The organism is Streptomyces sp. NPDC052036 (assembly GCF_040680495.1).
In the GTDB taxonomy this organism is placed as follows: Bacteria; Actinomycetota; Actinomycetes; order Streptomycetales; family Streptomycetaceae; genus Streptomyces.
In genome coordinates this window covers 1-57,671 of sequence record NZ_JBFAWW010000034.1, presented here as the reverse complement: position 1 = coordinate 57,671, position 57,671 = coordinate 1, and the positions used below count along the sequence as shown (strand labels likewise).

The 57,671-nt window shown below is 68.9% G+C and carries 49 protein-coding genes and 6 pseudogenes (1 of these 55 running past the window's edge); 41 read left to right on the top strand and 14 right to left on the bottom strand.

Translation table 11 applies throughout. From position 1 onward, the window contains the following. Window positions 1-756, top strand: partial view of an acetoacetate--CoA ligase gene (locus AB0L95_RS32860; RefSeq protein WP_365168034.1) — the end only. Its footprint begins 1,263 nt before the window's first position; 756 of the gene's 2,019 nt are visible here — the last part of the coding sequence; its start codon lies off the left edge, out of view; it ends in the stop codon at window positions 754-756. A 148-nt stretch (window positions 757-904) separates the two neighbouring features. Continuing rightward, window positions 905-1,522, top strand: coding sequence for a malonic semialdehyde reductase (locus AB0L95_RS32855; protein ID WP_365168031.1), 618 nt, complete (start codon window positions 905-907; stop codon window positions 1,520-1,522). A 473-nt stretch (window positions 1,523-1,995) separates the two neighbouring features. On the opposite strand, the pseudogene AB0L95_RS32850 reads toward AB0L95_RS32855, so the two are convergent. Further along, window positions 1,996-2,138, bottom strand: a pseudogene (locus AB0L95_RS32850) (IS630 family transposase); the annotation flags it as partial. 160 nt (window positions 2,139-2,298) lie between these two features. Between AB0L95_RS32850 and AB0L95_RS32845 the strand changes: the two are divergent. The 3 genes from AB0L95_RS32845 (at window position 2,299) to AB0L95_RS32835 (ending at window position 5,506) form a co-directional block, all read left to right on the top strand. Further along, window positions 2,299-3,801 (top strand): MFS transporter, encoded by a 1,503-nt coding sequence (locus tag AB0L95_RS32845; protein ID WP_365168029.1) that lies wholly within the window; start codon window positions 2,299-2,301, stop codon window positions 3,799-3,801. After that, on the top strand, window positions 3,798-4,358 hold the full coding sequence (locus tag AB0L95_RS32840; protein WP_365168026.1) for a TetR family transcriptional regulator: 561 nt from the start codon (window positions 3,798-3,800) through the stop codon (window positions 4,356-4,358). The genes AB0L95_RS32845 and AB0L95_RS32840 overlap by 4 nt, the downstream gene beginning before the upstream one ends. Before the next feature lie 407 nt (window positions 4,359-4,765). Further along, window positions 4,766-5,506 (top strand): transposase, encoded by a 741-nt coding sequence (locus AB0L95_RS32835; protein WP_365168024.1) that lies wholly within the window; start codon window positions 4,766-4,768, stop codon window positions 5,504-5,506. A gap of 75 nt (window positions 5,507-5,581) precedes the next feature. On the opposite strand, the gene AB0L95_RS32830 is transcribed toward AB0L95_RS32835, so the two are convergent. Together AB0L95_RS32830 and AB0L95_RS32825 are read right to left on the bottom strand one after the other, a co-directional pair. Next, window positions 5,582-6,661, bottom strand: a complete 1,080-nt coding sequence (locus AB0L95_RS32830; protein WP_365168091.1) for a HoxN/HupN/NixA family nickel/cobalt transporter — start codon at window positions 6,659-6,661, stop codon at window positions 5,582-5,584. Window positions 6,662-6,976: 315 nt separating this feature from the next. Then, window positions 6,977-7,378, bottom strand: a complete 402-nt coding sequence (locus tag AB0L95_RS32825) for a hypothetical protein (protein ID WP_365168022.1) — start codon at window positions 7,376-7,378, stop codon at window positions 6,977-6,979. Window positions 7,379-8,303: 925 nt separating this feature from the next. Here AB0L95_RS32825 and AB0L95_RS32820 point away from each other — a divergent pair. The 14 genes and pseudogenes from AB0L95_RS32820 to AB0L95_RS32755 all read left to right on the top strand — a co-directional run bounded on the left by AB0L95_RS32820 (window position 8,304) and on the right by AB0L95_RS32755 (window position 24,034). Next, entirely contained in the window at window positions 8,304-8,930 is a 627-nt protein-coding gene (locus AB0L95_RS32820; protein WP_365168019.1) for a hypothetical protein, read from the top strand. A 127-nt stretch (window positions 8,931-9,057) separates the two neighbouring features. Continuing rightward, entirely contained in the window at window positions 9,058-10,605 is a 1,548-nt protein-coding gene (locus AB0L95_RS32815; protein WP_365168089.1) for a cytochrome ubiquinol oxidase subunit I, read from the top strand. Window positions 10,606-10,627: 22 nt separating this feature from the next. After that, a pseudogene (gene cydB, locus AB0L95_RS32810) lies at window positions 10,628-11,575 on the top strand (cytochrome d ubiquinol oxidase subunit II); the annotation flags it as partial. A gap of 108 nt (window positions 11,576-11,683) precedes the next feature. Beyond that, entirely contained in the window at window positions 11,684-13,021 is a 1,338-nt protein-coding gene (locus AB0L95_RS32805) for an NAD(P)/FAD-dependent oxidoreductase (protein WP_365168086.1), read from the top strand. A gap of 44 nt (window positions 13,022-13,065) precedes the next feature. Continuing rightward, window positions 13,066-14,577, top strand: coding sequence for an MFS transporter (locus AB0L95_RS32800; RefSeq protein ID WP_365168017.1), 1,512 nt, complete (start codon window positions 13,066-13,068; stop codon window positions 14,575-14,577). 101 nt (window positions 14,578-14,678) lie between these two features. After that, window positions 14,679-15,266: a TetR/AcrR family transcriptional regulator gene (locus AB0L95_RS32795; RefSeq protein WP_365168015.1), complete on the top strand. Its 588-nt coding sequence runs from the start codon at window positions 14,679-14,681 to the stop codon at window positions 15,264-15,266. 297 nt (window positions 15,267-15,563) lie between these two features. Continuing rightward, window positions 15,564-16,190, top strand: a complete 627-nt coding sequence (locus AB0L95_RS32790) for a hypothetical protein (protein WP_365168012.1) — start codon at window positions 15,564-15,566, stop codon at window positions 16,188-16,190. 100 nt (window positions 16,191-16,290) lie between these two features. Continuing rightward, a complete protein-coding gene (locus AB0L95_RS32785; RefSeq protein WP_365168009.1) occupies window positions 16,291-17,634 on the top strand; it encodes a Dyp-type peroxidase in 1,344 nt (447 codons plus the stop codon). A 34-nt stretch (window positions 17,635-17,668) separates the two neighbouring features. Further along, window positions 17,669-18,838, top strand: coding sequence for a DUF4331 family protein (locus AB0L95_RS32780; protein WP_365168007.1), 1,170 nt, complete (start codon window positions 17,669-17,671; stop codon window positions 18,836-18,838). Beyond that, the gene (locus AB0L95_RS32775) at window positions 18,835-19,905 is read left to right on the top strand and encodes a tetratricopeptide repeat protein (RefSeq protein WP_365168004.1); all 1,071 of its coding nucleotides are present in this window, start codon (window positions 18,835-18,837) and stop codon (window positions 19,903-19,905) included. Before AB0L95_RS32780 ends, AB0L95_RS32775 begins: the two co-directional genes overlap by 4 nt. Window positions 19,906-20,135: 230 nt before the next feature. Then, complete coding sequence (locus AB0L95_RS32770) at window positions 20,136-21,185, top strand: zinc-binding dehydrogenase (protein ID WP_365168001.1); 1,050 nt, start codon at window positions 20,136-20,138, stop codon at window positions 21,183-21,185. Window positions 21,186-21,385: 200 nt separating this feature from the next. Then, window positions 21,386-22,063, top strand: a complete 678-nt coding sequence (gene ribA, locus AB0L95_RS32765) for a GTP cyclohydrolase II (protein WP_365167998.1) — start codon at window positions 21,386-21,388, stop codon at window positions 22,061-22,063. 255 nt (window positions 22,064-22,318) lie between these two features. Further along, window positions 22,319-23,023: a hypothetical protein gene (locus AB0L95_RS32760; protein ID WP_365167996.1), complete on the top strand. Its 705-nt coding sequence runs from the start codon at window positions 22,319-22,321 to the stop codon at window positions 23,021-23,023. Between the two features lie 405 nt (window positions 23,024-23,428). After that, the gene (locus tag AB0L95_RS32755; RefSeq protein ID WP_365167994.1) at window positions 23,429-24,034 is read left to right on the top strand and encodes a histidine kinase; all 606 of its coding nucleotides are present in this window, start codon (window positions 23,429-23,431) and stop codon (window positions 24,032-24,034) included. A gap of 203 nt (window positions 24,035-24,237) precedes the next feature. Here the strand turns inward: AB0L95_RS32755 and AB0L95_RS32750 are convergent, their stop codons facing one another. Then, window positions 24,238-24,879: a carbonic anhydrase gene (locus AB0L95_RS32750; protein WP_365167992.1), complete on the bottom strand. Its 642-nt coding sequence runs from the start codon at window positions 24,877-24,879 to the stop codon at window positions 24,238-24,240. Window positions 24,880-25,384: 505 nt separating this feature from the next. Here AB0L95_RS32750 and AB0L95_RS32745 point away from each other — a divergent pair. The 10 genes from AB0L95_RS32745 to AB0L95_RS32700 all read left to right on the top strand — a co-directional run bounded on the left by AB0L95_RS32745 (window position 25,385) and on the right by AB0L95_RS32700 (window position 34,493). After that, a complete protein-coding gene (locus AB0L95_RS32745) occupies window positions 25,385-26,272 on the top strand; it encodes an SDR family oxidoreductase (protein ID WP_365167990.1) in 888 nt (295 codons plus the stop codon). Further along, window positions 26,272-26,571 (top strand): YciI family protein, encoded by a 300-nt coding sequence (locus AB0L95_RS32740; protein ID WP_365167988.1) that lies wholly within the window; start codon window positions 26,272-26,274, stop codon window positions 26,569-26,571. The genes AB0L95_RS32745 and AB0L95_RS32740 overlap by 1 nt, the downstream gene beginning before the upstream one ends. A 93-nt stretch (window positions 26,572-26,664) precedes the next feature. Continuing rightward, entirely contained in the window at window positions 26,665-27,726 is a 1,062-nt protein-coding gene (locus AB0L95_RS32735; RefSeq protein ID WP_365167985.1) for an alpha/beta hydrolase, read from the top strand. Window positions 27,727-27,810: 84 nt separating this feature from the next. Beyond that, a complete protein-coding gene (locus AB0L95_RS32730; protein WP_365167982.1) occupies window positions 27,811-28,509 on the top strand; it encodes an enoyl-CoA hydratase/isomerase family protein in 699 nt (232 codons plus the stop codon). A 277-nt stretch (window positions 28,510-28,786) separates the two neighbouring features. Further along, window positions 28,787-30,355 (top strand): bifunctional 3-(3-hydroxy-phenyl)propionate/3-hydroxycinnamic acid hydroxylase, encoded by a 1,569-nt coding sequence (locus AB0L95_RS32725; RefSeq protein WP_365167980.1) that lies wholly within the window; start codon window positions 28,787-28,789, stop codon window positions 30,353-30,355. 585 nt (window positions 30,356-30,940) lie between these two features. After that, window positions 30,941-32,020, top strand: a complete 1,080-nt coding sequence (locus AB0L95_RS32720) for a maleylacetate reductase (protein WP_365167978.1) — start codon at window positions 30,941-30,943, stop codon at window positions 32,018-32,020. Window positions 32,021-32,035: 15 nt separating this feature from the next. Then, window positions 32,036-32,887, top strand: a complete 852-nt coding sequence (locus AB0L95_RS32715; RefSeq protein WP_365167974.1) for a dioxygenase — start codon at window positions 32,036-32,038, stop codon at window positions 32,885-32,887. Between the two features lie 12 nt (window positions 32,888-32,899). Next, on the top strand, window positions 32,900-33,109 hold the full coding sequence (locus AB0L95_RS32710; protein ID WP_365167971.1) for a hypothetical protein: 210 nt from the start codon (window positions 32,900-32,902) through the stop codon (window positions 33,107-33,109). Beyond that, a complete protein-coding gene (locus AB0L95_RS32705; protein ID WP_365167968.1) occupies window positions 33,106-33,810 on the top strand; it encodes a 3-oxoacid CoA-transferase subunit A in 705 nt (234 codons plus the stop codon). The genes AB0L95_RS32710 and AB0L95_RS32705 overlap by 4 nt, the downstream gene beginning before the upstream one ends. Further along, window positions 33,801-34,493 carry a 3-oxoacid CoA-transferase subunit B gene (locus AB0L95_RS32700; RefSeq protein ID WP_365167966.1) on the top strand — a complete coding sequence of 231 codons (693 nt, stop codon included), beginning with the start codon at window positions 33,801-33,803 and terminating at the stop codon, window positions 34,491-34,493. Before AB0L95_RS32705 ends, AB0L95_RS32700 begins: the two co-directional genes overlap by 10 nt. An 8-nt stretch (window positions 34,494-34,501) precedes the next feature. Here the strand turns inward: AB0L95_RS32700 and AB0L95_RS32695 are convergent. Then, a pseudogene (locus tag AB0L95_RS32695) lies at window positions 34,502-34,699 on the bottom strand (transposase); the annotation flags it as partial. Between the two features lie 321 nt (window positions 34,700-35,020). On the opposite strand from AB0L95_RS32695, the gene AB0L95_RS32690 reads away from it, so the two are divergent. Next, a complete protein-coding gene (locus AB0L95_RS32690) occupies window positions 35,021-35,638 on the top strand; it encodes a hypothetical protein (RefSeq protein ID WP_365167963.1) in 618 nt (205 codons plus the stop codon). 51 nt (window positions 35,639-35,689) lie between these two features. On the opposite strand, the gene AB0L95_RS32685 is transcribed toward AB0L95_RS32690, so the two are convergent. Together AB0L95_RS32685 and AB0L95_RS32680 are read right to left on the bottom strand one after the other, a co-directional pair. Next, on the bottom strand, window positions 35,690-36,646 hold the full coding sequence (locus tag AB0L95_RS32685) for a TniQ family protein (RefSeq protein WP_365167960.1): 957 nt from the start codon (window positions 36,644-36,646) through the stop codon (window positions 35,690-35,692). Continuing rightward, a pseudogene (locus AB0L95_RS32680) lies at window positions 36,643-36,951 on the bottom strand (ATP/GTP-binding protein); the annotation flags it as partial. The pseudogene AB0L95_RS32680 and the gene AB0L95_RS32685, both read right to left, overlap by 4 nt. A gap of 344 nt (window positions 36,952-37,295) precedes the next feature. Here AB0L95_RS32680 and AB0L95_RS32675 point away from each other — a divergent pair. The 6 genes from AB0L95_RS32675 to AB0L95_RS32650 all read left to right on the top strand — a co-directional run bounded on the left by AB0L95_RS32675 (window position 37,296) and on the right by AB0L95_RS32650 (window position 44,318). Continuing rightward, window positions 37,296-38,564, top strand: coding sequence for an ATP-binding protein (locus AB0L95_RS32675; RefSeq protein WP_365167958.1), 1,269 nt, complete (start codon window positions 37,296-37,298; stop codon window positions 38,562-38,564). 29 nt (window positions 38,565-38,593) lie between these two features. Continuing rightward, window positions 38,594-40,372, top strand: a complete 1,779-nt coding sequence (locus AB0L95_RS32670) for a Mu transposase C-terminal domain-containing protein (protein ID WP_365167956.1) — start codon at window positions 38,594-38,596, stop codon at window positions 40,370-40,372. Further along, window positions 40,369-41,112: an ATP-binding protein gene (locus AB0L95_RS32665; protein ID WP_365167954.1), complete on the top strand. Its 744-nt coding sequence runs from the start codon at window positions 40,369-40,371 to the stop codon at window positions 41,110-41,112. Before AB0L95_RS32670 ends, AB0L95_RS32665 begins: the two co-directional genes overlap by 4 nt. Before the next feature lie 203 nt (window positions 41,113-41,315). Beyond that, a complete protein-coding gene (locus AB0L95_RS32660) occupies window positions 41,316-42,419 on the top strand; it encodes a hypothetical protein (RefSeq protein WP_365167952.1) in 1,104 nt (367 codons plus the stop codon). Window positions 42,420-42,543: 124 nt separating this feature from the next. Further along, complete coding sequence (locus tag AB0L95_RS32655; protein ID WP_365168085.1) at window positions 42,544-42,915, top strand: TIGR02391 family protein; 372 nt, start codon at window positions 42,544-42,546, stop codon at window positions 42,913-42,915. Window positions 42,916-43,382: 467 nt separating this feature from the next. Next, complete coding sequence (locus AB0L95_RS32650) at window positions 43,383-44,318, top strand: Shedu anti-phage system protein SduA domain-containing protein (RefSeq protein WP_365167950.1); 936 nt, start codon at window positions 43,383-43,385, stop codon at window positions 44,316-44,318. A 146-nt stretch (window positions 44,319-44,464) separates the two neighbouring features. Here AB0L95_RS32650 and AB0L95_RS32645 read toward each other — a convergent pair. Then, window positions 44,465-45,208: pseudogene (locus AB0L95_RS32645) on the bottom strand (helicase associated domain-containing protein); the annotation flags it as partial. Between the two features lie 360 nt (window positions 45,209-45,568). Between AB0L95_RS32645 and AB0L95_RS32640 the strand changes: the two are divergent. After that, window positions 45,569-47,038, top strand: coding sequence for an SAVED domain-containing protein (locus tag AB0L95_RS32640; protein WP_365167947.1), 1,470 nt, complete (start codon window positions 45,569-45,571; stop codon window positions 47,036-47,038). Window positions 47,039-47,058: 20 nt separating this feature from the next. Here the strand turns inward: AB0L95_RS32640 and AB0L95_RS32635 are convergent. Next, a pseudogene (locus tag AB0L95_RS32635) lies at window positions 47,059-47,880 on the bottom strand (IS5 family transposase). Window positions 47,881-47,953: 73 nt separating this feature from the next. Next, on the bottom strand, window positions 47,954-48,097 hold the full coding sequence (locus AB0L95_RS32630) for a hypothetical protein (protein WP_358484752.1): 144 nt from the start codon (window positions 48,095-48,097) through the stop codon (window positions 47,954-47,956). Between the two features lie 402 nt (window positions 48,098-48,499). Between AB0L95_RS32630 and AB0L95_RS32625 the strand changes: the two genes are divergently transcribed. The 4 genes from AB0L95_RS32625 to AB0L95_RS32610 are packed head-to-tail and all read left to right on the top strand — an operon-like array spanning window position 48,500 to window position 51,805. Then, entirely contained in the window at window positions 48,500-49,477 is a 978-nt protein-coding gene (locus AB0L95_RS32625) for a hypothetical protein (RefSeq protein ID WP_365167945.1), read from the top strand. Further along, a complete protein-coding gene (locus AB0L95_RS32620; protein ID WP_365167943.1) occupies window positions 49,474-50,061 on the top strand; it encodes a hypothetical protein in 588 nt (195 codons plus the stop codon). Before AB0L95_RS32625 ends, AB0L95_RS32620 begins: the two co-directional genes overlap by 4 nt. Continuing rightward, a complete protein-coding gene (locus AB0L95_RS32615; protein WP_365167940.1) occupies window positions 50,055-51,332 on the top strand; it encodes a ThiF family adenylyltransferase in 1,278 nt (425 codons plus the stop codon). The genes AB0L95_RS32620 and AB0L95_RS32615 overlap by 7 nt, the downstream gene beginning before the upstream one ends. Continuing rightward, window positions 51,329-51,805, top strand: a complete 477-nt coding sequence (locus AB0L95_RS32610) for a Mov34/MPN/PAD-1 family protein (protein WP_365167937.1) — start codon at window positions 51,329-51,331, stop codon at window positions 51,803-51,805. The genes AB0L95_RS32615 and AB0L95_RS32610 overlap by 4 nt, the downstream gene beginning before the upstream one ends. 273 nt (window positions 51,806-52,078) lie before the next feature. Here the strand turns inward: AB0L95_RS32610 and AB0L95_RS32605 are convergent, their stop codons facing one another. The 4 genes from AB0L95_RS32605 to AB0L95_RS32590 form a co-directional block, all read right to left on the bottom strand. Then, complete coding sequence (locus AB0L95_RS32605; protein WP_365167934.1) at window positions 52,079-53,146, bottom strand: ATP-binding protein; 1,068 nt, start codon at window positions 53,144-53,146, stop codon at window positions 52,079-52,081. Beyond that, window positions 53,146-55,392: a Mu transposase C-terminal domain-containing protein gene (locus AB0L95_RS32600; RefSeq protein ID WP_365167932.1), complete on the bottom strand. Its 2,247-nt coding sequence runs from the start codon at window positions 55,390-55,392 to the stop codon at window positions 53,146-53,148. The genes AB0L95_RS32605 and AB0L95_RS32600 overlap by 1 nt, the downstream gene beginning before the upstream one ends. A 134-nt stretch (window positions 55,393-55,526) precedes the next feature. Further along, window positions 55,527-56,234 carry a hypothetical protein gene (locus AB0L95_RS32595; RefSeq protein WP_365167929.1) on the bottom strand — a complete coding sequence of 236 codons (708 nt, stop codon included), beginning with the start codon at window positions 56,232-56,234 and terminating at the stop codon, window positions 55,527-55,529. A gap of 211 nt (window positions 56,235-56,445) precedes the next feature. Then, the gene (locus AB0L95_RS32590) at window positions 56,446-57,468 is read right to left on the bottom strand and encodes a TniQ family protein (protein ID WP_365167927.1); all 1,023 of its coding nucleotides are present in this window, start codon (window positions 57,466-57,468) and stop codon (window positions 56,446-56,448) included. Window positions 57,469-57,671 lie beyond the last annotated feature (203 nt).

The window sequence follows — 57,671 nt, the reverse complement described above, 5'->3', positions numbered from 1 at the left end:
GTTCAGCTCGCCTCCACCAGCGGCGGCACGGACGTCGTCTCCGGCTTCGCCGGCAGCGCACCCACGACCCCCGTCTGGGCCGGGGAGCTGTCCGCCCCCAACCTGGGCGTGGCACTGGCCGCCTACGACGAGCACGGCACCCCGGTCCGCGACGAGGTCGGCGAACTGGTCGTCACCCGGCCCATGCCCTCGATGCCGCTGCACTTCTGGAACGACCCCGACGGCAGCCGGTACCGCGACGCCTACTTCGCCGCCCACCCGGGAGTGTGGCGGCACGGCGACTGGATCACGCACACCTCCCACGGCTCGGTGATCGTCCACGGCCGCTCCGACGCCACCCTCAACCGCAACGGTGTCCGCCTGGGCAGCGCCGACATCCACGACATCGTCGAACGCCTCCCCGAGATCACCGAGGCCCTCGTCATCGGAGCGGAGGAACCCGACGGCGGCTACTGGATGCCCCTGTTCGTCGTCCCCGCGCCCGGCGTGAGCCTCGATGATGCCCTGCGCGACCGGATCCGCGACGCGATCCGCACCGGCGCCTCACCCCGCCACGTCCCCGACGAGATCCTCGCCGTCCCCGCCATCCCGCACACGAAGACCGGCAAAAAACTCGAAGTCCCCGTCAAACGACTCCTCCAGGGAGCCCCCGCCGAGCAGGTCCTCAACCCCGCAGCACTCGACAACCCCGACCTGGTCTCCTACTACGCCCGCCTGGGCGCGGAGCGGAGCAAGCAGTCAACACCCCGCACATGACCTCGGCCGTGGGCCCACAGGCCCAGATGACAGCACCGGGAGCCCGTCCTCGGCTCCGCAAACCCTGTCCGGCCGAGTGGTGCCGGGGCGGAGAACCCGCCCCGGCATCACACCATCCGCACACCCACGTAAGAGAGAAACCGTGAGCATGACCGACCGTGAACCGCAGACCCTCGATGTCCTCGATGACGCCGAGCGAAAGCTGCTGTTCACCGAAGCCCGCACCGCCAACACCTTCGCGGCAACGGCCGTCACCGACGACGAACTCGCCATGATCTGGGCCCTCGCCCGCTGGTCGCCGAGCGCCGCAAACAGCCAGCCTCTGCGTGTGCTCTTCGTGCGCACCCGCGAGGGCAAGGAGCGACTGGTCCAGCATCTCGACGAGGGCAACAAGGCCAAGACGCTCAGTGCGCCGGCCGTGGCGGTCCTGGCGTACGACGTCGACTTCCACGAGCAGATGCCGACAGTCTTCCCGGCCCGCGGCGACATGCTGCGAGCGGCGTTCGCCGGTCAGACTGAGACGCGCGAGACCCTCGCCGCCTACAACTCGGCACTGCAGACCGGGGTCTTCCTGCTCGCGGTGCGCGCCGCCGGTCTCGCGGCCGGTCCCATGGCAGGCTTCGACAAGGCCGCAGTGGACAAGGAGTTCTTCGTCGGCACCAGCTGGCGTTCGCATCTGGTGGTGAACATCGGTCACCCCGGTGTCGACCCGTGGTTCCCGCGGCTGCCCCGCGTGCCCCTCGAGGACGCCGTCGCCTGGGCCTGACGGTACCGCCGCCTGGTTGCGCGGGACCCGAAGTCCGAGCTTCCGCGAACGGGCGGCGTAGTCCCTGTTGGATCGACGTGTTGAAGCGGATCGAGCAGGGGTGGATGCGTGCCGGGTTGGCGTACGTACTGGGTGCCTAAGGATCGCCGGGTAGCGGGGGATCGAGTGCCCGTTCTGGTCGGGCGGGCGGACCTGGCCGAGCGTGCGGACCGAGCTGGGATTCATCCTGGGGATCCGATCCTTCTTTTCAACCGGCGGTCCAACCCGAGACCCAAATCGAGCGGTGAGGAGTGGCCCCTGCCAATGAGGCGGGTGCAACTTCTCATGCTGCGCCGGCCGGATGCCCTTTGCGGCGGTGGCATTCGCTGCCCTTACTCTCACGACTGCGTCCCGCCCGGCCAGGAAGGTTCCGGGCTCGACGTCGTTCTCCCAGCCCCAGCGCGTATGGCACACGTCCTGGGACACTCGATGGCGCGGTGGCGGCGGTGCAACTGGCTGATGACGGTGCCGTCGGCGATGTTGAATGCGGCGAACAGGCTGGTGACGCCATGACGCAGGTAGTCATCGGCAGCACGGGCTGCGACCGGTCCAGGGCCCGCACCCGGGAATTTTCGTCGCCGCAGCGCATCGACCAGCACGGATGCAATATCCGGCATGTACACCGGTGCCGAGCTGGGACCACCCGGCAGTCAAGGTCCGCACGGGTGGGACACTACTTGTCCTCAACTGAAGACATCATTTGATGACAACACTCGACGACAGGAACGGCCCGCCCCGTGCATCCGATATCCGGCCCCGCCCCCTCCCTTTGGCAGCAGCGGGCGCTGGTCCCCGTACTGGTATCCCTCGGCATGCTCGTCGCGATCATCAGCAGCCTCGGCGCCCCGCTGATCCCGACCATCGCCGCCGTGGACCACGTCTCGGTTGCCGACGCGCAGTGGTCCCTCACCGTCACGATGCTGGTCGGGGCCGTCGCTACTCCGGCCATGGGGCGTCTGGGAGACGGACCCCACCGCAGGAAGGTGATCCTGACCGGTCTTGCCGTGGTGCTCCTCGGGAGCCTGCTGGCAGCTCTGCCGCTGGGGTTCGCCTGCCTCATCGTGGGACGGGCACTCCAGGGCGTGGGCATGGGCCTCGTTCCGCTGGCGATCGCCACCGCGCGAGACTCCGTGCCGCCCGCGCGGGCCCGGTCGGCGCTGTCGACGCTCTCGCTCACGACGGCGGCCGGCGTCGGTATCGGCTACCCGGTCACCGGACTGCTCGCCGAGAGCCTCGGGATGTACGCGGGGTTCTGGTTCGCCGTGATCGCCACCACTTTGGCCCTCATCGCCGCGGCCGTCGTGCTCCCCACGCCTCCGGTGCGTCCGGCACACCCGATGGACGTAGTGGGGGCACTGCTCCTCACGCTCGGCATGAGCGGGCTCTTGTTCGCCCTCACCCAGGGTGAACGCTGGGGCTGGGGATCGCCCCGACTGCTGGTGCTTGGCGTCGTATCGGTGTTGTTGCTGATCGGCTGGGCACTGCACGAACTGCGTACCGCTCATCCCCTGGTGGACCTGCGTCTCATCCGTGACCGCACGGTCTTCGCCGCGCACCTCACCACCATGATGGGCGGCATCGGCATGTATCTGCTGATCTCCCTCGTGACCCGGTACGTGCAGACGCCACCGAGCGCCGGGTACGGCCTCGGGGCCTCCGTGGTCGTCACCGGCTTGATCTTGGTGCCGTTCTCGGTGACCAGTCTGGTGGCCGGCCGCATGGTACGGATTCTGATCCGTACCCAGCCGCCGGTCCGCCTGCTGCCCGTGAGCTGTCTGCTCTCCCTCGCGGCCCTGCTGACCTTCGTGCTCGCCCACGGCGGCCTGTGGGAGGTGTTCGTGACGATGGCCCTGGCCGGACTCGGTGTAGGCGTCAACTTCGCGGTCACGCCGGGGCTCGTCGTCGGCGGTGTCCCCGCGCACGAAACAGGGAGCGCCATGAGTTTCAATCAGGTCGTGAAGTACATCGGTTACTCGGTCGGCAGCGCCCTCAGCGCCGTGATCCTCCAGGCCGCCACCACGCCCGGGCAGGATCTTCCCCCCGAGAGCGGTTACCGTACAGCCGGGCTGACGGGCTGCGCGGTTTGGGCCGCCACCGCCTTGGTGGCGTACGTCCTGATCCGGTCGGGCGCGCGTGTTGCCTCGGCGAGGATCCGGGTTGGGCATCCCGCACTCGCCGCCGACGGCGGCTCGGTCCCGGACGGCGAGGGTCTCGTCCCGGGCACCGGGGCGGAGCGGTGAGCGGCGAGGCGCCAGGGCGCCGCCGCGACGCGGCCCGTAGCCGCGAACTCCTGCTCACGGCGGCGAGCGACCTGTTCGCCGAGCGGGGTTTCGACCGCACCACCATCCGCGACATCGGTGAGCGCGCCGGAGTGGACCCGGCACTGATCGCACGCTACTTCGGCAGCAAGACCTTGCTGTACGTCGCCGCGTTGCACGCCGAACAGGGCGACGTGGCCCTGGCCGATCTCTTCGACGAGCAGCGGCTGCGCGAGGTCTTCGACAGGGCCGACCGGCGCGGCTCCGTCCCGCTGCTCCAGGTCGCGGTGCAGCCACTGAGCGACCCCGCGGCGCAGGACGCTGCACGCGCGGCGCTGCACGCGCGACTCGTCGAGCCGCTCCACGGGCGCTTCGCCCGTGAAGGGGTGGACCGGCCGCGGCTGCGCGCCGAGTTGGTGGCGGCGGCCGTGGCCGGGATCCTGCTGGGCCGGCACTCCGGAGCCTTCGACGAACTGGCACAGGCCAATCCCGGCGACCTGATCGAGCTGCTCCGGGGCACCCTCCTGAGCGAGGACTGACCGCTTGCCGCAGAGCGGGTCAGGGCACGGTAAGGATGATCTTGCCGTGAGCCCTGGTGGCTGCGCATACCTTCGGCGGCTTCGCGGGCCTGGTCGGATGCTTAGGGGCCATAGATAATCAACACGCTGATTTGATCTTCGCGGTGAGTGCGGCTCCGTGCGTTTCGGCGTAAACGAGGAGGCCTGCGAGGGTGCTCAGGTGTGCTGCAGGGGTCAGTAGGGGCAGTCCTCGGCCCGGCTGATTCAGCGGAATTGATCAATCTACGTCCTGACAGCAGAAAAGGGGCTGGTCGGACATGCTGGGGCGGTACTGCTGCGCCGGTGCGCGGACAGGGCGGGGCTGACCGGCGCCCTCGCCGCCGTGCTGCCGGTGGGGTGTCGGGCGAGACTGGCGCGACCGGGCGACGGTGGTGGTCCAGTTGGCGGTGGCCATCGTGCTCGGCGCGGCGAACCTGAGCGAGGCTGAACAACTGGGTCTGCATCACCGGGACTTGTTCGGCCCGTCCGCTTCGGACTCCACTACTTGTCGGACGCTGGCCGGTCTTGACGACACTGTGCTGGCGCTGGTCGCGCAGGCCCGGAGGAAGGTGCGCCGGCATGTGTGGTCGCTGCTGCACCTGCGGCCCGGCGGCTTCCCCTGGCTGAGCGTCGCGGGGCGGCGCCTGAAGGGCTGGATCGTGGTGGACATGAACGCCACCATCATCACCGCAGCGTCGAAGAAGGAACGGGCGGCGGCCACCTTCAACGGCAGCTTCGGCTTCCATCCGCTGGGCGCCTGGTGCGCGAACACCTCCGAGTGCCTGGGCATGGAGCTGCGGGAAGGGAAGCCGGGCGCCAACGCCGTCGCCGACCGCCTGCGGGTCCCTGCCGCGGCACTGCGGCAGATACCGCACTCCAGCCAGGCCAAGCTCCTCGTGCGCGTCGACGGGGCCGGGGCCGCCCACGGCCTGCTGGAGCGTCTGACCGCCTTGAACACCAAGCGGCGCACGGTGCGTTTCTCCGTCGGCTGGAAGATTACCGACGAGGATGAGGAGGCGATCGCGAAGCTGCCCGAGAAGGCGTGGGAGACCTCGCTCGCGCAGGATGGCACCCTCCAAGAGGGCTGCATGTCCTTCCTGGGGCTGTGGCAGCCTCTCAGGACCGCCTGAGATCAGCTGAACGAACCGCCGGATGCGGGCCCGCATGTCCGATGGTGCGGGGGCGGGCCGGGAGAACCGGTCCGCCTACCCGATCTCGGCCTGTTGTTCGGCGGGGCGTAGCCCGGCGGTCCACTTCTCCTCGATGCGGCCGAGCTTCCACACGGCCAGGGCAGCAGCCCATGTGGCGAAGAAGAGGCCGACGATGACGAAACCGATGACGTTCAGGTCCAGGCCGCCGATCCAGTCCCAGAATGCGCCGTGCAGGCCGGTCTTGTCGGCGAGCAGGCCCAGCAGTTCGGCGGTGCCGATGACCAGCGCGACGGCGACGGACAGGCCGGTGATGGTGAGGTTGTAGTAGACCTTGCGTACCGGCTTGGAAAAGGCCCAGCCGTAGGCGAAGTTCATGAAGGAACCGTCGATGGTGTCCAGCAGGCTCATGCCGGCCGCGAAGAGGACCGGCAGGCAGAGGATGGCATACCAGGGCAGGCCGGAGGCCGCTCCTGAGCTGGCCAGCACCAGCAGCGCGACCTCGGTGGCGGTGTCGAAGCCGAGACCGAACAGCAGGCCGAGCGGATACATCTGCCAGGGCTTGGTGATCGACTTCATCACGCGTCCCAGCAGGCGGTTGACGAGGCCGCGGTTGTTGAGCTGCTGCTCCAGCGCGGCCTCGTCGAAGTGGCCGGAGCGCATCTGCCGGAACACCTGCCAGATGCCGGCGAGAATGACGATGTTGATGATGGCGATGATGTAGAGGAACGTGCCGGAGACGGTCGTGCCGATCAGTTCGGTGACGTGGTGCAGCCTGGAGTTGTCATCGCGGACTGGTCCCGCGAGGGATTTGACGCCCAGGGAGAGCAGGAGGGCCAGCCCGAACACGATGCTGGAGTGCCCCAGGGAGAACCAGAAGCCGACCGACAGGGGGCGTTGGCCCTCGCCCATGAGTTTCCGGGTGGTGTTGTCGATCGCGGCGATGTGGTCGGCGTCGAACGCGTGCCGCATGCCCAGGGTGTAGGCGCTCACCCCGATGCCGATCCCGAAGCCCTTGGTTCCCAGGCTGTAGTGCTCCGGCGTCACGATCGTCACCAGCGTGAACCACCCGATGACATGGAGGGTGATGATGAAGGTGGCCATCCCGGCGGCGCGGCCCCACTCGGCGCGGCTCATTGAGCCGGATATGCGGCGCCAGCGGGAAGGGGGGCTGTCGGGGGCCGTGCGCGCGGCTGTCATGCGTGGTCTTCCTTCACTTCTATCGCCAGGTCAGTTATGACGTGTGCCGTCGCGGTGTCCAGTGGAGGGAAGCCCGCGACAGGGTCATGGGCGTCTCGCCCGGTGGGCGGGAGGGGTCGTTGAGTCCGCTCCCGCCCACTGTCCTGCCCCGGGCGGGTTCAGGGGGCACTGGTGCTGGGACCAGCGGCCGCCTCGCCGGCAGGTACCAGGGCGGCGTGCGCAGCTGAGCCCACAGGTGCAAGGGCGCCTTTCTCAGCGGTGATCGTGGCCCCGGTCGTGCTCGTGCCGGTTCCCGCCGTGGTCGTACCGGTTGCAGTCGTCCCGGTAGTTCGTGTCGTGCTTCCAGCCGCAGTCCTTGTCATCCCAGCGGTAGAAGTGACCATGGCGGTCGGACCGGTGCGAACGGGTGTAGCAGTCGTCGTGCTGCCGGTCGCGGTAGGAGTCATCCCGGCAGCAGGCCTCCTTGTGGTGGTGCCGGTGGGTGACACCGTGCTCCCGGCGGTAGTCGTCGGCCTTGATGCTGACGGCTGAGTGCTGGACAGGCGCGGACACAGGAACCGCGGCGGAGGCGGTGCCGCCGGCACCGAGGACGGCTCCACCCGCGACCGCGGCGGAGGCGGCAGCGAGAGAAATGCGCTTCGTGAGCTTCCTCATGATTTTCCCTTCAGGTGGGCGCAAGCGGCAATCCCAGCGATTGCTCGTGCAAGTGATGCGATGCGCCATCTGTTTGTCGGAGCCGCATTCGGCGCGGTTCGCCCCTCGTGAGGGCTGGCCGGCGGCTGTTGGTCGTAACGGAGGCCGCCCGATGCGGCAGCGCTCCGCTGCTTTCCATACGGCGTATGGAACTTCTTCAGTTGACCATACGGTGTATGGAAATGTCGAACCGGGGGTCTTGCGGTGCAGAGGCGCCTCTCCCGGAAAGGGGCGGGGCCCGCTGTCGATGTGCTGCCGGCTGACACCGCGAAGGCCGGGCGGGCCGCCGGCGCGCTCGTCTCCTTGTTCTCCGGGGCGCATTGCGTCAGTGGCCCCCTGCGGCGCGTCAGGCGCCGGACGTGCGCTGCCAGGGTTGTGCAGTAGAAGGTCGCCTCGTTCCCGACGGTGACCGCAGGGCGCGCCGACCCGGGGCGGGGGCGGCCCCCGGCGAATGTTCGCCCTCATCCGGCCGGCGCGCCGATGCGGGGCGTGCCGGCGTCGGCCGGCGCGGGCTTGGGCTACCGGATCGGGCGTTGGTGCCGACATGAAACGGCCTCCGAGGCTCTGCCAGGAGGACCAGCCGGGCGGCGGGGTCATTCCGGCGGGAGTCTGTGCGGCGCGCCGCCCTGCGGATGGCGGCCTGGCGGCCTGCCCGTGACGCCTTGAGGGCCTCCTGCCGTCCTCGCGCGCTTCTCGCCCAGCGCTCATCGCGCCCGCCGGGGGAGGTGGTGTGACGCAGGTCTCTGTGAGACAAGTTGACTCATAGGCGTCCTGTGAGCCAATCTGTCTCACAGAGGGGGTCGCGCAAAGGTGAAATCCCGCGGCTGCCCTCATACGTCATCTATGCCGCCGCATTTCGCGCGCAAAGTCTCTACTGGAGGAAACGATGACCTCTACGATCACCAAGAAGGCGGGCAAGGGCCGCACGGACGGTGTGGTCTCCGAGCTGGCTGCCTACTTCAGCGTCAAGCCGGGGCGCGAGGAGGAGTTGCGGGCGGCCTGCCAGCGGTTCGTCGAGGAGCTGCGCCGTCAGGACCCGGCGCAGACCATCAAGACCGGTCTGCGTGACACCCGGCACGTGGTCTTCGACGGCGGCAGGCAGCTGCTGTGGGCCACCACGTTCGAGACCGAGTGGGACCCTTACGTCGACGACGCGATCCTGACCGTGGGCTTCGAGCACTTCGCGGACTGGATGCAGCACACCGCCGAGTGGGACGAGCTCTTCGCGTGGGTGGAGGAGGCCGGCGGCATGGAGGCGCTCTCCAAGAGCGGCAACAACCCCGACTTCGAGGAGAACGTCCGCAAGTCCACTGCCGGTCTGAAGAAGATCCTGCAGGACGCGCAGTCCCAGGCCGCCTCCTACTTCAACCCCCTCGGCCCCCTCACGATGCCGCAGGTCGTCAAGGCGCAGCAGGTCAACGACGCCTTCCAGGAAGTCCTGGACAACCCCGCCGCCGAGGAAGCGCTCTCGCACCCGGCCCTCAAGCCGCTCCTCGCCCAGGCCGCTGCCTGACCCCCACGCCCCTGGGAGGGGGCGACACCATCCCCGCCCCCTCCCAAGACCCAGGTCGCTAGCCGCAGGCGACTTTGTGAATGTACTCACGTTCACAAAGTCGCCTGACGGATTCCCCTTGGAGAGAGTGCACACGGCCATGAGCCCCGACGCGATAGCCCGCTGGCAGTTCGGAATCACTACCGTCTACCACTATCTCTTCGTGCCGCTGACGATCAGTCTGGCCGGCATCACGGCCGGCCTGGAGACGGCATGGGTGCGTACGAGGGAGGAGAAGTACTTCCACGCCACCAAGTTCTGGGGGAAGCTCTTCCTGATCAACATGGTGATGGGCGTGGTCACCGGTCTCGTCCAGGAGTTCCAGTTCGGCATGAACTGGTCGGCGTACTCCCGCTACGTGGGCGACGTCTTCGGGGTACCGCTGTCGATGGAGGCGATCATCGCCTTCTTCTTCGAGTCCACGTTCATCGGGTTGTGGATGTTCGGCTGGAACCGGCTTCCCCGTCGCCTGCACCTCTTCTGCATCTGGATGGTGTCCCTGGGCACCGTGCTGTCGGCCTACTTCATCCTGGCGGCGAATTCGTGGATGCAGCATCCGGTCGGTTACCGGATGGACCACGGCAGACCTCGGTTGACCGATTTCTCAGAGGTGCTCCTGCAGCCCACGGCGGTGTTCGCCAGCCTGCATGCGATCACCGCCGCCTTCGTCACCGGCGGAGCGTTCGTGACCGGTATCGCCGCCTGGCATCTGTGGCGCGCACAGCGCACCCAGATCCGGGGCGGCGTGGTGGACGGCGGGCGGATCCGCGTCATGCGGACCTCTTTGCGGATCGGCCTCGCGGTACTGACCGTGGCGGGTATCGCCACCGTTCTCGACGCCGACACCCTCGGCAAACTGCTGATCGATGAGCAGCCGATGAAGATGGCGGCCGGCGAGGGGCTGTGGGACACCGCGGCGAACGCCCCCTTCTCCGTGGTCGCCGTCCCGGACGTGGGCAAGCACCACAACGCCTTCGGCATCGACATCCCGTATGTGCTGTCGTTCCTCGCCCACAGCAACCCGCACACCCCGGTCACCGGTATCAACAACGCGGCAGGGGCCATGGCGGCGCAGTACGGCGGCTCGCCGGGAGATTACCTTCCCAACGTCCCAGTGGCGTACTGGTCGTACCGCTTCATGATGCTCTTCGGGATGACCTCCGTCGCCGTCGGCGCGGCGGGGCTGTGGCTGACGCGCAACCGGCGCTGGATCGCCCCGGCCTTCGTCACCCGGTCGGAGGAGGTCCCGCACCTCATGCTCACGAAGAACCGGGCTCTGGGACCGTTTTTGACCAAGTGGGCCTGGCGGGCGGCCGTCTGGACACTGGGATTCCCGCTGATCGCGAACTCGTTCGGCTGGATCTTCACGGAGTCCGGCCGCCAGCCGTGGGTGGTCTATGGCCTGATGCGCACCTCCGACGCCGTCTCCCCAGGGGTGAGCGCCGCGGAGATGCTCACCACCCTGATCGGATTCACCCTCCTGTACGCAGTCCTCGCCGTCATCGAGGTCAGGCTGATGGTCAAGTACGCCACCGCCGGCCCTCATCTCGACGAGCAGCCGCCGCAGCGTGACCCCCGGCTGCGCGGTCCGTCCACCGCCGAGGACGACGACAAGATCCTCACCTTCGCCTACTGACCGGCCGTCAGGACGTTTCGCCATGCACCTCCACGACTTCTGGTTCCTGCTGATCGCCTTCTTCTGGACGGGCTACTTCGTCCTGGAGGGCTTCGACTTCGGCGTCGGCGTGCTCACCAAGCTCCTCGCCCGTGACGAGCCCGAACGCCGCGTGCTGCTCAACACCATCGGCCCCGTCTGGGACGGCAACGAGGTGTGGATGATCGCGGCCGGCGCTGCGACCTTCGCCGCGTTCCCGGGCTGGTACGCCACATTGTTCAGCGGCTTCGACCTCCTGCTGTTCGCCGTCCTGGTCTGTCTGATCGTGCGGGCGGTGGGTTTCGAGTACCGCGCCAAGCGCGACGGCATCCGGTGGAAGCGCAACTGGGACCACGCGATCTTCTGGTGCTCGCTGCTGGCGCCGCTGCTGTGGGGACTGGTCTTCGCCAACATCGTCCACGGGGTGGCCATCGACCGGCGGTACGTCTACACCGGCGGGCTGAGCGGGCTGTTCCACCCCTACGCGGTGCTCGGCGCGCTGGCCCTGTTGGCGGTATTCACCGTCCACGGAGCGGTGTTCGTCGCGCTCAAGACCGTCGGTGACATCCGGGAGCGGGCTCGCGCACTCGCCTTCAGGCTCGGCGCCCTGGCCGCGCTGCCCGCCGCCGGCTTCCTGGTCTGGACCCAGGCGGACCGCGGCAACAGCCGAAGCCTGGCGACGGTGGTCCTCGCGCTTGCCGCATGGGGGATCGCGCTCGCCTGCACCAGGGCTCGCCGCGAGGGATGGGCGTTCACCTTCTCCGCCGCCACCGTGGCGGCCACGGCTGCCACGTTGTTCCTGACTCTCTATCCCGACGTCATGCCTTCCACGCTGAACCCGGCCTGGAGCCTGACCGTCACCAACGCGTCCTCCTCGGCGTACACGCTGGGGATCATGACCTGGGTGGGCGCCGTCTTCGCTCCGCTGGTCATCGGCTACCAGGGCTGGACGTACTGGGTGTTCCGCAAGCGCATCGGCACTCATCACATCCAGCGGACCGACTCACCCGGACACGCTCACGCCCCCTCGCACGCACCTTCTCACGCACAAGGATCCGTCATGACCCTCGCCCTTGTCCCGGACAGGCCACGCATCCTCATCGCCGGCGGCGGCTACGTCGGCCTCTACACCGCGATGCGCCTGCTGAAGAAGCTGCCCCGCGGCGAGGCGACCGTCACCGTCGTGGACCCCCGGTCGCACATGACCTACCTGCCCTTCCTGCCGGAAGCGGCAGCCGGCAACGTGGCCCCGCGCAACCTCGTCGCGCCGCTGCGAAATGTCCTGACGGGCGCCGAGGTCGTCACCGGCCACATGGTCTCCGTGGACCAGGCGGCCAAGGTCGCCCACGTCCGTACTGCGGCGGGTCACACGATCGAGCTGCCGTTCGATCACCTCGTCGTCGCGCTCGGCTCGGTCTCACGGACGTTCCCCATACCCGGCCTGGCCGAGCACGGCATCGGCATGAAGTCCGTCGAGGAGGCCATCGGCCTGCGCAACCACGTCATCACCCAGATGGACCGCGCCGATTCCACCACGGACGAGGCGGTGAAGCGCAAGGCCCTGACCTTCGTCTTCGTCGGTGGCGGCTTCGCCGGTGTGGAGACCATCGCAGAGGTCGAGGACATGGCCCGCGACGCGGCCCGGAGCTACCGCCACGTCAGCAGGCAGGACATGCGCTTCATCCTCGTCGAGGCCGCCGGTCGCATCCTGCCCGAGATGGGTGCGGACCTCGGTGTCTGGACCATGGAGAAGCTTCAGGGACGTGGCATCGAGGTGTACCTGGAGACCTCCATGGAGTCCTGCATCGACCAGCACGTGGTCCTGGCGAACGGGGTCGAGACGCAGGCCTCCACGATCGTGTGGACAGCCGGCGTCCGCCCCAACCCCGTGCTGACCCACTTCGGCCTGCCGCTCGGCCCGCGTGGCCACGTCGACACCCTTCCCACCCTCCAGGTCAGGAGCCTCGGCCACGTGTGGGCCGCGGGCGACAACGCCCAGGTCCCCGACCTGGCCGGGCAAGAGGGCGCGTGGTGCCCGCCGAACGCGCAGCACGCCGTACGTCAGGCCCCGGTGCTCGCCGACAACATCATCGCGGCTCTGCGCGGCCGGCCACTGAAGGAGTACCGGCACAAGAACCTGGGCGCGGTGGCAGGCCTCGGCCTCCACAAGGGCGTCGCGATCCTGTTCAACAGGTTCAAGCTCAAGGGCCGCCCGGCGTGGTGGTTCCACCGCCTCTACCACGGCAGCCGGGTGCCGACGCTGAACCGCAAGATACGCGTGTTCGTGGACTGGTTGCTGGCCTCCCTGCTGAAGCGGGAAACCGTCGGCCTCATCGAACTGGAGCACCCGCGCGATCCGTTCACCGAGGCGGCCCTGCCGTCCCGCAGCCGTACCTGATCCTTCCCCCCCCTTGTTCTGTCCCTGCCTGGAGGGCTGTCCCCATGTCCCAGAACACCACCACCACCACCGCTCGCGGCACCGAGACCGCATTTGAGAACGTGACCGACCCCTCGTACCGGCGTCGCTGGTGGATCCTGTTGGTCATTTCCCTGTCCATGCTGATGGGCGTCCTCGACGGCACCATCGTGAACATCGCCCTGCCGTCCGCCCAGCACGACCTTGGCTTCTCGGACGCCGACCGGCAATGGGTGGTCACCGCCTATGCGCTGGCCTTCGGCAGCCTGCTGCTGCTCGGTGGCCGGGTTGCGGACCTGGTCGGGCAGAAGGTGACCTTCCTGGTGGGTCTGGCCGGTTTCGCGGCCGCTTCCATGGTGGGAGGAGCGGCGAACGGTTTCGCCATGCTCGTCATCGCGCGCGCCGTCCAGGGCCTGTTCGCCGCCCTGCTGGCCCCGTCCGCACTGTCGCTGCTGATGACCACCTTCACCGAACCGCGCGAGCGGGCGAAGGCCTTCACCGTCGCGGGCTCGGTCGCCGGTGCCGGAGGAGCCATCGGCCTGATCCTCGGGGGAGTGCTGACCGAGTACCTGGACTGGCGCTGGACCATGTACGTCAACGTGGCCTTCGCCGCGGTGGCGTTCGCCGGTGGCGCAGCCCTGCTGCACCGCAGTGCACGCGACACGTCCTCGAAGCTCGACGTCCTCGGCACCCTGCTGGTCTCCACCGGCCTGTTCTGCCTGGTCTACGGGTTCTCGAACGCCGAAACGCACGGCTGGGGCTCGATTGCGACCTGGGGCATGCTGGTGGCCGGTGCCGTACTGGTGGCTGCCTTCGTGTGGTGGCAGAGCAGGGCGGCGTATCCGCTGCTGCCCCTGCGGGTCCTGCTGGACCGTAACCGCGGTGCCTCCTTCGCTGCCCTCTTCGTCACCGGCGCGGGCATGTTCGGCGTGTTCCTGTTCCTGACCTACTACCTGCAGCAGAGCCTCGGTTACAGCGCCCTGAAGACGGGCTTCGCCTTCCTGCCCATGATCGTGGCATCGTCGTCCGCCTCCGCCGTGGCCAACAACGTCGTGGTGCCGCGCATAGGGCCCAAGCCGGTGGTACCGCTGGGCATGGCCATTGCGGCCGTCGGCCTGGTCTGGATGACCACGCTGGACCTGAACAGCGGGTACGCGGCGCAGGTACTGCCCCAGTTGGTGCTCGTCGGTGTGGGGCTGGGCACGGTCATCGCGCCCGCCATGAGCCTGGCCACTTCCGGTGTGGCCGCGGCCGATGCCGGGGTCGCGTCCGCCGCCGTCAACACCGTCCAGCAGGTCGGCGGTTCCATCGGCGTCGCCCTGTTCAGCACGATGGCCTCCGACGCCGCCACCCACTACCTCTCCGGCCGCAACCCCAAGGACCCCGGCGTCCTGGCCCGCGCCGGCCTCGAGGGCTACTCCACCGCCTACTGGTGGTCGGCGGCCGTCTTCGCCCTCGGCCTGGTCGTGACCGTTGTGCTCTACCGCCGTGGCGTACCCCAGCACGACGAGAGCGCCGCACCGGTCGTCCACATGTGACGCACTCCTCGGGCGTCCCGGCTTCCCTCCTCCCCTTCTATGAGACAGAATGACTCATAGAGCGTTGTAAGGCACATTGTCCCACGGAAGGGAGTAGTAGGTTGCAGGTCAGAACTGATCCGCGTCTGTTGCGCAGTCGCGAGGCCATGGTCGCCGCGGCCACCGAGCTGCTCGCGGAAGGTGGGCTGGAGGCCGTGACGCATCAAGCGGTCGCCGCCCGTGCCGGCGTCGGCAGAGCCACTGTCTACCGGCACTGGCCCGGCCTTCTCGATCTCCGTCTGGCCGCACTGGAAGCCGGTATGCCGCCTCTGCCTGCTGTGCCCGAGGAGATTCGGGCCGCTTCGGGCAGCGATCCGCGAGCGGAGCTCGTCCACAATCTGGGCGTGCTCGCCGAGCGGCTGGACGACGAGCACACGGGCGCCGTCCTTGTCGCGGTCATCGGCGGCTCGCGGAGCGATGAAGACATGCGCCGCCTCCGGCAGACGCTGATGAACCAGATCGCCGACGCCCTCAGCCCCGCTGTCGCCGCGGCCGTCGAGCGCGGCCAGCTTCGCCCCGACGTCACTCCCGAGACATTTGCCATGGCCACGGTGGGCCCCCTGTTCTTCGAGCGCTTCATCGCCGGGAACCGCCTGGGGCGTGACACCGTGGAGATCGTCGTGGACGCCGCCCTGCGGGGCTGGTCCTAAAGCGTCGCCGCGTCCTGCGTGAACGAAGGCGGCCCGCCCTCGCCGTGACGGCGGGCCCGGTCCGGCGCCGCTGGATGTCCCCCATCCGGCCGGGTGAGACGGCGGCGCCGGTCATTCGTATGTCTTGAACTGCTCGAACTGATGTGACTCAGGTCACTCTGAGACAAGTTGACTCATAGAGAGGCTGTGAGTCAATCTGTCTCACACAGGGGTCGCGAAACAGCCGATCCCGCGACTATCACCTCTTGTCGCAAATGCCACCGCATTTCGCGCGCAAAGTCTCTACTGGAGGAAACGATGACCTCTACGATCACCAAGAAGGCGGGCAAGGGCCGCACGGACGGTGTGGTCTCCGAGCTGGCTGCCTACTTCAGCGTCAAGCCGGGGCACGAGGAGGAGTTGCGGGCGGCCTGCCAGCGGTTCGTCGAGGAGCTGCGCCGTCAGGACCCGGCGCAGACCATCAAGACCGGTCTGCGTGACACCCGGCACGTGGTCTTCGACGGCGGCAGGCAGCTGCTGTGGGCCACCACGTTCGAGACCGAGTGGGACCCTTACGTCGACGACGCGATCCTGACCGTGGGCTTCGAGCACTTCGCGGACTGGATGCAGCACACCGCCGAGTGGGACGAGCTCTTCGCGTGGGTGGAGGAGGCCGGCGGCATGGAGGCGCTCTCCAAGAGCGGCAACAACCCCGACTTCGAGGAGAACGTCCGCAAGTCCACTGCCGGTCTGAAGAAGATCCTGCAGGACGCGCAGTCCCAGGCCGCCTCCTACTTCAACCCCCTCGGCCCCCTCACGATGCCGCAGGTCGTCAAGGCGCAGCAGGTCAACGACGCCTTCCAGGAAGTCCTGGACAACCCCGCCGCCGAGGAAGCGCTCTCGCACCCGGCCCTCAAGCCGCTCCTCGCCCAGGCCGCTGCCTGACCCCCACGCCCCTGGGAGGGGGCGACACCATCCCCGCCCCCTCCCAGGACCCACACCGGCGTGACGACTGCGCCCACGCACCACAGTTCTGGAAGGCATCATGACCACGGACAAGGGCAGCGCCCTAGAGCTCGGCGCCCTGGAGCTCGACGACATCCAAGCCGCCGCTCTGGAGCCACGGCCGACGCCCTACGCGGGCTCCTACCTCGCCCTGCGCATCGACGACCGACGGCAGGGCCGGGAGCTGCTTCGGCGGCTCACCCCCGTCCTCGACTCGGTCGCCACGTTCGACCCCCAGCGTCAGGTCTCGCTCGCGGTGGCACTCAGCTTCCAGGGCCTGAAGGCCCTGGGCGTGCCCGAGGAATCGCTGGCCACCTTCCCGCCCGAGTTCCAGGAGGGCATGGCCGCGCAGGCGGACGAACTCGGGGATGTCGGGGAAAGCGCGCCCGAGAACTGGGAGGGTCCGCTCGGTTCCAAGGACGTGCACATCATTTTGGCCGCACTCGCCCCGGATGCCGTCCGTCTGGAGACGATCGTCCTCCTTGCCCGCGACGCGCTGCGCGACCTGCCCGGCGTCGTCCCCGTCTGGCAGCAGGACGTGCACGTCGGACCGGACGAGAAGGAGCCGTTCGGCTTCCGGGACGGCATCGGACAGCCGGCGATCGAGGGCACGGGGATCCCCGGCACCAATCCGCGCGAAGTTCCGCTCAAGGCGGGCGAGTTCGTCCTTGGATACGAGGACGAGACCGGAGACACCGCACCCGTTCCGCAGCCCGAGGTGCTCGGGCGCAACGGAACGTATGTGGTCTTCCGCAAACTGCACACGCGAGTGGCCGAGTTCCGCCAGTACATCCGCGACCGCGCCAAGGACCCCGCGGACGAGGAGCTGGTCGCGGCCAAGTTCGTCGGCCGCTGGCCCAGTGGCGCCCCGCTGGCACTGACGCCGGACAAGGACGATCCCGAACTCGGCGCCGATCCCACGCGCAACAACGACTTCATGTACGGCGACGACCCGCAGGGCCTGAAGTGCCCCGTAGGTGCCCACGCCCGGCGGATGAACCCGCGGGACGCGGTCGTCACCGGCGAGGTGCGCCTGCACCGCATGATCAGGCGCGGCACCACCTACGGTCCGCCGCTGCCCAAGGGCGTGCTGGAGGACGACGGCGCCGACCGCGGCATCATGTTCGCCTTCGTCGGAGCCCACCTTGCGCGGCAGTTCGAGTTCGTCCAGCGGCAGTGGGTGAACGACGGCAAGTTCATCGGGGCCCCCGCCGAGAAGGACCCGCTGGTCGGCGGGAACGACAACGGCCAGCTCACCATTCCGCGCGAGCCGATCCGCCGCCGCTTCAAGGGGCTTCCGCCGTTCGTCGTCAACCGGGGCGGCGAGTACTGCTTCATGCCCGGGCTTTCGGCGCTGCGCTGGATCGCCGACCTCGACACCTGACATCTCTCGCGAGCGATACGACAAGGAGCTTCTCATGGCTGACCACTTCTCCGGGCCGCGTGCCATAGCGGACCCCGCCTCCGACATCTGCGACGTGTACGCCTTCCCGAGCCCGGAGCGGCCGGGGAACCTGGTGCTCGTCCTCAACGTGCTCCCGGCCTCGACCCCTACAGCCCTGTTCTCCGACGTGATCACCCACCGTTTCCGCGTCCGGCCGGTCACGTCCGTGAGCGAGGGCGCCACTGCGGCGTTCAATGTCGGCGAGGACGAGTACGTCTTCGACTTCACCTTCGACGCCCCCCAGCAGCTCGACGGCGCCGACACCCTGGTGCAGATGGGCAGGTGCCAGGCACCCGACGGCCGGACGGTCGTCTTCCAGGTCGGCAACGAGGTGCCCACCGAGGCCGAGGGACTGAAGATCTTCGCCGGGTCGCGGCTCGACCCGTTCTTCATCGACTTCGTGGGCGTGATCGCCACCGATATGACGGGGCAGCTGGCCCTCAGGCCCGAGGCTCCCAACGTTCTGGAGGGCCTGAACGTGCTGAGCATCGTCCTCGAGGTCGAGGCCGCGGCGCTCGGCTCGGCCGCCGGCTCGCTGGTGGCGGTCGTCGGCGAGACCCTGACGGCCGGTGGCGGACGCCCGATACAGCTGGAGCGCATGGGCCGCCCCGAGATCAAGAACGTGGTCCTGTCGAGCAAGAAGTACGACACGGTCAACCGCGATCTGGAGATCCGCGACCTCTACAACGAGGAAGACACCTTCGGCATCCGGCCCGACTACGCGGACGCCTACCGCGCGCGGTTCAACGCCAACCTGGCCTGGTTCGACGGCCTGGACGGCAAGACCGACTGGCCGCTGGACGAGCAGGGTGCCCACCCGCTGACCGAGCTGCTGCTCGCGGACTTCCTCGTCGTCGACCTGTCCAAGCCCTTCTCCGAGGACGGCTGCTTCGAGATCGAGACTGCCCTGGTCGCCGGCCGTCCGCACACGACCTGCGGTGGCCGCTCGCTCAACGACGACATCGTCGACACTCTCTACACCCTGCTGGTGGGCGGCACCGACGGCGAGCGTCTGAGCGACGGCGTCGACCAGGCGACCCAGCCGGCCACCCACACCTTCCCCTACCTGAACGCTCCCAACCCGACCCCGCCGGACCTGGGCGCCCGCCTGGCCGCGCAGATGCCCCCCCAGGAAGCGGCATGACCGGGGCGTCTCCCCAGGTGTGCGAGCCGGTCACGACGAACGGCACCATCGCCGTGACGAATCTGCACGCGCAGATCGACGGCCTGGCCGTACGACTCAGTCGTACGGGTACGGGGGAGGCGCAGGCTCCTTTGGCGGTGGCCCAGGGGGCGGGGCTGATCGACCTCCTCAACCTCCGAGGCCACCTCCTGGGCCGCGTCGCCGACTACGAACGCGCCGCAGAACTCGCCGAGCAGCTCGTGCGCGCCGCACCCGAGGACGGCACGGCCCTGCTCGCCCGCGCCAGGTCGCGGGCCACCCTGCACCGCTTCGCCGAGGCCGCTGCCGACCTCGGCGCGGCGGGCCGAAGCGGCGCGGATGCGGCCGAACTGGACGCGGAACGCGCCGTCATCCTGCAGGCCCTTGGCTGCCACGCGGATGCCATGGCCCTGATCCGCGCAGCGGCGCAGCGGCAGAGCGACTTCACGACGCTCGGCGCGCTCGCCGTGCTGCAGGCAGACCGACGGGAGATCACCGAGGCGGAGCGACTGTTCGACGAGGCGCGGCGCCACTACCAGGGGACCTCGCCCTTCCCGCTCGCTCAGCTGGACTTCAGGCGCGGTGTGATGTGGCACCGCGAGGGCGATCTCGATGCGGCTGGCTCCTGGTACGAGGCCGCCCGGCGCCGGGTGCCCGGCTACGCGCCGGCACTGGGTCACCTGGCCGAGGTCGAGCTGCTGCGCGGAGAGACTCATGACGCCGTCGCCCTCCTGCGCCCCCTCACCCGGACCAGCGACGACCCGGAGTATGCCGCCCACCTCGCGGCCGCGCTGCACAGAAGCGGCCGTGTCCATGAGGCGAAGCAGTGGCGCGAGCGTGCGGCAACGCGCTACGACGAACTGGTGCGGTGCCACCCGGAGGCCTACGCCGACCACGCAGCCGACTTCTGGCTCACCGTGGGCGGCGACGCCGACAGGGGACTCGAACTGGCCCTGCAGAACCTCACCTTCCGCCAGACCGCCCGCTCCCATGCCCTGTTCCAGCGCGCTGTCCTCGCGCAGAACCGGGTTGCACAGGCTGCCCCCTAGCCGCTGAGCGGCCATGCCGGCGGCTAGGGGGCACCGACGGGATCGGCCGGACGGACGGAGGCGTGCCGTTCCGCCGGTCCCCCCAGCCCGCAAGAGACCGTTGCGGTCCGGCTCTTGCGGGCTGGAACCCCCATCCGCCGGCCTGACGCAGCGCGCCCCCATCCCTCTTCGGTCCCGGACCGCTGCAGCACTCCAACCCCGCAACCACCAACTCAAGAAGGCCTCAAACCATGGACACCATGCTGGCAGGACGCGTCCACCTGGACACGAAGAAGTTCCTCGTGGAGGAGATCCCGATCCCCGAACCCGGACCGGGCGAAGTACTGATCGAAGTGAAGGCCGCCGGCGTGTGCCTCTCCGACCTTCACCTCATCGACGGAAGTATCACCCCCCTGCACCTGGGCGCGAAGAACGTGCTCACCCTGGGACACGAGATCTCCGGTGTAGTCCATGCCCTGGGATCCGGCCTCAAGCGGGACCTGACCGTCGGCACACGGGTCGCCCTGCAGGCGGGCCAGCCCTGCGGCCAGTGCGCCCGCTGTGCCAGGGGCGGCGTGTGCACAGAGTTCCGCGGTCGCGGCGTCGACTATGACGGCGGCTGGTCCCAGTACACGATCGCCCGCGAGGACACGGTCGTCCCCATCCCCGACGCACTTCCCTTCGACCAGGCGGCGATCATCCCGGACGCCGTCTCCACCTCGTACGCGGCCCTGGTCGAAACCGTGCAGGTGCGCTCCGCCCAGTCCGTGGGCATCTGGGGAGTCGGCGGAGTGGGTGCCCATGCCGTCCGGCTGGCCCGCATGATGGGTGCCGCGCCGGTCATCGCCGTCGACCCGCTGCCCGGTGCCCGAGCCCGAGCCCTCGCGTTCGGCGCCGACATCGCGCTCGACCCGTCCGACCCCGGCTTCATTGACGCCGTACTGCGGGCCACCGACGGACTGGGACTGGACTACGCATTCGACTTCGCCGGCGTTCCCCCGGTCCGGGAACAGGCATCGCCCCTGCTCGGTGACCGCGGTGCGCTGGTCCTGGTGGGTATCACCACCGAGCCGCTGAAGATCTCGGAGCGAATGACCTTCAACCTCAAGAACAAGAAGGTGTACGGACACTACGGATCGTCGTTCGACCACGTCTACGAGCTGATCCGGTTGGCCTCCAGCGGCCGTCTCGACCTGGCCCCCTCCATCACCGACCACATCTCCCTGGCCGACGCCCCCGACGCGATCCACCGCCTGGAACACAAGATCGGCAACCCGATCCGCCTCATCCTCGTTCCCTGACGACCCGACCGAGCGCGTGGGCATGCCGGCCGTGCACTCTCCGAAGGTGTGCGGCCGGCGCATCCCATGAAGACACGGGTTACGCAGAAGGAGGCCGAACGATGGCGCCCATTCGACGTGACCGACGCGCCACCACGGCGCCGGCGTCGGCCCCATTGCGCGAACAACACCCGCAACGCCGCCCCGGAGAAGGACCACCCATGCGCGACTCACACAACGCCACCGCACCCAACGCCAGCAGCACCCCGACCGGCGTGCCGGCAGCCACGATCCGCACCCGTGTGACAGTCCCGCTCCGCTTCGGTGACGGCTATACCGTGACCGCCGACCTCGCCACCTTTCACAGCCTCACCGACGGCCAGGAACACGTCGCCGCCATCCTCGGCGAACCCGCCCCCGGCCGGCCCCCACTGGTGCGCCTGCACTCCGAGTGCCTCACCGGCGACGTTTTCGGCTCGGCCCGCTGCGACTGCGGCCCCCAGCTGCGCGAGGCGGCCGAGCGCATCGCCGAGCGCGGCGGCGTCCTGCTCTACCTCCGCCAAGAAGGCCGCGGCATCGGCCTCTACAACAAGCTCGACGCCTACGCCCTCCAGGACCAGGGCCTCGACACCTACGACGCCAATGCGGCCCTCGGCCTTCCGGAGGACGCCCGCGACTACACGGCCGCCGCGCAGATGCTCACCGCCCTCAACATCTGTGAACTGGACCTGCTGTCCAACAACCCCGACAAGGCCGAGCAGCTGCGCACCCTGGGCCTTACGGTGACCCGCCACGTTCCCACGGGTGTCTTCAGCACGGCACACAACGTCCGCTACCTCCGCACCAAGGCAGTCCGCACTCAGCACACACTGCCGCTGACGGAACTGACTGTCGGCTGACGGCCGATGCCCATCGGGTCATAGCCCAAGCTTGTTGTCACCACGAGGAGGAGCGCGTGACCAGGCAGACTCTCTCGCACGCGGTGATGCAGTACTGAGAGCACGGGCATAGCGACGTGGCCGTGTGGCTGGCACACTTCCTCGCCGAAGGATCGAGGATCTCAGCTGCTCCCCGTCGAGAGGCTGAGCCGCTCAAGGGCCCCGCATCACCAGGTTCTGTTAGCGTGCCTCGCCTGCGGCTGGCACACTGAATTTGTGCTTTTGCTGATAGCCGCTGCCGATCAGATTGCGTCCTCACCGCTTTCTGGCGCCGGCTTCGTGTCGGTCTGTGCACTGCTCTTCACCGTAGCCTCATTCTGGTGGCTCAACGCCAGGCAGGGGCGCCTGAAGTCGTGGGAGCCTCATTCTTTTGCGGCGATTGTCGACTGCTCCATGGCTCGCCTGCGGCTTCCGATCGTCCTTCACAACACCGGCGCCAAGCCGATAGTCGTGCAGGATCTCATGCTGACCTTCCCTGATGAGCCCGCCTCTCATCTTCCACTCCTGTGGATGTCTTCACCCTTCCGTCTCCAACCCGGGCCGGACGAGGAGCGGAATTTGCCGGCCGGATTCGCCGTGGCCGGCAGAGAAGCGCGGCAACTCTTCCTCGAATTCGAGGCACCGTTTTCCGGGTTTGTTCCAGAGGCCCGTGATTACAAGGTTCAGATACAAGCGAGACTTGGCCACCGAAAGGGGTGGCGCCCGCTTCTGACGTTCACCTTTAGAGCCGCCAACATCATTGACCCCCACCGGTACGCCGTCTACAGCAACGCGCCTATCGAACTGACGAAGGAGGACAGGCAGAAGGCGGACGCTGCACTTCTGGAATTGCTGGGTGGGCAAGAGGATGCTCCTGCTCCGGGCGAGAGGAAGCGGCCGGACTCATCGAATGGCGAGGGAAACACCGGCAAGAATCTCTAGGGCAGGAAGAGAAGGCGCCGGGCTTTGCCGTGGAGAAGGTGGCGGCGCCCTCCGCGCTGCTGTCGGGGTCGGTCAGGCTGTGGCCGGATGGCGACGTTGAGGGCCTTCGCTACGAGTTCGTACTGCCTGGGTGGACGTACTGGTCGGATCAAGAGCCAAGTCGCCGCCAATCGATGCGCGGCTCTGTCGCAGCCGCCGGGGCCGCCGCGCGGGTACCGCGCGCGGGGTCCGCCCCCAGGGGTGCAGCTGACACCTGTCTCTTTGCCTGTGCTGCGGCGTGGGGACGCTGGCGGCGAACCTCTCGGACTTCTATGAGACAAGTTGACTCACAAGCTGTGCGAGACATATTGTCTCGAAGGCGGGGTTCCCGTCGAGTGCAGACCTATGAGCAGGTGAGGGGTGGCCATGGACAGGCCCGAGAACGTCGTCGTCTTCCGCTTCGCCGAGCAGGCCTCGGCCTATCAGGCGCTCAGTGAGCTGAAGCAGCTCGGCGGCCCGACCGTGGAGGTCATGGGTGCCATGCTCGTCGAGCGCCGGCTGGACGGGACGGTGCGGATCCCCGAGGGTGTCGCGACCGGGGCGGGGGCGCTGGCCGGCGGGCTGGTCGGTTCGGTGGTGGGTCTGCTGGGCGGACCGCTTGGCGTGGTGCTGGGCTGGGGCACCGGCGCCCTGGTGGGCGGCGGCGCCGACTGGCGGCGGGCGACGGAGAACTCCGGCCTGGTGGCCCTGGTGGCCGACGAGGTGAGTGCGGGCAGCACGGTGCTGGTCGCCGAGGTCGCCGAGCGCGACACGGCGGCGATCGACCTGCTCGCCATGCGATTCGACGCGGTGCTGGAGCGTAGGCCGGCCGAGCGGGTGCGAGCCGAGGCCAAGGCGGTCCGCGAGGCACAGGAAGCGGCGGAACGCGAGGCAGCCAAGGTGCGCCGGGAGCAGAAGAAGGCCCGGCTGGAAGCCACGGCGGAGGCGCGCGGGAAGGCGCTCAAGCAGCGGCTCCACCGCCCTGTCGCCTGAATTGGTCACCCGTCATCACAGGCAGGGCCAGGCCGCGGACCTGGGCCCTGTTGCTGGTCAGCGTCACCTCTCCGTCGGGCGGACTGGTGGGCGCAAGCCTCCGTGTCCTGATCTCCTCTACGGGCACGGCAGCCTCCTCATCCGCCCCGACCGGCACGTCGCCCGGCGAGGCGACCCACGCTGAGCAGCCATGGCGGGGGCGGTCAGGACGTGGTGGGGAGCGCCGCAGCGAGGCCGCGAGAGGCGACGAGCTGTGCACTGCCGTCGGCCAGGCGGTAGCACAGGCCCACCACGGCGGCCTGCCCGGCGGCGACCTCCTCGGCGAGCACCCGGGAGCGGTCCAGCAGAAGGTCGACGGTGTGCCTTATGTGTTCGGCGAGGATCTCCTCGGGCTCGACCCGTCCGGCGGCCCGCGCTGCCAGCACGCTGGGGGTCACCCGCTCGACGACGTCCCGGACGTACCCCGCCGGGGCCATGCCATCCTCCAGCGCGGCGCACGCCGCGCCGACCGCGCCGCACGAGTCGTGGCCGAGGACCACGACCAGCGGGCAGCCCAGCACGTCCACGCCGTATTCGATGCTGCCCAGCACCTCCGAGCCCATGACATGGCCTGCGGTGCGCACCACGAACAGGTCGCCCAGACCGCGGTCGAAGATGATCTCGGCGGCCAGCCGGGAGTCGGAGCACCCGAACAGCACGGCGAAGGGCTGCTGGGACGGCGCGATCTCGGCGCGGCGGATGGCGTCCTGGTTCGGGTGCTCGGGGGCGCCCGCGACGAAGCGCTGGTTACCGGCCAGCAGCAGTTCGAAGGCGTCGCGGGGCGTCGGGGCCTTCATCTCGGTCATCACCGCAGCGTAGGACCCGGCACCAGCCGTCGCGCCGCCTGGCTCGCCGGAGCTCGCCGGATCGGGCCACACTGACGGCCTTGTCATACCCCCCAGGCGCCGGGCGAGGGCGGCCGGTTGGCGGACGTGGACGACGGCACCCCGTTCGCGTTGCCGCGATCCGGTTGCGAGCAGGGCCGCAACGCCGCGACGTCGGTGCGGGAATCTGCTGCCTGATCGCAGGCGGAACTGCTACCGGTCGTGGTGTGTCCGACGTGCGTGAAGGCGGCCGTGTGGTGAGCTGGCTGCTGGGTGCGAGGCGCGGCGATGGCTGTCGCCAGGGCGAGCGCGGCGAGTGATGCGACCACCCTGGAACCTGACACGGAATTGATCCGGCACCTGGACAGGGGTTGTAACACGCCCTACTCTCTGACGAAATCATCAGCTCTGGCGAGATCGGCAATTCTGCTGAAATCGGCAAATCGGGCTGCTGGTAACGCACTCGACGTTGAGGCAAGGAGGACCCATGCAAAGGGACAGCACTGTCCTCCATGGGGCGCGCGAGGGCACGTCGGCTGCCGGCCGCGTCGCGGGCAAGGTCGTCTTCATCACCGGTGCGGCGCGTGGTCAAGGCGCTGCGCAGGCACGTGCCTTGGCCGCCGAAGGGGCGATCGTGGTGGCCACCGACGTCGTCGCCCCGGACGAGGTGGTGCCCGGCGAACTCGACGGGTACGGCGACGCGATCGTGTATCGGCAGCTCGACGTGACCGACCCCGCCGCCTGGACCCGGCTGGCGGCCGAACTGAGAACGCTGCACGGCCACGTGCACGGTCTGGTCAACAACGCGGGCCGCACGCACCTGGCCCGGCTGCTGGAGGTCCAGTTGGAGGACTGGGAGCGAGTCCTCCGCGTCAACACCACCGGCCCGCTGCTGGGCATCCAGGCGCTGGCCCCGCTGATGCCACCCGGCGCCTCCATCGTCACGATCGGCAGTGCCGCGGCGCTCACGCCGAACTTCACGGCTGCCTACACCGCGTCGAAGTGGGCCGTGCGTGGTGTGGCGAAGGTGGCGAGCCTGGAGCTGGGGCCGCTGGGCATACGCTCCAATCTGATCCATCCCGGTTACATCGAGACCTCGATGGTGGCCGACGCTCCACCCGCGTTCCGCGAGGCGCAACTCGCTGCCAACCCGCTCGGCATCCTCGGGGAGCCGCAGGATGTGGCACACCTGGTCGTCTACCTGATCAGCGACGAGTCCCGGTACCTCTCCGGTGCGGAGATCGCCGTCGATGGCGGGTTCACCAGTCAGGCCGGCGCCAAGACGCTCTTTGACGCCGTCCGTGCCGCCGATCGCGCGGGCAGCGCTCGTGCTGCCTCCCCAGTGAGCTTCGCGGAATCGGAGGCGGGAGCCTGATGACGGTCGTCGCCGTCACCTATCGCTACACCGATGACGTTGCCCGACGCGACCGTGTCCTGCCCGAGCATCGTGACTGGCTGCGTGGGCTCGCCGACCAGGGTGTCCTGCTGGTGTCCGGGCCCTACGGGCCTGACGAGCCGCGCGGTGCCCTGCTGCTGTTCCGCGCCGACAAGGCCCAGGTGCGGGCGCTGATGGAGAAGGACCCCTTCGCCGCCGTGGGCGGCGTGATCGCCGAGACCGAGATCGCCGTGTGGGAGCCGGTGATCGGCTCCGTACTTGCAGCCGTCCGAGACTGACGGCCCGGCCAGTCGGCCCGACGGTGCTACGCGCCCTGCCATCGGCGGTCGATGACGACGCCGGCTGAAGCCTTTGAGTGAAAGGGAAGTTCCTTGACAGATCCTCGTGGCGACGTCGGCGTGGCGCTCGCGACCATGCAGGCCCGATGTGTGATCAGAGGGATCGACCTGGCCGACTACCAGCGGTTGTCCGAGAAGGTCGCCGACTGGGACGACTGGTGGGACCAGTGGACGGAGATGGGCGAGCACTATCTGGGGCTGGCGGACCGCTACCAGGCCGCGGGCTGGCAGAGGAGCGCCGGTGCCGCGCGGGTGCGCGCCGGCGTCGCATTCCACTTCGGAAAGGCCCTGGCGGTGCAGGATGACGCCCGCTACCGGGACCTGACGATCCGCAGCGTCGACGCTGTCGCTGCCGGCCTGCGGCTCCAGGCCCCGTCCTTCGAACGGATCGAGGTTCCGTTCGAAGGGCATAAGGTCGTCGGCAACCTCCGCCGACCCCGCGGCACGGACCGGCCGCCGCTCGTCCTGCTCATCCCGGGCACCGAATCCGTCAAGGAGGAGTTCCCGCAGTGGGAAGAGGACTTCCTCACCCGCGGGATGGCCACGCTCTCCATGGACGGCCCAGGCCAGGGTGAGGTCGGCTTCGAGCTGGGCATCCGGCACGACTACGAGCACGCGGTCTCCGCGCTGCTCGACGCCTTGGACGGCCGCGACGACCTCGACCTGGCCCGGATCGCGGCCGCCGGCGTGAGCCTCGGCGGCTACTACGCCCTCCGCTCTGCCGCTTTCGACCCGCGCGTCACGGCGGTGCTGGCCAACTGCGGCCCGTGGAGCCTGGACGAGGAGTGGGAGCGGATGCCGCCCCTCTACCGCGCGAAATACGCCTGGAACCTCGGCGGCGGCAGCGAGGACACGGCCCGTGAGCGTGCCAAGGCCCTCACGCTCGACGGCGTCGCCGAACAGGTCGACGTGCCTGCGCTGGTGATCTTCGGAGGCAAGGACGTGCTCCTGGACGCCGACCGCCACGGCAGGCGCACCGCCCAGGCGCTGGCCATGGGCGAGCTGTGGATGTTCGAGCGGGGCAACCACGCGGTCACCAACTGCGCCGCCGAGCACCTCGGCCCCGGCGCGGACTGGCTCCTGACCCACATGTGACGTGGCGTCACGCCGCCGGCGCGGCCGCTTGAGGACCGATCGCCCGCTGAAGACCTCTAGACGACGGACCGAACAGGAACGGCAATGGACGGCATTCGCACCGAGCTGCGAGGCAATGCCTCGTGGATCACCCTCGACAATCCGGACGCGAACGCACTGTACCCCGGGCTGGTGGCCAACCTCCTGGACGCGCTACGTGCGGCGGACGAACATCCCGACGTCAAGGCGGTGGTACTGACCGGCGCGGGCGACGTCTTCTGCGGCGGGGTGGACGCCGCGCGCCTCAGCCAGGGCAACCCGGCGGAGTTCGGAGCCGGGATGGTCGAACTGTTCAAGACCCTCCCGACCCTCGGCGTCACCGTCATCGCTGCGGTCAACGGTGACGCCCTCATGTCCGGCTTCTCCCTGGTATGCGCAAGCGACATCGTGATCGCTGCCGAAGGAGCCAGGCTCGGCACCACGGAATCAAGCCTGGGCGCCTGGCCCATGATCGCCTCCGTTCCCGTCCTGCACGCCCTCGGCCGCCGCCACGCGTTCCAGAACATCCTCACCGGCGACCCGTTCGACGCCCAGCGCGCCTACGAGATCGGTGTCGTCAACGAGGTGGTCCCCGCCGACCGGCTGCCCGCCGCCACCGACACCTGGGTTGCCCGGGCCACGAGATCGCACATGCTGGCCGGCGGCCGCCGCACCGCCGACCGCTTCCTGTCCCTGCCCTACAACGAGGCGCTGGACGCAGCCCTCACCGAATTCACCTACCTGTTCACCCGGACCACGCCATGACAACCATCTCTCCCAAGGCGGCCCGACGGACCGCGGGACACCCGCGAGCGGTCGGCGCAACTGCAGGTGGTCGCGGCGCGCGTTGCTTGATCCGGCTCCGTGACGGACACGGCTCGTGGCTCGCCGGCCCCGACGCGCATCACGAGCCGGCGAAACGACCCGATCCGGAAAGGCCGACCGACAAGGCACCGCACGGAGTGAGCACCTCGCCAGAGGTGGGTCTCTCCGAGCCGAACCGGCGCCCATCCGGGCGCCATCCGAGAGGAGCGGGTGGGAGATGAGCCGACACACCCATGTGGACGTTGTCATCGTCGGGTACGGCCCGGTGGGGCAGTACCTGTCCTACAAGCTGGGACGCTTGGGCTGGACCTCGGTCTGCATCGAGCGGTTCCCCACGGCCTATGCCTTCCCACGCGCGGTCCACTTCGACGACGAGATAGCCCGACTGTTCAACAGCATCGGCCTGGACGCCGAGACCAACCCCGCGATCCAACAGTTCAACGTCCCCTACCGTTGGGTGAACGCAGACAAAGAGGTCCTACTGGAGTTGGACTGGCGCGGGCACGGGCGCTCCGGCTGGCACGTCAACAACTTCTTCTACCAGCCCCACCTCGAGCGCGAGATCAACGCGATCGTCGCCACACAGATCAAGACGCAGGTCCTGCGCGGCTGGGAGGTTATCGGGGTCGCCCAGGACAACGACGGCGCCACCGTGGTGGCCCGCTCGTACGAAGGGGGGCCGGACGCCCGAACACGGACCTTCCAGTGCCAGTACGTCATCGGGGCCGACGGCGCGAATTCGATCGTGCGCAGCCACATGGCAGCAACGACGACCGACCTTGGATTCGGCTTCGACTGGCTCATCGTCGACCTGCTTCCGCACGAGCCGCTTCAACTCGATGCGCGCGCCTGGCAGTGGTGCCGACCCGAGCGGCCGACCACGGTGGTCCCCGGCGGATCCCCCCACCGACAGCGCTTCGAGTTCATGCGACTTCCCGGAGAGACGCTCGAGGAGCTCAACACCGCACAGACAGCGTGGCGCCTGGTCGGCGAGTTCGGGCTGACCCCGGACAACGCGGTCCTCGAACGGCACGTGGTGTACACCTTCCGCGCGCGCTGGTGCGACCAGTGGCGCGACGGGCGGCTGTTCCTCGCAGGCGACGCAGCACACCTGACGCCGCCGTTCGCCGGCCAGGGCATGTGCGCCGGCATCCGCGACGCCGAAAACCTGGGATGGAAGCTCGACGCCGTTCTGCGGGGCAAGGCCCCCGATTCCCTACTCGACACCTACGGCCCAGAACGCATCGACCACGTCCGTCAGGTCATCGAGCTGTGCGTGGGCCTTGGCCAGGTCATCTGCGTAACCGACCCGCAGGCGGCCGCCGCCCGCGACGCCCAGATGAAAGCCGCCCTCCAGGACCCCGATCTCGCCCCGACGCCGCTGCCGCTCCCGCAACTCGGGGCCGGCCTGACCGGCAGCCATCCGCAGGCCGGCTACTTGTCCTACCACGGGCGGGTGACCGCGGACGGGGTCAGCGGCCGCTTCGACGACGTCCTCGGTTACGGCTGGACGGTGCTGGGCCGGCCGGGCGCCTTCACCTCACTCCCGCACAGGACCCATGCCTGGGCAATAGACTACGGTCTGCGCTTCGTCGAGGTCGGCCAGGGCGCGCCAGTGTCCGACGACGAAGGCACCTATGCAGCCTGGTTCGACGACCTGGATGCCGACGCGGTCGTCATCCGCCCGGACTTCTACGTGTACGACGCATGCGCCGCCCAAAGCCTGGACGCCGTGCTGTCCCGCCTGCGCTCGTCCCTGCTCGCCGACGACATCGCAGTGGGCTGACCCATGCTGCTCAAGACGCGAAGCCCTAAGAAACGTTTCCTCAGAGTGACCCCTCCGGACGCTTGCGGCCCTTCGATCGAACCAGGTGACGTCATCGGCCTGATGGGGCACAACGGGGCAGGAAGAACACGCTCTTCACGATGCTGCTCGGTGAGATCCGGCCCGACTCCTGTCACGTCCTGCCCGACGGCCGCTCGATCCTCGATGGACCCACGCCTCGGATCGCCCGATCGGGCGCCGCGCCAGCGCACCAGGTTCCGCGACCGGTTTCTTCGCCTGACGGCCGCCCAGAACATCCAGGCGGCCACCCTGGCGCCGGTCAGACCAGATGCGCGAAATCGAGCGCTGGATCTGGGCGGGCACGGCAGCAACGCACCGCACCCGCCAGACACCCCCGGCCTGCCCGGCCTCAGGCACCTGGAGCAGCGCCACGGTGCTGGACGCCCTTCGCTCGCCACGCCTGTCCGCATCGCCCACCCGGAGATCGAGCCCCTGGTCAGCAGGCGCAGCGTCGCGCTCGCCGAGGCATTCGGGAAACCCGCCAACCTCTGTGCAAGGAGCACGCCGTGACAACGATGAGCCCCCATGCAGTTCGTTCATGACACCCCCCACTCAAGGGTGGTCTTCGGTGCCGGCAGGCGGCTGGAGCTCGGCACCGAGCTGGCCCGGCTCGGGCTGACCCGGCCGCTTGTGGTCAGCGACCCCTCCTTGAAGACCGGCCAGGAGCTGTCCGACCTGCTCGCACCGCTGCTGGTCGGTCGCTTCGACGAAGCAGCCATGCACGTTCCCGCGGACGTGGCCGCGCGGGCGGTGGACACTGCACGCGCCGCCGCGGCCGACTCCGTCGTGGTGGTGGGGGGCGGCTCGGCGATCGGGACCGCGAAAGCGGTCGCGAAGGACACACACCTGCCGATCCTCGCCGTACCCACCACGTACGCCGGGTCGGAGATGACGCCGATCTGGGGTATCACCCACAACCAGCGCAAGACCACCGGGCACGACCCGCACGTCCTGCCCCGGGTCGTCATCTACGACCCAGAGCTCACCGTGTCGCTCCCGCCCGCGCTCACGGCCGCGAGCGGCATGAACGCGCTGGCGCATCTCGCCGAGGGCCTCTACGCCCCGCAGATATCTCCCTTGACCCGGCTCACCGCGCAGGAAGGGATCCGGGCGCTCGCTGCGGGCCTGCCCAAGGCGGTGGCGGACCCGGCGGACATCGACGCCCGCGCCGAGGTGGCCTACGGCGCCTGGCTCGCCGGCTGGACTCTCGGCACCACCGGGATGGGCATCCACCATAAGATCTGCCACACCCTCGGCGGCACCTACGACCTGCCGCATGCTCCGTCCCACTCCGCGGTCATCCCCTACGCCCTGGCCGCCAACGCGCACGCCGCGCCGACGGCGATGGCGGCCATCGAGGCGGCGTTCCGGGCGGCCGGCCGCGACATCGACCACGCGGCGGGTGCGATATGGGACCTGCGGAACGAGATCGGGGCCACGCAGTCCCTGTCCGTGCTCGGCTTCCCGGCCCAGGAGATCGACGTGGCCGCCACCATCGTCGTCCAAGGCCGTCCGGTCAACCCGCGCACGGTCGATCACGCCTGCGCCCGCACGGTTCTTGCCGCCTCCTACGCCGGTGACCGTCCCGCCGCCTTCCTTCCCTGACCGAAAGAGATGACCATGGACAAGATGGCCGAGGACGACCTGACCGACCAGGTCCTCTCCCGACTTGAGGCGACCCCCGACCCACGGCTTCGCGAGGTGATGTCCGCCCTGGTCCGCCACCTTCACGCCTTCGCCAAACAGGTGCGGCTCACCGACCAGGAATGGCTCTCCGGCATCCGCTTTCTCACCGCGGCCGGGCATATCACCGACGACGCACGGCAGGAGTTCATCCTCCTGTCGGACACTTTGGGGCTGTCCTCGCTGGTGGACCTGATCAACCACTCCGACGTCGAGTCGTTCGCGACCGAGCCCACCATCCTGGGCCCGTTCTACGTACCGGGCTCACCGCACCGCGACTTCGGCGCCTGCATGGTCGAGTACGACGACGGCGGCCAGCCCGCGCTGCTCAAGGGAACCGTGCGGGACGAGAACGGACAGCCCATCCCGGGCGCGAGCCTGGATGTGTGGCAGAACGCCGCCACAGGCTTCTACGCCGTGCAGCAGCCCAGCCTCCAACCACCGACGAACCTGCGCGGCGTCTACCGCACCGACAAACACGGCCGCTACGAGATCCGCACCGTTCGGCCGGTGCCCTATCCCATTCCCGCCGACGGGCCCGTCGGCGGGCTGCTGGCCGACACCGGACGCCACCCGTGGCGGGCGGCGCACATCCACGCCAGGATCTCGGCCGCCGGCTTCGACCCACTGACCACCCACGTCTTCGACCGCGACAGCGAATACCTGGACTCCGACTCCGTCTTCGGCGTCAAGGAGTCGCTGATCCGCGACTTCGTGCCTGGCGAGGACGGCCTCCTGCACTGCGAGAACGACTTCGTCCTGTGCCGAGCAGGAGAGTCCGCCGCATAGGGAGACGGGACGATGCCCCATCCCGCCAAGAACCTCGTCGAGGCCGCCCAGATGTACCCCGACCGGGCGGCGGTCCGGCTCGACGACTTCGTGCTGACCCACGCCAAGGGCCACGCGATCGCGATCGGCCACCCGCTCGGCGCGAGCGGCGACCGCATCCTCGGCACGCTGGCCAAGGTGCTCCACGAACGCAACGAGCCATGGGGGGCGGTCGACGCGTGAGCAGAGCCGAGATCTGCGACACGGTCGACAAGGCGGTCGCCGGCATCGAAGACGGCAGCACCGTCCTGATCGGCGGGTTCGGCCTGGCCGGGATGCCGTTCGACCTCATCGACGCACTGATCCGTCAGGGCGCCAAAGACCTGACCATCGTGTCCAACAACGCCGGCAACGGCGAGGTGGGCCTGGCGGCGCTGCTGAAGACGCGCCGGGTGCGGAAGGTGATCTGCTCCTTCCCCCGGCAAAGCGACTCCTACGTCTTCGACGAGCTCTACCGGTCCGGGAGCATCGAACTCGAGGTGGTCCCGCAGGGCACCCTCGCCGAGCGGATACGCGCAGCCGGCGCCGGCATCGGCGCGTTCTACTGCCCGACGACCGTCGGGACGCCGCTGGCCAAGGGCAAGGAGACCCGAGCAATCGACGGGCGTGACCACGTGCTCGAATACCCGATCAAGGGTGACGTCGCGCTGATCAGCGCCCACCGCGCCGACGAGATGGGCAACCTGGTCTACCGCAAGACTGCCCGCAACTTCGGGCCGGTGATGGCGACCGCAGCGGCGACCACGATCGTCCAAGTCGCAGAGGTGGTACCGACGGGCGACCTCGATCCTGAGGCAGTCGTCACGCCGAGCATCTACGTCGACCGCGTCGTGCAGGTCGAGGCTCGTCACTACATCGTGCAGGGCGCGCTGACATGGCACTGAGCCCCGACGCGCTTGCCGCCATCGTCGCTCGTGACATCCCGGCCGACTCCTACGTCAACCTCGGCATCGGTCAGCCCACGAAGGTGGCCGATCACCTACCCGTGAACTCGGGTGTGGCGCTGCACACCGAGAACGGCATGCTCCACATGGGCCCCGCCGCGACCGGCGACCAGATCGACCCGGACCTGACGAACGCGGGCAAGGTTCCCGTCACCGAGCTGTCCGGGGCGTCGTACTTCCACCACGCCGACTCGTTCGCGATGATGCGCGGCGGCCACCTCGACGTCTGCGTGCTCGGCGCCTTCCAGGTCTCCGCGACAGGCGACCTGGCCAACTGGCACACCGGCGCGCCGGACGCGATCCCGGCCGTGGGCGGGGCGATGGACCTCGCCATCGGTGCCAGGCACGTCTTCGTGATGATGACCCTGTTCGACAAGCAGGGCCGGCCCAAGCTGGTCCCGGAGTGCACCTTCCCGCTGACTGGCGTCGGCTGCGTCAGCCGGGTCTACACCGACCTCGCCGTCTTCGACGTCGGACAGCAAGGTGTGTTCGTGCGGGAGACATTCGACATCGGCGTCGATGATCTCCGTGCCCGCATGGACGTACCGCTCACCGTGCTGCCGGTCGTCGACCAACGTCCGCGCGGCGCACGCGGTGATGCACCGCCGTCGGACGAAGCTTAGACCGTGTCCTACATGGTCAGTTTGAGGAACCGCTTGTAGCAGCAGAGGGCGGATGCCATCCCGAGAAAGGCCAGGTAGTTGCGGGGGTGGCGCTCGTAGCGGTGGTTGAGTCTGCGGTAGCCGGTCAGCCAGGACAGGGTGCGTTCGATGACCCACCTGCGTCGGCCGAGTCGCTCGCTGGAGTCGATGCCTTTGCGGGCGGTGCGGACGCCGATGTGTTTGCCCCATAGCCATCGCCGCAGGTGAGGGATGTCGCATGCCTTGTCTGCATGGAGGCGCACGTGTGACGGGTCAGTGATCTTCAGGGAGTGCGGTTGCTTTGGTCTGGTGTCCAGTCTTTGGGGTGGGACTCGGGATGGCTGGAGTGGCTGCGTCCGGGGGTGATGGGCGCGGCTTGGCGGGGTGTTCGGTTTGGCTGTTCGGGTAGTTGGCCTGTGGTTCTGTAGTCGTATGGGAATGATCTCGGTTTTCCTGTAGGTGCGGTGGTGCGTCCAGTGGTAACTGCTCCATCTGAGCTACAGTCCCGCATGGGCATCGCAGACACATCCATCGCGGCCGCTTCAGCCGCATTCAGCGGACTCGCTGCATTCGGCGCTTGGAAGGCCTCACGTCAGGCGAACGACACCGCGGCATCTGTCGCTCAGATCGAACGGGACCGCTGGCACAATGCGCTGACTCCGCAGCTTCGGCTGAAACTTGAGCAGTCGGACGGGCTGCTCTACGTCCGTTTCGATGGTCCGGCCCACCTGGGCCGGCTGAGCATACGACTGATCATTCGGGACGACTTCGACCGTTCCCGGGTGCCCAGCCTCGCTGGCGGCCCGACGCCGGACGAGATCGCACAGGTCGTCTGGGGTCCCTACCGATTCCGGCCCGGAATCGACGGTGCCGACCAACTCGGTCGGACCGTCACGCCGTTTCCGCTGGAAGCAGGCGACCGTACTCGGCTCGCCCTTGACCCTTCCGCAAAGCCGGCTTGGTACGAAGGTGTTGATGGTGAGGAACGCTGGCGGCGGCAGTACCAGAACGCGACGATCAGGCTGTGGGCCGACTGCGAAGCCGAGGGGCACAAACCTTGGCGGCTCAGCTTCGGTGTCACTCAGGACGGCCGATGGGCGCAGACAGGCCGCACCGTCGGCAGCTGAGGCTGTATGGCGCGAGTCGACCCCCTGCAGCCTGGTCGGTGATGCTGCTGGTCAGTGGCGTGTGTGGGTGAGGAAGACGCGGAGTGGGTCGTTCGCGCTGGGGGCCAGGCGCTCGAGGTCCAACCGGTGGGCGATGAGGGTGAGGGCGTCGTTGGTGGTGTGGTGGTGCCGGTTCGGCTGGGTGGCGAGTGCGCGGGCGAGGGCGACGGTTTCCGGGTAGGTGACCAGGTCGCGGGCCAGGAGTGCGGGGGAGGCGCTGCCCGCCGTGGTCAGGTAGGGGTTGGTCGCGCAGAGCTGGGTCAGGCGGGTGTGCCAGCGGTGGGTGAGGTGTTGCTGGTGGTCGTACCAGCGTGTGGTGATGGCGCGCGCGGCGGTCCAGGCGGTGGCGGCGCGGGGGTGTCGTAGGAGGCGCTGGTGGGCGTGGTGCGCCGTGGCGAGTTCGGGCACGCCTTGGGTGTGGACGGTGGTGGTGAGTCGTGGGTCGGGGGCGGCTTGGTGGTGGCGCGGGCACACCAGACGGTGTGGTGGCCGATGAACCCAGGCGGTGTCGGTGGTGTCGTGGCTGCGGTGGCGGGTGCACAGGGTGCAGGCGCGGACGGGCTGCTGCTCGGCTTCGAGCCGTTTCCAGTGTGCGGCGGCAGCGATGTGGTGGGCGTCGTGGTTGCGGGCGAGGCGGGGCAGGGCGCGCGTCAGGTGGGGGAGTGGGATGCGGACCAGGGCGGCGAGGGGGTGGCAGGCGGCGGGGCTGAGGTGGAGTTCAGCTGTCGGTAGCGTGCCGTGGCCGGTCAGGGTGATGCCGGCGCCGTCGAGGAGCTGGGGCAGCGTCAGCTGGTAGGGGTCGGCGAGGCGTTGGGAGTAAGAGGCGGTCGCTTCGCCGGGCAGTGGCCGTACGCGGAATACGCCCGGTGCTGCTGACGGGGTCCGCAGCCACGCCCCTGTGGTGACGACGCTGGGCTGTGCGGGGACGGTCGCGGCTCGGGCACGGGCCGGGACGTCTGTCCGGCTCACGGGGCGCTGGTATCCCGGCTCCGGGGCCGGGTGCGGGGTCGGTAGTGCTGTTCAGCGAGGTGATCGAGGCGGATCGCTTCGAGGGTGGTCTTGGTGATGCGTTCGGTGCCGTCGACCAGGGCGGTGATGGCGGCCTGGCGGATGAGGCGGGCAAGGCTGCCGATGCGGCCGGCGGTGCGCTCGTGCAGGTACGGGGCCAGCTTGGGGAGGGTCCCGGGCCGGTGGTGGCGCAGGTCGAGCGCGGCCTCCATCGCCTTGACGAGGTCGCGGAAGGGTTCGCTGTCGCCGAGGCGGGCGGGGAAGGCAGTGTGAGTGGGTGGGGTGGTGTCAGTGGGTTGGGCGTCACTGGTCGTGTTGCGGGGGAGTGGCGTGGTGGGCTGGTTTCTTCCTGTCTGATGCCGTTGCTCCGGCTGTCACGGGGTGACCAAGTCGCTGTCATGTTCTGCGTGTTCGGCGTAGCACACCTGGTTCGTGGCTGACGTGAGGTCGCGTATTCCTGTGCGTGTCGGTATGCCGGCGGTGTGTGGTGGCGGGTATGACTGTTCAACCGTCGTCGCCGTTGCTGTCTTCGGCCCCGGACAGGCCGCGGGGTTCGTCGTCTGTGGCTGCGCGGGCTATGTCGCTCGCTTCTCCCGCGCAGGATCGGGCGTTGGTCCGGCAGGTGGTGGTGCGCCGTCTTCTCGCGTTGGATGAGGCTGGCAGGTTGGAGGCGGTGCATGCGCGGATTGCTGCCGAGTCGGCTGGGGTGTCGGTGCGTACTGTGTGGCGCTGGCTCGCGGTGGCGCGTGAGTCGGGGTGCGTGGTGCCTGTTCCGCGGCGGGGCGGGTTCGTGTTCACGGATGAGTTGTGGGCCCGGTTGTCGGATGTGGGCGGGAACGTCAAGGCTCTGCACCGCTGGATGGAAGAGCATGCCGAGGGGGTCGTGCCCTCGCTGGACACGGGTGTGGTGCCGTCGCTTGCGACGTTGTACCGGGTGGTGCGCGCCGAGCAGCGCGCCGGCCGCGTCCTTGAAGTCTCTCGTCCTTTTCGGATGGATCCGGTGGTGTATGACCGGGCTCTGGCCGAGCTGGCGTTGCCGGGCACGGTGGACGAAACAGGCCGCAGGCCCGAGCCTGACGCCGTAGGTGAGCCCGAGAGCGACGACTTGACCGAGCAGGCAGAGTCGTCGCCGTTCGCGGGCGGTGCGCGCTTGTACGCGCCGGGCGCGCATCTCGTTTCGACGTGCCAACTCGCAGAAGTGACCGAGGCCCTCGCGCACACAGTTGCCGCGCGGGGTGTGCTGTGTGTGTACGGCGACACCGGGCACGGCAAGACGGTCGCCGTCCACCAGGCAGTGCGCCGGCTGCCGCGCCGTGTTCCGGTACGCCGTGCGCTGGTGGCGGTGAAACCGGCTCTGCCGCAGCTGCGTGCCGCGCTGCTCGCCGCTTTCGGCCTGCCCGGCAAAGCGTTGACGAGCCGCACGGATGCGGCTGATCGTGTCCTCCTGGAGGCTCTGTCGGCCCCGGGAGTGCTGGTCATCGATGACGTCCAGCGTATCGCCGCGCCCGAACTGGACTACCTCCGCCTGCTCGTCGACGCCCCCACCACCCAGACCTCCTTCGTGCTGTGCGGTGCCGGAGCGGAGCGCACCTTGGCACGTGCGCCTGCGCTGGCCTCACGCATCCTGACCTGGCAGCACACCTCACGCCTCGAAGCCGCGTCGGTTCCCGGGGTGCTGCGCCTGTTCCACCCGCTGTGGCATACCGCCACCGACGCCGATCTGCTGCATGCGGATGAGACGTGCGCGCGGGGCAACTTCCGTACCTGGGCGAAGATCACCTCTCACGCGTACGCGTCCCTGAGCCGCTGCCCCGAGACCACAGCCGATCGCGCGCTGCTGACCTGGGCCTGCTCCCGCCTCGGCCCCGCCGCCCCCTGACCGGCCACTTTCCACGGGCAGGTATGCCAATGAGCACGATCACCCCTGATGACAGCGCCCCGCAGGAACCGTCACCGCCCCGGGCCGAGCCTGCGCTTGATGCGGTGTCGTTGACCGCGCTGCGAGCCCCGGCCGTTCGCCGTCTGCTCGCCCTGCGTGCCGAGTGCAGGCTCACCCGTGCTCACGTCCGAACCACGGCGCAGTGTCTTGACGTCTCGGACCGGACCGTGTGGCGCTGGCTGGCGGCTGCCGCCGCACAGCCGGAGACCGCCGCCCGCCCCGGCGCCCGCCACAGCGACCGGTTCGAGATCACAGACGAGGTTCGGGTGTTGTTGGCGTACTGGCACGGCAATGCCTCCGCGGTCCACCGCGAGCTCGTCGCCCGCGCCCGCACAACCGCCGGAACGAAACCGCCGGAGCCCGGCACCGCTGCCGCCGAACCGGGCTCGCCGCCCGCCGCGTTCCTTCCTGGCGGTGCGCCCGTGGCCGCTGTCCCGCTGTTGGATCCGGTGCCGTCGCTGTCGACGTTCCTGCGTGCGGTGCGCCGGGATCTGACGGCGGGGGAGCGGGCCGGCTACCGCAAGGGACCGGAGGCGGCCCGGGCACTGGATGTGTTCGGCAAGCGTCCCCGTGCTTGGCGTAACCATGCCTGGGAGGCTGATCACGTCCAGGCCCCGCTGCGGGTGGAGGCCGACGGCGAGCTGGTCCGCCCGTACGTCACGTGGTTTATCGACTGCGCGACCAAAGCTGTCACCGGCCTCGCCGTCACCCCCGGCTGTCCGACGCGTGCATCGATCCTGGCCGCGCTGCGCTCGGCGGTCCTGCGCTCCGACCCCTACGGGCCGTTCGGCGGCCGGCCCGAGCAGGTACGGATCGACCGGGGCAAGGACTTCCTCTCCCGCACGGTCACCGCGGCTTTCGAAGCCCTCGGTACCACCGTCGATGACCTGCCGCCCTACAGCCCCCACCTGAAAGGCAGCATCGAGAACCTGAACCGCTGCGCCACGCGGATGCTGTTCGCCGCTCTGCCCGGCTACATCCCGAAGAAGCCGCGCCGCCGCCCCGACCAAGGTTCCGCGACGCCGCCCATGTCGTTCCACGACTTCACCGACCAACTGCTGGCCTGGGTGACGTGGTGGAACACCGAACACCACCCCGACGCCCTGAACGGAGCCACCCCGCTTCAGGCGTGGCAGGCCGACCCGACCCCGCTCAACGACATCCCGCCGACGGACGTCTGGTCCTTCACGCTCGAGGACGATGGCCGCCTGCGCGCCATCACCAGCCACGGCGTGCGCTTCCAGGGCCGCGACTACATCGCCGGCTGGATGACCGGACAGGCCGGCCGCGACGTCACGGTGCGCTTCATGCCCCACCACGACCATGAGATCGAGGTCTGCGACGGAAGCGGCCGTCACCTGGGCACCGCACACCTGGCCGACGCCGCCACCCCCGAACAGCTGTCCGCGCTGCGCCAGGCCCGCTCCCGGCGGGCCCGCCGCTTGCGGGCCGAGGCCAAGGCGGCCGAGAAACTGCGCCGCGACCGGTTCGCTCCCGCCACCGTCCCCCAGAAGGCCCGCCGGCTCGACGCACTCACAAGCTCGCGGGCCGAGACCGAACTCGCCAGGGACGCAGCCAGGGACCTGTCCGAGCTGGCGCTGCCCGATCTGATCCCGCCCGCCGCGCCACCCGCGCACTGGCGTACCCCGCCGGCTCTGGCCGTGCCCCAGCCCGCCCCCACCTCCTTTGATGCGCCCGCAACCGAACCGCCCGCGCCGCCCAGCCACTCCGACGGGAGGAAGCCGTGACCGTCACCGCCTACCAGTACGTGGATCTGCCGGATGCCCAGGTCGTCACTACCCGGGCCCTGCTCAGGGCCTGGGAGAATCTCACCGACACCGTCGAGGCGCGCGCCATGATGTGCATCCACGGCGGTGCCGGCTTCGGCAAGACCGTCGCTGTTAACTTCTGCCTCCACGAACTCGAACCGCACGAGGACGTGCGCCGCGTCGCCTTCCGCGCCCGCCCCACGGCCCGCGCGGTGCGCTACGAACTCTTCGCCGCGCTCGACCTGCCCGGCCACCCGCCGCGCCACCCCAGCGAATTCGACCGCCTGTTGAAGAACGCCCTGGCGGAACGCCCCCGCACCCTCCTCGTCGACGAGGCCCAATGGCTCAACGGCGAGGCGTTCGAATACTTCCGCTACCTGTGGGACGAACCCGCCACCCAGCTCGCGATCATCTTCGTCGGCGGCGAAGGCTGCCACACCGTGCTGCGCCGCGAACCGATGCTGTCCTCCCGCATCTTCATCTGGCAGCACTTCACCCGCCTTGCCGAGGACGAAGTCCGGCAGGTGATCCCGTTGTTCCACCCCGTCTGGGCCGACGCCGATCCCGACGACATCGACTTCGCCGACCGCCACGCCGCCCACGGAAACTTCCGGGCCTGGGCCCAGCTGACCGCCCATGCCCGTATCGGCCTGAAGCGCACCGGCCGCACCCGCGTCGACCGGGATCTTCTGCGCTGGGTCTTCAGCCGCCTGGGGTAACCACCATGCCGCGAATTCCGCTACCGAGAGACGTCCACGCTGATGCGTCGCGGCCCACCACCGTCACCCTCTTCCTTGAGCCACGCGACGACGTGATCCATGCCCATGGCGCTCCGGCCGCTTATGGCCCTTCGCCCGGCCGCACCGCCGCCCCGCACCCTGTCGCCCCGTCCCCGTCCTGTTCCTTAAAGGAAGGCCGCCCGGTGCGCCGCACACCGCCGCCTCCCCTCACTGTCATCCTCGATCCCGAGGACGACGCCGCGTATGTCCGCACCGCGCTGGCCGCGCACGATCCGGCCGTCGGCAGCGTCACCCTCCACCCCTCCCCCGGCACCGCCGGCGAGATCTACCTTGCCCACGACCTGCTGGCCGCGCTCGGCAAACCCCCGCTACTCCCGGGCAGGTTCACCCCCGGCACAGATCCCTCCTGGCACGCGGTGACCGCCTGGTTCTGCGCCATCCCCATCACCCGGCTCACCGTCCTGCGCGCCCACCTGCTCACCCACCAGCGCCTTGAGCGACTGCTGGATCTGCGCGAGGCAACCGGGCTGCACCTGAACCTGGTCTGCCACCGTCCCCGCCTGCCGGCCACCCTGCAGCGGACCCTGCGCGTCTCGCACACTATTACCGGCGGGCTCCACGCCGCCCGGACAAACTTCGGCCCGCCCGCCGAGGCCCCGCCCGCACCCTCCCACCGGACGGCGAACCGCTGGATCACACTGCCGGCCCTCGAGCGGTTCGACTCTCTCGACAGTTCCAGCCACTGCATCGGCACCTGTATCCCGCCCATGATCAAATGGAGACACCGGCCCAAGCCCCGACCACGCACCGAGGCCACCCTGAGGGAGATCACCCGCAGGATCCAGATCCGCACCGCCCACCCGCGCCTGGCCGCCACACTCGCCGCAGCGGTGTTCACCGCAGCTGCCGCCCACCAACTCGCCACCGCACGCCTTGAGGACTACGACGAGCAGGCCGCCACCCTCGCCCTCCACGACCCCGCCCGGACCGTCGACGACTGCGCCACCCATCCCGTCCCCGCCTGGGCCCACGTCTTCCTGCGCGCCGCCGCCTGCATGGCCCGCCTCGAACGCACCCAAGGCCGCCGGATACTGGCCCAACCGGACGACTACCAAAACCTCATGAGCTTCGCCGAAGACACACGGCTGCGACCACCACAGCCGCCCAGCAGCCAGCGCGTGACAACAGATGTCGACTGGTGGTGGAGGGAACTGCAGGAGATCGAACAACTCGACGCGATGCTTGCCCGAGACAGGGGCCGGTCCCCGCGCTGGAGCCCACGCTGACGGAAGATCTCACCGGCGTTAGGCGCAACGCTCTGACCTGCGCGCTTAACTACCGGTGAGAAGGGCCACCAGTGACCGGCTTTCGCTGGGAAGCGCTCAACCTTCGCACCACGACATCGGCGAGATGGACTTGTGTATGCAGGCCTTCGACATGAAGGATCCCGTCGCGGCAAAACCGCGCCTGAGGTTCGACGGCGACCGCAACACGCCTTCCTGGCGCGCCCGCCAGGAAGGCGCCAAATACCTCGCGGCCGGCGCCTTCCTCGCCCTGCGGAACGTTGCCGCTCACGAGGATGAGGTGACCTGGACCGAACAGGAAGCGTTGGAGCACCTGGCGACCTTGAGCGTCCTCGCCCGCTGGATCGAACAGTGCACTCCTCGGAGCGCGCCACTTGAGAGCTGGAGCGGATCTGCCGGTATGGACAGGAAACCGTACACAGAGCACTGCCGCGGGACGTCTTCGACCACGGTCAACAGTTCGATGCTTCCGTCGTGACCATTCCCGCGCCGCTGCCCCACGTACTACAGCGGTGCTTGACAGCGCTGCGGGCCTTCTCGACCGGGGCTGCAGCTCGCACTGGTCCTCCCGGCCCCACCCCTGTTGGCACTGCGGTAAGCCGACGAACCTTGTCAACGACCGCGGAGCACCCAGCCACAAAGTTCTGAGCTGGACGCCGCCCTGTAGACGGTGGACCGCTGTAGAGCGACGCCATCGCCCAGCTTGATGCCGACTCCAGTAGTTCCACAGGCGGTTGTGGAGTCAGCCCAGGCATGGCCCCGGGAGCCATGCTCCATAAATCGAATAAGTGATCTACTTTCGCGAAAGTTGGGACACAGAGTGATGCAGTGGCCCAACATGCCGGTATGGACGGGAATGAGCCCACTTTCTTTGATCGGCGTCCTGCTGCGTCGGGAGCACTCTCGTACGGGAGCCGACTGGTAGTCAGGGATACGACTCATGTGTTGATCGAGGCCATCCCCTTCTTCATCCCCCACAGGAACTCATCGACTGAGCTGTCCATGAAGCTTGTCCGCACAGACAAGCGGACTGGCGAGCAGTGTGAGATGACGCTCAAGTCGGAGGACCTGTACATGCTCAAGAGCCACATCGCCCAAGCGCTATCCGTATCTGAGCAAGACGATGATGGTCAGTACCTCGTGCTCCGAACGGATGGGTTCGGAGCGCAACTGGACGCCTCTGATGACGCCGTCGGCGCGATCGGCAGTGCTCTGGAAAACCGCCGGTTCGCTGCCCAACTCGCCCACCAGGTGAGCCCCGAGACCTTGGCCAAAGCATTTTCAGCTGCCGTCAGGATCGGTGAGCTGAGAGCCGCCGTCACCGAACTGCAAGAGCACCTTGCGGAGGGGCGCAATCGAGAGGACGTCTACCAGGACTGGTGTGAGCGCCATTCCTGGGCCTTCGGCAACGCATATGTTGCTCGCGACGACCAACGAGTCATCGGAATCGGCGACCACGTCGATCTTCTGATGAAGTCCACCGCCAGCGGGTTGCGTGATGTGTACGAGCTGAAGCGCCCGGACAAGGACGTAATCCTGTACGACGACACGCACCAGAACTGGTATTGGTCATCGCATACCGCGAAGGCGATCGGGCAGTGTCACCGCTACCTCGATACCTTGCATCGCGCTGCGGAGTTCGGTCTGCAACCTGCGCGGCCCGACATCGTCGCCTACCACCCGCGTGCCGTCGTCATCATCGGGCGGTCGCACAACTGGGAGGAGACGCAACTGCGCGCTCTGCACGGGCTCAACAGCAGGATGCACGGGATCACCGTCATGACCTATGACCAGCTCCTTTCCCAATGTCACGCGCTGCTAAGTCACGTCACCGCTATCGATGAGAATGCCGAGGTCCAGCCGAGTCAGTTGACTGCTTAGCTCTTTCTTCGCACGTGGGAGCTGGTGAGACCGGACAGGGGAAACGTCCGCCCATGATCTGCGTGCCAGACCGGTTCAACATTCCCCTAAACGCCATAGCGGCAAGGTGACGATGTCCCGGCCTCTTGCCAGCCGACCGCCGACTTTCACGCCCACTCCACTCCCAGCTCGGTCAGAGCGGCCCGCTGCTCCTGTGCGAGCTTGTCGCGGCGGGTCTTGGTATTGGAGATCCACACGCCCAGCTTCACGGTCACCGGTTCAGCCTCACCGTCGACCGTGATCTGCTCACTGTGCCCCCTTGGCACCGGCCGGTCCGCGCCCTCCCGCTCCACCCACTGCGCGAGTGCCGCCAGGCCGCGCTGGAAGGCCGCTGATGCCTTCCCTGCACTCTTGGCCGCCGGGACCAGTGCGGGCCGCTCAGCGGGCGTCACGCCCAGCGCGGACAGCCGCCGCTGCTGCTCCTCGGACAGCTGCGCCCAGTTGGTCGCCTTCCGCTGTCGTGCCAGCCACTTGCCCAGGTCATCACCCTCGAACAGCACACCCGGCTGGATGTCGGGGAGGCTGCCGTCGGCGTCGACCAGGTCGGCGAGCACGCGGTAGTGCCGCTGCCAGTCCAGCGGCCACGGGCAGTCCCAGTCCGGGTCGATCGCCGTCAGCTGCTGCGCGCGCTCCGCTGCCCGCTCAGCGTCCTTCCCGAGACCGCCCTTCCGCCGGAGATTGGCCATATGCTGCCCGACCGGCACCATCGCGTCGCCCTCGCCCCAGACCGCGTCCTGACGCGGGGCCATGTGCCCGGTGGCCCGCCGGTAGGACCGCAGCGCGGCGAGCTTGCTCTCCCACGCCTCCTCGCCCGGCTCCCACACCATTCCGGCCTCCGGCGCTGTCACTACCAGCCAGAGGTGAGGCCTGCGTCGACGACTTGAGAGCCTCTGGCCTGCGGGATCTCGACTAGGGCCGGACAACTCTCTGAAACGTCTGACCTGCTGCTTCTCTGATTTGAGATTCTCTGAGCTGGCACGCCGCAACTTGATCCGGACGCACATCAACTGCTCTCGGACGCGGTATGAAGCAGCGACCGAGAGGCTTTCGGGGTCCTGGGCGGTATGCCGGTGGGCGGGCGAGAGCCTGTGGCCCCTGCCCGACTGCCGGTGGGTGCGAGGGCTTCCCACTTGGCCTTGCTTGCGGCGATGATCGGCTGAGCATGCCGATGGCCGTAAGCGCGGCAGCCCGACGCCTGGGAGACCGTTTCAGTGCCTGACCTGCCTGCCCCGAGCTCGACGGGTGTCCGTATTGCTGGTGACCGCTATCAGTGGCTGGCTGCGTGGCAGGGGTGTGTCGCCGCTGTCCGGGATGCGGCGCTGCGTGCGTCCAACCCGGTGATGGCGGTGGGCGTCGAGGTCGACGACGCGGGGAACTTGGACGACGTCGTCTTGTACCGGCAGGTGCCGCCGCACACCTACATGCAGGTCAAGTACGCCGCGGACAGCTCTACCCCGGTCAACGGTGACTACCTGCTCAAGCTCAGCGATCGCGGCGGCCCGTCGATCCTGCGGAAGATGGCGCAAGCCTGGGAGAAGCTCACCGAGGACGGCACTCCGGTCGATCTCGCGTTGCTGAGCAACCGGTCCCCGGATGCGGAAGACCCGCTGATCTCGCTGAGGGACTCCCGCACTCAGCTTCTGGTTCCGAAGGCGGCGCAGCAGGGCCCGGGCTCGAAGAAGGGGCAGGCACGCAGGCGTTGGGCCGACGGTGCCGGGCTGAGTGAGGACAGGCTGCTGGACTTGCTGAAGGTGCTGCGCTTCGACCTGGCACGAGACGTGATGCACCTGCATGAGCACTTGCAGATGCTGATGTTCGCCGCAGGGCTGCGGTTCAGCGAGGAGGCCATGCACTCCGGCGCGGACTGGGTGGCCCGTCAAGTCGCCGACGGGCAGCGCCGCCTGTCCCTGGCGGATATCAGGGAGGCGATCCGGGCCTTGGGCCTGGAAGCCGGCTCATCGCGTCCGGTGCTGTCCATCGCCACCCTGAAGCCGGATCCCATGGCGGAGGACGCCGACTACGCATTGGACTGGGTGGATCGCTTCGAGGGAGCCTCACCGTATGTGAAGCGGCGTCCGCTGGCCCCGGCCACCTGGGCGCAATTGCAGGCGGACATTGAGGCCGCGCCGTACCGGATGCCGCCGGGCACCACCACGGTCGCTGTCACCGGCAGCCTGCGTCTGGCACCCGCTTTCGTGGTCGGTGCCGCCTTCCGCATGGTGGCCGGCTCCGACCTTGCCGTGGCTCAGCGTGAACAGCTGTGGTCATCCACCGCAGCGTACGACTCTCCGCTGACGCCAGCCGTCGATGAGCACACCCTTGACCTTGGAACGGATCTCGCCGTGGCCGTCGCGGTCGCCACGGACCCCACGCAGGACGTGCTGGACTTTTTGCGCGAGCATCGGGTGCCCGTCTCCCGGCTGCTGGTCTTGCGCCCGCCCGGAGGGGCGAAGGACAACTCCATCCCGGATGCCGCGACGGCCAGCGCGTTGGCCGTCGGTATCCGGGACCTGCTGCGCCGTGCCTGCCGCGGACATCCCGCGATCCACCTCTTCCAGGCCGGCCCTATGGGCCTGGCCCTGCTGCTGGGCAATCGGTGGAACCGGCTGCGCCCCACCACCGTGTACGAGGACGTCAACGCACAGCAGGTGTACGAGAAGGCCTTCGTCATCGACGCATGAGGGCTCGCTAAGAACTCCTATCAAAGTGAGAGTTTCTTCAGTCGGCGCCAGCAGATGATGCCGCAGGCCAGGCTGAGGAAGGCTTCATGGATGTCGTCGCGGATCTCCCAGCGGATGCGTAACCGGCGGAACCAGTGCAGCAGCGCGAAGCTCTGCTCGACGACCCACCGGTGGACGCCCAGACCTGAACCGTGGTCGGTGCCGCGGCGGGCGATGACGGGGGTGATCCCCAGGGCCCGGACCTGCTTGCGGTACTTGTCGGTCGTAGCCGCGGTCGGCGTAGAGCGCGACCGGTCGCTGTCGGGGCCGCCCTCGTCGGCCGCGTACGGGCGGGACGGCCTGGACCAGGGGGACGAGCTGGGTGACGTCGTTGCGGTTTCCGCCGGTCAGCGATACCGCCAGCGGGATGCCGTGCCCTTCGGTGATCAGATGGTGCTTGGAGCCCGGTCGGGCACGGTCGACCGGGCTCGGCCCGGTTTTGGGCCGCCCTTGAGCGCCCTGACGTGCGAGCCGTCGATCACCGCCCTCGACCAGTCCAGCGCGCCGGCGGCGTTCAGTTCAGCCAGGAGCGACTCGTGCAGACGCTGCCAGACACCCGCGTTGTTCCAGTCACGCAGGCGCCGCCAGCAGGTCATGCCGGAACCGAAGCCCAGCTCCTGCGGCAGGAACTCCCACGGAATGCCGGTGTACAGCACGAACAGGATGCCCGACAGCACCTTCCGGTCGTCCAGACGCTTGCGCCCGGGGTGATCCGTGCGGCGCGGCACGACCGGCAGCAACGGCTCGATCCGCGCCCACAGCTCATCCGACACGATCCACGGCAGCTGCTCACCCCTTCTCATGTGCAGGCTAACACCCCATCAGACACCAACATTCCAAGGCGAGTTGCAGCATTCTGTTAGGAGTTCTAAGCCCCTACGGTCCCGCCGCCGGAGGCGTCGTCGTGCCGCGTGCCAAGCGCATGTCATGGTGGAGCCGGGCGAGGCGGTCGCGGGCCGTGAGCCAGCCCAGCGCGACGGCGACCGGCAGCGGGCCGTGGAAGAACAACAGCCCCTCCACCGCAGCGGTCCCGCCCAGACGCTGAGCCCGCTCCCCGGGCTGTCCCTTCGGGGTATGCCCGCCGGAGATGCGAGGAGTGCGTCTTCCCCTGGCCGGCTGTCTCGTCCCCCTGCCGTCAGCCGAGGTTTGCATCGGGCCTGGGCCCGGCCCGGCGGGTCCTCGATGCGAGGCAGCAGCTCAGACGGGGCCCCTCTCACCTGCATCAAGTACGCGGCTCCGATGCGGATGGCCGCTGCCGTAAATGATCAACTAGTCCTGGTGCAGGAGGGTTTGTCAGTGGTGGGTCTTACTGTGGTGAACGAGCAGCCATTGATGCCTGTTTGTGGCCGCCGCGCCCCGGCCCGGGGTCGGCGGCCGCGGCGTGCACCCGGGCTGGACGACGCGCCCGAGGAGGCACACCGCATGGGGATCGACGACGCATTCGACGCGTTCCAGAAGACTGTCAACGAAGACATAGACAAAACCAGACTGGCCCGCGAGCGCAGGGACCTGTTCAAAACCGCGCTGTTGAGCGAGCCGGACGTCGTGGAGACGTTCGGCTCGGGCTCTCTGAGCCGCAGCACGCAGCTCAAGCCCATCCACGACGTCGACGTCGTGATCGTCTACGACCCCGACGAGCACCCCGAGTGGGGGAACGACGGCCCGAGCGCCCAGGACGCCCTCGAGCACGTCCGCACCCAGGTCAACCGGCTGCTGAGCCAGACCAACGGCACCCACGCCAACGAGGTCCGGCACACTCTCGTGCGCAATCACGCAGTCAAGTGCTTCCTGGACGACCCCGAGGACCCGGAGGCCTTCACCGTCGACGTCATGGCCGCCCTGCGCCAGGAGGACGGCTCGCTGCTCATCCCCGAAAAGCTGAACACCCGGTGGGTGCCGGCCAACCCGGAATACCTCATCGGCCAAGTCGCCGATCACCAGCGGGACTGGCCGCACTTCCGGCCTCTGGTCAGGGTCCTCAAACAGTGGCGGCTCACTGCCCCGGTCCAGGGAGGCATCAAGTCTCTCGTCATGGAGGTCCTCGCCCTCAACTGCATGCCCAGGTCCGGCAACCGCTCCCAGGCACTGAAGACGTTCTTCACCGCCGCCGCGGTCCGCGTCCACGAGGGCGTGTGGGACCCGGCGGGCCTGTGCGGTCAGATTCAGCCGGACCTCCACCATGCAGGTCTGTCCGATGCCTTCACCGACGCGGCAGACCTCGCGGAGCGGGCCTGCGCTGCTGCGGCCGAGGGCGACAACGACAACGCGCTGCGGCTGTGGCAGGAGATCTTCGGCGACGACTTCCCTGCCCCTGCCGCCCCGGCCAAGCCCGCCGCACTGATCACCGGGACACCCGCGCTCATCACTGCGCGGCCCATCAAGGACGCACCCCAGGGATGACGGCCGCACACACGCCCGACGACCGCACGCTCACCACCTGGTGGATGTGCGAGCCGCGCCGGCTTCACCGCGACCACGAGGAGATCACCGCCCAGTTCCCCGACCTCTCCTGGAACGAGGCCGGAGCAGGCAGCTGGGAGGGAAGACTGCCCCGCTGGCCCTTCGAGCGGCCTGAGCCCGAGCACCTCACCACCTGGATCGGCGACGAAGGACTCCTCCTCCGCATGGAATACAGCCAGGCCTATCCCATGGTGGCACCCCGGCTCATCCCCGTGGATCCGCTGCCCGAACCGTACGAGTGGACCCAGACCCGCTGGCACGTCAACGGCGACGCCAGCCTGTGCCTCCTGCGCGAGGACGCCCTGTGGACGGGCCGCGACTCGGTAGCCGACCTGCTCCTCAAAGCAGCAGGCTGGCGAGTGGAGTACGCGCTCATGAAGCACCGCGTGATCGAGCAGATGACCGACAACGGCATCGTCGACGACGGCCGCTTCGACCACTACCTCTCGCGGCCTCCAAGCCCGCCCGGCAGCACCGAGCACAGCCATCACGAAAGGAGCGGGCAGGAGGATCCGGCGTGCTGATCCTCATCCCGCAGTCTGCCGCGGCCATCATGCGCTCCTCCGGGCCGTGGGGCCGGCTGTCCCTGCGCATCAACCATCCCGAACGCTTCGCTGTCGTGCGCGGTCTCTCCGAACGCGGCGACGGCATCTTTCCGGTGGAACCGCCGCCCGAGCACCGCCTCCTCGGCAGCTATCCGCCCGTTTCCACCGGCTGGTGGTGCCGCGTCCATGCCGACCTTCACCTGATGTGGCTCGCCCTGAGCGCAAGACGCGGCATGCTCATGAAACTCGACGCCTTCAAGGCAGCCGTGCCCAACGGCTACAAAGCTCCCGGAGATCCTGGTTACTGGGCCATCACCCATGCACCGGGCCTGAAGGAGGCCCATCCCGAGCACAATCTGCCGGACCTCGCCGCCTGGCACGTCACCCGCGAAGGCGCCCAGCCGATCTCCGTGTCGGTCGAGCCCGAGGCCACCGGGATTTGCCAGCTCAAAGACCACTGGCCAGTACGCGAGCTGCAGAACACGCGGATCATGCTGATCGGAGCGGGAAGCATCGGCTCGGCCACCGCACACGCACTCGCCGGCTACGGCATCGGCCATCTCACCCTCGTCGACCCCGACCGGCTCGACTGGCACAACCTCGTCCGCCACACCAGCGCCCGCCGACACATCGGCCGATCCAAGGTCACCGCCCTGGCCGAGGACCTCGCCGCACTGCGCCCCGACACCACGGTCACCCCTTGGGCCCTGGACGTCATCGAGCACGCCGACCAGATCCGGGCCCTCCTCGCGGATACCCACCTCGTCGTATGCACGGCAGACGGCGTGGCCCCGCGCCGCGTCACCGGCCACCTGGCCCGCCGCGCCGGCCTCACCGCAGTGCTCGCGTGCGTCCTGCAGGACGGTGCCCTCGGCGAAGTCCTGCGACTGCGTCCCTGGCCCCAGCACGGATGCCTCACCTGCAGGCGCCAGAGCCTCGCCCAGGCAGGCGGCCTCGACCCCGAGCCCGCCCTGGACGCCAGATACGGCACCGGCACCCGCCACCGGCCGATGACCGCAGTCGGCTCCGACCTTCACCTGGTCGCCCAGCTCGCGGCCAAAACCGCCGTCGCCACCATCCTCGAACGCGCCGGACATCCCGACCAGCGATTGCCGGGAGAGCATGCCCTGCTCGGCCTGCGCCGCCAACCCGACTGGGCCCCGCCCTTCGACCTCGGCCACACCGCCGAGCTGCGCTGGCTGCCCGCCACACCACCGAGATCCGGCTGCCCCACCTGCGAAGCACCATGACCCAGCAGCCTGTCACCACCGTGCACTTCACCGCCCAGGCCTCCCGGATCGTCACCACCGAACTGCGCACGTCCGACCACAGCACGGAGACCGGAGGCATCCTGCTGGGACACCACACTCACGACACCGTCACCGTCCACCACGCCGGAACCCCCGGACCTGCCGCCGTACGCACCCCCACCTACTTCCTCCGTGACCTGGCACACGCCCAGGCACTGGCCGACGAGGCATTCGCGAGGGACGGCAGCGTCTGGGTCGGCGAATGGCACACCCACCCCGCCAGCCGCCCCATCCCCAGCGCTCGCGACGCCGCCACCTACAGGAAACTGCTCAGCGATCCGGAACTGGGCTTCCACAGCGTCATCGCGGTGATCTTCGGTCCCCGGGCAGGCCGTTGGGAGGGCGCAGCCTGGGCATGCCGCCTCGGCCGCATCGAGCCGGTGCAACTGCAGCTCTCCCGCTCTGTCGGATGAGACGCCGAAAACTCGGGTGCTCAGAACGGGGGCGCCAGAGCACGTCACCGTTCACCGGTGGCTGGCCAGCCGCACCGTAGAGCTCTCAGGCGACGGCTGCCTCTGCGGCAGCGCTCTCACCGTCGGCGTCCCGGCCGTCGGCGGCGCCACGGATGCGGGGCCGCCGAACACCCCCGATGGTCCGACGCCGAAGCAGCAGGCTGCCCGCGGCAGCCGCAGCAGCGGGGCCGGTCGTGCACGCTGCACAGGACGGCGCGCCTTACCGGCGCGGTGTCAGTCGTCGTCGGGGTCGTTGCGGCCGACGAACATGTCGTCGAGGGCTTCTTTGGTGATGGCTTCGGTCTCGCCTTCGATGGCTTGCTGGGCGGTCTGGCAGATGAGCTGGTCGAGGGTGTCCATGTAGCCGCCGGTGCGCTCGTGGAGTTCTTCCTCGAGGTCCAGGAGCGATCCGGGCTCGTGATCGTAGAGCCGGAGATTGGAGTCGTAGGCCCGCAGCACGGTGCGCCATCCCTCCTCCTGCCCCGCGTGGAAGGGGATGGGGTTGATCCGCATGACAGGCAGACTGCTGCGGAACTGCTCGGAGGTGCGGGGCCGTTCGCTGCGGCGGCGGTTGTGCAGGCCCTCGTTGACGATGTCGGTGGCGCCGCGACCGCTGTAGATGACCGAGAGGCGCAGGCGGGCCTGGAGGCAGTCGAAGTAGTCGAAGGCACCGGCCAGGTCGCTGTCGTGGATGCGGTCGATTCCGTCGATGAGGAGCAGGGAGGTACGGCTTTCGCGCATGGCGTGGATGACCGGTTCGGTCATGTCGGTGCTGCGGTAGGTCCGCTTGTCGATGTTGACGGTGTGGTCCATGCCGAAGAAGTCCGCGAGCGGCAGGGACCAGTCCATGTTGCTTTCATGTCGCGGAGGGACGTTGATGTAGACGACGGGGGTCCACTCGCTGTCCGGCCTGCGCTCGGTTTCCAGTAGTCCCTGGTAGGCGCGTCCGATCTGGAGCAGCAGCGTGGTCTTGCCGGCACATCCGTCGATGATCATGCTCATGCGTTTTCCGGTGGGGCGGAACCGGTTGGTGCGCAGGGTGCGCCGCGCGTCCTTCAGCCCCTGGGTCACATCGGGGGTGGAGACGGGGATCATCTCTCCGTGGTAGATCATCCGCGGGTCGGTGTCGGTGACCTTCGTGCCCTTGGGGGCGCAGTCCTGCAAGTCCGGCGGCTCGAGTTTGCGGTGCACGAAGTCCATGAACCCCTCTCGCACTGTGAGCAGTTCGGGATCCAGCGGCGACCACCGCGCAGCGAGAGCTGCGGGGGCGGCTGGTTTTGGGGCGGTGCGCGCAGCGTCCATCACGTCTCCTGCGGGTCTTGGCTGGGTGGGGGCCGGTCCTGATCGGGCCGCGGCGCAGGCCGCTCGGACGGATCCGCTGCCAGTTCCCGGAAGATATCGCCGGCTGATCCGCCCAGGCTGTGCGCTCCCGCTGGAGCGGGACGGCGCCGCGGGGGCCGGGGCTGGCCCGGCGACGCCAGCGGGGCGGCGGGTTCGGGCACAGCGGACGGCAGCGCGGCACGGCGGCCCGGGAAGAGGTCCTTGGCATCGACGTTGAGGGACGGTGCGGGCGTCACGCTGCCGGGTTCGGCCCGGGTGATCCCTGCATAAGGGTTGGCCGGTGTTTCGGCGATCTCCAGGGGCTGCGGAACGAACGCGGCCACCGGCTTGACGGAGGTGGAGGTGGGGGATGGGCCGCGCCTTGCGCGGGCCAGGAGATCGTCCACAGCCCGGGCGATTTCTTCCTCGCTGCCCTCCCGGCCGACGAGGCCGGCAACGAGGTCGGCGGCCTTCTCCCACAGGTACTGGGTCCACGAGTCGCGGATCAGGTGCTGGTACTTGAAATCGAAGGGAACCCACGGACTGCGGGCGGGGTCTTTCTCGACCGTGTGGTCATACAGCCACACCCGGCTGGGCTCGTAGGGGTTGTAGTAGACCGGCCAGCGCCGGCCCTGCCCCTTGATGCCGGTGTGCCGGTTCTTGAACTCACGGATGCGATGGCTGACATACGTACGGTTGCCGATCTTGATGCCGTCGCGGGTCACGGTTCGCTTCGCCTGGAGGAGCAGCTTGCGGCTCTCATCCGGTGTGACCGGCCGCGGCACGGCGCCTTCCACGGCCACCGCCGCCGCATACATCTGGTTCGGGGTGAGGACCAGAGAAGGAAGGAAGGGGGAGCGCAGTCCTTCGTGCGGCCGCCGCTGCCATTCGGTGACCACCCACTCGTGCCACAAATCCTGCAGCTCGTTCAGCGTCCACAACCGCTCCTTGTCGACGTCGTTGCCGCGCGTGGCCAGGCTGTTGCCGGTGTAGCCGGCGACGAACTGGGAGAACATGCTCTTGACCGAGGCGTTGGTGCGTTCGATGACTGCCTTGTCGGTGGGGGTGCGCTCCCGGGCGGACTCCACCTCGATGCCCAGCATGCTGCACACGTCCTTGAAGTGCCGGGCCTTGAAGATCTTGGCGTTGTCGACGACCACCGTCTTCGGGCGGATCACCGGCCGCGCCGCGGCACCGGCCATCCGCGGATCGCCGGCCAGCATCTTGGCGTAGGGCAGGTCCGAGTTGGCGGCCAGCGCCTGCGGCGACCAGCCGGGGCGCGCCGCGAGCGGCGCCATCGCCTGGCCCAGCAGCAGCGCGGCATCCAGCGACTTGGTGCCGCGGCCGCCGCGGCGCCGGCTGCCCGGCCCCTTCTTGCGCCCCGAAGTCTTGGGAACGATCATCCCGGCGATGAAGCTGCGGCTCAGAACGTCCAAGGCATAGGTCAACTCCACTGTCACGGGACGCCCGTCGTCGCCGAGCGCCAGGACGTCCAGCCCGGTGCCGTCGATCTCCACGCGCTCGCCCAGCAACGACACTGGCGCCGGATGGTAGGGAGGCTCGGGCAGGGCGGTGGCATCACTGCCCCGCCCGGGCGCCGCCTTCAGCGACTCCGCCGAGATCCCCAGCCGCTTGAGCAGATCGTAGAAGGTGGTGCGGGCCGGCATCAGGGCCCGGTACTCATCCGGGTGCGCGCGGCGCAGCGCCGCGCGCACCCGCTTGTACAGCCGGGAGAAGGTGCCCGCCGACGCGCCGCGCTGGGCTTTGTCCTCCTGCTGGATCAGCGCCACCACCCGCTCGTCGACGTTGCCGTGGACGGTGCTCGTGCGCAGCCACCGCTTGTCGACCAGACCGAGCAGCCCGTGTGCTTCGTAGGCCAGGCATTTGCGCTGCACGGTAGCGGCCGAGCCGGTCAGGCCGGCCGCCTTCAGCTCGGCCGCCTTCAGGGCGTAGCGGGCGGTGCGGGTGGTGGTCGCCGGATCGTAGCCGCGCCGCGCAGCGAAGGCGCCGTCCCGGGCGCCGACAGGGCGGCCGGTCAGCACCTCCCGGACGTGCTCCTCCCAGCGGCGCACGTCCTTCAGCTGTTCTTCATCCAACCGCTCCAGTACGGACAGGTCCGGCACCGCTTCCGGCTCCTGCGCCATCCCGTCGGCCTTCAGCACGGCGAAGTCCGGGGCGGATACAAGGACGCAGAGCACCACCAGCGCGTCCTCGCCGCCGTCGTCCATCGCCGCCAGATGCACGGTGGAACCCTGCAAGGCGCCCACCAGATAGCGGCCGGTCTTCCACCGGACCGTCATTCCCGGCCGGAGCGTCCAGGCCGGCCCGTCCGGGACGTCGACCGGCAGGGAAAGGACGGTGCTCATGCTGCCGCTCCGGCCGCCCACACCAGGCTGTCGGGGGTCAGGGGCTCCTCCCAGCGCGTCGTCAGGTCCTGCGTCCACAGCAAGTTCCAACTGCTGGCACGGCCCTGCCCCGGAGGAAGATCCACCGCATCGGCGCCCCTGCTCAGCGGCAGGGGGCGGGCGAATGCCTCCAGCAGGACGGCCCTGGCGCTGGCGTCGGCGAACTCGTCGTGACGGAACTGCGAGACGATGTACACATTGCGGCGCAGCTGACCGCCCGGGGCTCGGGCGACATCCACCTGCCATCCCGCCTGCGCGGCGGCTGCCTGGGCCACCGACCATTCCTGATCGTCCGGCTCCCTCCCGTCGGGGGAGTGGAGATAGAGCATCTGCTGCCCCTTGGTGGTGCGCGCCATGAACGCCGGGTTCACCACCCCCGCACGCTCACCCTTGCGCCATTCGACCTGCAGCGACGGCGCAGCCAGGTAGACGATGCACGGATCACGGTCAAGGAACATGGCCGCATACGCATGCTCCAGGGACCGGCAGCTGACCTCCTTCTTGGTGGTCGACGACCACCACTGGCGCACCTTCGACTTCCGCCCCTGGTAGGCACGCTGCTCGCACAGCACCGGCCATTTCTCCACCGGAAGCCCGCGCAACGCCCCTGGAGTGCCGAGGCGCTCACGGCCCATGCCGTCGCGATAGCGCACCTGTAAGTCCACCAGCTGCTCCCCTCGTGCCGCGCCGTGCCCTTGCTGCGCGGCAGACCTCCACCAGGCTCCGGGCCTCCTGCGATCTCGTGTGACGCCGTCGGAGGAGTTCACCCGAAAGGATGCAGATGCCTTCGTTCCTTGACGGCGTTTCCCTGATGCCGGAGATCCGCCGGACGTCTGCTCAGCTCGAGGCCAAAGCAGACGTACGCGGCGCGGATGACTACAGAAACAGCCGGTCCATCGAGTTGGGCAGGCGCACCCATGGCAGGCACGTAAGATCCTCCACCGGCGCCAAAGAAGAGGGCAGGACATGACCTGCCACCCTTCGTACCTCGGCGCTTGATGGCAGTTCCCCGCTGAAAAGCTGCGGAATGCCCTGCGTGAGCGGCCGGTGCTGGCGGTGCCAGAGGGTCAGCGGCTCGACGAACCGGTAACCGTGCCGACGCGCTGTCCGCGGCAGCCAGTCCTGGTACTCCATGCCGCCCAGTACGCCGTTCAGGCGGCGCACCTCAAGCCAGGCCAGGTCCCGGGTCAGCAGGGAAAGCCGGCTTAACTGCGCCAGGGGCCGTACCCGCTGCTCGCCCAGCAGCGCCGCGAGGACACCCCACTGCTTCGTCTGCGCTGGGTCCTCGAGATACCCGGAACGCACGAGGACGGAACAGGCGTCCGCGAACACCCACCGTCCGGCAGGACCCAGGCGTTCGCGCACCCGGTTCAGGCGCTGCTGCGCGCGCACGACCTCCGAGAGCTCGCTCAGATCGACGTAGGGGGGATCAGTGCTGCGGGAGTTGTCCGTCCAGCGCCGGTGGCGCAGGCACACCTGCCAGGGGTCGGGAAGGATCAGCCAGGCAGGCGAGCGGGTGCCGCGGCGCGCCGCACACAGAGAGCAGGCCTGCACGATGTAGCCGGCCCGCGCGTCCCAGGGCCACTCCCAGTCGTCCTTGGCGTCCTTGTCCATGAGGAATTCGTCGCGCAGCCCGATCAGACGCTCCTGCATCTCGGCCACGGTGTGGCCGGCCAGAGTGGCCAGCCGCTCGCGCGCGTAGCGGCTGACGTACATCTCGGTGTACTGCGGATCGACGGGCACCGGGCCGGTGCCCATGCTCCGCAGCACCTCTTCCGTAGGGCGGTTGTTACGGGCAGCCAGCCGCGTCACGTACGAGCCGGTGGACTCGCCCTGCAGAAACCGCAGCCGCAGATGCATCCGGCGCCGCCCGAGCCATTGGTCCCGCTTCTCCGCCACGACGGCGCTCCTTCCGGGATGTCCGGCCGCGGCTTCATCTACTGAGGTTTTCAGGGTGGGGTCGGTGGGTCGATAGCCAGGCTGGTGGCGGTGAGGCAGCCGTCGGTGAGGTGGGGTCGGAGTTGGATCCTGCGTAACTCGCGGCGGAGTTTGCGGTCGAGGTCGTGGGGTGTGTCGAAGGCTGTGTTGGCCATGGCCCTGCG

Bases quoted from the DNA above. Each gene is read 5' to 3' on its own strand.
- AB0L95_RS32855 (WP_365168031.1), top strand. From the start codon at position 905: ATGACCGACCGTGAACCGCAGACCCTCGATGTCCTCGATGACGCCGAG.
- AB0L95_RS32830 (WP_365168091.1), bottom strand. From the start codon at position 6,661: ATGAGCCGCGCCGAGTGGGGCCGCGCCGCCGGGATGGCCACCTTCATC.
- AB0L95_RS32825 (WP_365168022.1), bottom strand. From the start codon at position 7,378: ATGAGGAAGCTCACGAAGCGCATTTCTCTCGCTGCCGCCTCCGCCGCG.
- AB0L95_RS32820 (WP_365168019.1), top strand. From the start codon at position 8,304: ATGACCTCTACGATCACCAAGAAGGCGGGCAAGGGCCGCACGGACGGT.
- AB0L95_RS32805 (WP_365168086.1), top strand. From the start codon at position 11,684: ATGACCCTCGCCCTTGTCCCGGACAGGCCACGCATCCTCATCGCCGGC.
- AB0L95_RS32800 (WP_365168017.1), top strand. From the start codon at position 13,066: ATGTCCCAGAACACCACCACCACCACCGCTCGCGGCACCGAGACCGCA.
- AB0L95_RS32790 (WP_365168012.1), top strand. From the start codon at position 15,564: ATGACCTCTACGATCACCAAGAAGGCGGGCAAGGGCCGCACGGACGGT.
- AB0L95_RS32785 (WP_365168009.1), top strand. From the start codon at position 16,291: ATGACCACGGACAAGGGCAGCGCCCTAGAGCTCGGCGCCCTGGAGCTC.
- AB0L95_RS32780 (WP_365168007.1), top strand. From the start codon at position 17,669: ATGGCTGACCACTTCTCCGGGCCGCGTGCCATAGCGGACCCCGCCTCC.
- AB0L95_RS32775 (WP_365168004.1), top strand. From the start codon at position 18,835: ATGACCGGGGCGTCTCCCCAGGTGTGCGAGCCGGTCACGACGAACGGC.
- AB0L95_RS32770 (WP_365168001.1), top strand. From the start codon at position 20,136: ATGGACACCATGCTGGCAGGACGCGTCCACCTGGACACGAAGAAGTTC.
- ribA (WP_365167998.1), top strand. From the start codon at position 21,386: ATGCGCGACTCACACAACGCCACCGCACCCAACGCCAGCAGCACCCCG.
- AB0L95_RS32755 (WP_365167994.1), top strand. From the start codon at position 23,429: ATGGACAGGCCCGAGAACGTCGTCGTCTTCCGCTTCGCCGAGCAGGCC.
- AB0L95_RS32750 (WP_365167992.1), bottom strand. From the start codon at position 24,879: ATGACCGAGATGAAGGCCCCGACGCCCCGCGACGCCTTCGAACTGCTG.
- AB0L95_RS32745 (WP_365167990.1), top strand. From the start codon at position 25,385: ATGCAAAGGGACAGCACTGTCCTCCATGGGGCGCGCGAGGGCACGTCG.
- AB0L95_RS32740 (WP_365167988.1), top strand. From the start codon at position 26,272: ATGACGGTCGTCGCCGTCACCTATCGCTACACCGATGACGTTGCCCGA.
- AB0L95_RS32730 (WP_365167982.1), top strand. From the start codon at position 27,811: ATGGACGGCATTCGCACCGAGCTGCGAGGCAATGCCTCGTGGATCACC.
- AB0L95_RS32725 (WP_365167980.1), top strand. From the start codon at position 28,787: ATGAGCCGACACACCCATGTGGACGTTGTCATCGTCGGGTACGGCCCG.
- AB0L95_RS32720 (WP_365167978.1), top strand. From the start codon at position 30,941: ATGCAGTTCGTTCATGACACCCCCCACTCAAGGGTGGTCTTCGGTGCC.
- AB0L95_RS32715 (WP_365167974.1), top strand. From the start codon at position 32,036: ATGGACAAGATGGCCGAGGACGACCTGACCGACCAGGTCCTCTCCCGA.
- AB0L95_RS32710 (WP_365167971.1), top strand. From the start codon at position 32,900: ATGCCCCATCCCGCCAAGAACCTCGTCGAGGCCGCCCAGATGTACCCC.
- AB0L95_RS32700 (WP_365167966.1), top strand. From the start codon at position 33,801: ATGGCACTGAGCCCCGACGCGCTTGCCGCCATCGTCGCTCGTGACATC.
- AB0L95_RS32690 (WP_365167963.1), top strand. From the start codon at position 35,021: ATGGGCATCGCAGACACATCCATCGCGGCCGCTTCAGCCGCATTCAGC.
- AB0L95_RS32670 (WP_365167956.1), top strand. From the start codon at position 38,594: ATGAGCACGATCACCCCTGATGACAGCGCCCCGCAGGAACCGTCACCG.
- AB0L95_RS32655 (WP_365168085.1), top strand. From the start codon at position 42,544: ATGGACTTGTGTATGCAGGCCTTCGACATGAAGGATCCCGTCGCGGCA.
- AB0L95_RS32625 (WP_365167945.1), top strand. From the start codon at position 48,500: ATGGGGATCGACGACGCATTCGACGCGTTCCAGAAGACTGTCAACGAA.
- AB0L95_RS32620 (WP_365167943.1), top strand. From the start codon at position 49,474: ATGACGGCCGCACACACGCCCGACGACCGCACGCTCACCACCTGGTGG.
- AB0L95_RS32610 (WP_365167937.1), top strand. From the start codon at position 51,329: ATGACCCAGCAGCCTGTCACCACCGTGCACTTCACCGCCCAGGCCTCC.
- AB0L95_RS32605 (WP_365167934.1), bottom strand. From the start codon at position 53,146: ATGGACGCTGCGCGCACCGCCCCAAAACCAGCCGCCCCCGCAGCTCTC.
- AB0L95_RS32600 (WP_365167932.1), bottom strand. From the start codon at position 55,392: ATGGACGACGGCGGCGAGGACGCGCTGGTGGTGCTCTGCGTCCTTGTA.